At 59.3% G+C, this 57,671-nt stretch carries 40 protein-coding genes, 1 tRNA gene and 1 pseudogene (2 of these 42 cut by a window edge); 30 read left to right on the top strand and 12 right to left on the bottom strand.

Annotated features, from left to right (window positions below):
- Positions 1–267 carry the end of a PLP-dependent aminotransferase family protein gene (locus FQ187_RS00905; RefSeq protein ID WP_149628053.1) on the top strand. The gene continues 1,134 nt to the left of window position 1, outside the view, so the window shows 267 of its 1,401 coding nt (coding positions 1,135–1,401); its start codon lies off the left edge, out of view; the stop codon is at positions 265–267.
- A 111-nt stretch (positions 268–378) separates the two neighbouring features.
- Positions 379–2,025: a phosphoglucomutase (alpha-D-glucose-1,6-bisphosphate-dependent) gene (gene pgm / locus FQ187_RS00900; protein ID WP_149628052.1), complete on the top strand. Its 1,647-nt coding sequence runs from the start codon at positions 379–381 to the stop codon at positions 2,023–2,025.
- Between the two features lie 62 nt (positions 2,026–2,087).
- On the opposite strand, the gene FQ187_RS00895 is transcribed toward pgm, so the two are convergent.
- Complete coding sequence (locus tag FQ187_RS00895; protein WP_149628051.1) at positions 2,088–2,783, bottom strand: pirin family protein; 696 nt, start codon at positions 2,781–2,783, stop codon at positions 2,088–2,090.
- Between the two features lie 280 nt (positions 2,784–3,063).
- Here FQ187_RS00895 and FQ187_RS00890 point away from each other — a divergent pair, with 280 nt between their 5' ends.
- Positions 3,064–5,538 carry a UvrD-helicase domain-containing protein gene (locus FQ187_RS00890; RefSeq protein ID WP_149628050.1) on the top strand — a complete coding sequence of 825 codons (2,475 nt, stop codon included), beginning with the start codon at positions 3,064–3,066 and terminating at the stop codon, positions 5,536–5,538.
- Between the two features lie 66 nt (positions 5,539–5,604).
- Here FQ187_RS00890 and FQ187_RS00885 read toward each other — a convergent pair whose 3' ends face one another.
- Positions 5,605–5,877 (bottom strand): DUF1652 domain-containing protein, encoded by a 273-nt coding sequence (locus tag FQ187_RS00885; protein ID WP_129444231.1) that lies wholly within the window; start codon positions 5,875–5,877, stop codon positions 5,605–5,607.
- Positions 5,878–6,140: 263 nt separating this feature from the next.
- Here FQ187_RS00885 and FQ187_RS00880 point away from each other — a divergent pair, with 263 nt between their 5' ends.
- The 14 genes and pseudogenes from FQ187_RS00880 (at position 6,141) to FQ187_RS00815 (ending at position 27,140) form a co-directional block, all read left to right on the top strand.
- Positions 6,141–6,956, top strand: coding sequence for an AraC family transcriptional regulator (locus tag FQ187_RS00880; protein WP_149628049.1), 816 nt, complete (start codon positions 6,141–6,143; stop codon positions 6,954–6,956).
- A gap of 50 nt (positions 6,957–7,006) precedes the next feature.
- Positions 7,007–8,410, top strand: a complete 1,404-nt coding sequence (locus FQ187_RS00875; RefSeq protein WP_149628048.1) for an FAD-binding oxidoreductase — start codon at positions 7,007–7,009, stop codon at positions 8,408–8,410.
- A gap of 43 nt (positions 8,411–8,453) precedes the next feature.
- Positions 8,454–8,795: a cupin domain-containing protein gene (locus FQ187_RS00870; protein ID WP_056743722.1), complete on the top strand. Its 342-nt coding sequence runs from the start codon at positions 8,454–8,456 to the stop codon at positions 8,793–8,795.
- A 60-nt stretch (positions 8,796–8,855) separates the two neighbouring features.
- A complete protein-coding gene (locus FQ187_RS00865) occupies positions 8,856–9,941 on the top strand; it encodes a polyamine ABC transporter substrate-binding protein (protein WP_149628047.1) in 1,086 nt (361 codons plus the stop codon).
- A gap of 17 nt (positions 9,942–9,958) precedes the next feature.
- Positions 9,959–10,163 (top strand): annotated as a pseudogene (locus tag FQ187_RS30205) (transposase); the annotation flags it as partial.
- Between the two features lie 438 nt (positions 10,164–10,601).
- Positions 10,602–12,059, top strand: a complete 1,458-nt coding sequence (locus FQ187_RS00855; RefSeq protein WP_149628046.1) for a serralysin family metalloprotease — start codon at positions 10,602–10,604, stop codon at positions 12,057–12,059.
- A gap of 67 nt (positions 12,060–12,126) precedes the next feature.
- Positions 12,127–12,552: an AprI/Inh family metalloprotease inhibitor gene (locus FQ187_RS00850; RefSeq protein WP_149628045.1), complete on the top strand. Its 426-nt coding sequence runs from the start codon at positions 12,127–12,129 to the stop codon at positions 12,550–12,552.
- 206 nt (positions 12,553–12,758) lie between these two features.
- Entirely contained in the window at positions 12,759–14,534 is a 1,776-nt protein-coding gene (locus tag FQ187_RS00845) for a type I secretion system permease/ATPase (protein WP_149628044.1), read from the top strand.
- Complete coding sequence (locus FQ187_RS00840) at positions 14,531–15,865, top strand: HlyD family type I secretion periplasmic adaptor subunit (RefSeq protein ID WP_149628043.1); 1,335 nt, start codon at positions 14,531–14,533, stop codon at positions 15,863–15,865. Before FQ187_RS00845 ends, FQ187_RS00840 begins: the two co-directional genes overlap by 4 nt.
- A gap of 2 nt (positions 15,866–15,867) precedes the next feature.
- The gene (locus FQ187_RS00835; protein WP_149628042.1) at positions 15,868–17,232 is read left to right on the top strand and encodes a TolC family outer membrane protein; all 1,365 of its coding nucleotides are present in this window, start codon (positions 15,868–15,870) and stop codon (positions 17,230–17,232) included.
- 34 nt (positions 17,233–17,266) lie between these two features.
- Positions 17,267–20,218, top strand: a complete 2,952-nt coding sequence (locus FQ187_RS00830; RefSeq protein WP_149628041.1) for an autotransporter serine protease — start codon at positions 17,267–17,269, stop codon at positions 20,216–20,218.
- A gap of 213 nt (positions 20,219–20,431) precedes the next feature.
- Positions 20,432–23,479: an autotransporter serine protease gene (locus tag FQ187_RS00825; protein ID WP_149628040.1), complete on the top strand. Its 3,048-nt coding sequence runs from the start codon at positions 20,432–20,434 to the stop codon at positions 23,477–23,479.
- A 23-nt stretch (positions 23,480–23,502) separates the two neighbouring features.
- The gene (locus FQ187_RS00820) at positions 23,503–25,191 is read left to right on the top strand and encodes a polyurethanase (RefSeq protein ID WP_149628039.1); all 1,689 of its coding nucleotides are present in this window, start codon (positions 23,503–23,505) and stop codon (positions 25,189–25,191) included.
- Between the two features lie 95 nt (positions 25,192–25,286).
- Entirely contained in the window at positions 25,287–27,140 is a 1,854-nt protein-coding gene (locus FQ187_RS00815; protein ID WP_149628038.1) for a polyurethanase, read from the top strand.
- 133 nt (positions 27,141–27,273) lie between these two features.
- Here the strand turns inward: FQ187_RS00815 and FQ187_RS00810 are convergent, their stop codons facing one another.
- The gene (locus FQ187_RS00810) at positions 27,274–27,498 is read right to left on the bottom strand and encodes a YgdI/YgdR family lipoprotein (protein ID WP_046055248.1); all 225 of its coding nucleotides are present in this window, start codon (positions 27,496–27,498) and stop codon (positions 27,274–27,276) included.
- A gap of 210 nt (positions 27,499–27,708) precedes the next feature.
- Between FQ187_RS00810 and FQ187_RS00805 the strand changes: the two genes are divergently transcribed.
- From FQ187_RS00805 to FQ187_RS00790, 4 genes are all read left to right on the top strand, one after another.
- Entirely contained in the window at positions 27,709–29,376 is a 1,668-nt protein-coding gene (locus FQ187_RS00805) for a VRR-NUC domain-containing protein (protein ID WP_149628037.1), read from the top strand.
- On the top strand, positions 29,373–31,652 hold the full coding sequence (locus FQ187_RS00800) for an ATP-dependent DNA helicase (protein ID WP_149628036.1): 2,280 nt from the start codon (positions 29,373–29,375) through the stop codon (positions 31,650–31,652). Before FQ187_RS00805 ends, FQ187_RS00800 begins: the two co-directional genes overlap by 4 nt.
- Before the next feature lie 128 nt (positions 31,653–31,780).
- Positions 31,781–32,689 carry a zeta toxin family protein gene (locus FQ187_RS00795; RefSeq protein ID WP_149628035.1) on the top strand — a complete coding sequence of 303 codons (909 nt, stop codon included), beginning with the start codon at positions 31,781–31,783 and terminating at the stop codon, positions 32,687–32,689.
- 87 nt (positions 32,690–32,776) lie between these two features.
- Positions 32,777–34,699, top strand: coding sequence for a PAS domain-containing sensor histidine kinase (locus FQ187_RS00790; protein ID WP_149628034.1), 1,923 nt, complete (start codon positions 32,777–32,779; stop codon positions 34,697–34,699).
- Positions 34,700–34,843: 144 nt separating this feature from the next.
- On the opposite strand, the gene FQ187_RS00785 is transcribed toward FQ187_RS00790, so the two are convergent.
- From FQ187_RS00785 to FQ187_RS00765, 5 genes are all read right to left on the bottom strand, one after another.
- A complete protein-coding gene (locus tag FQ187_RS00785; RefSeq protein ID WP_046055244.1) occupies positions 34,844–35,320 on the bottom strand; it encodes a hemerythrin domain-containing protein in 477 nt (158 codons plus the stop codon).
- A gap of 252 nt (positions 35,321–35,572) precedes the next feature.
- Positions 35,573–35,869, bottom strand: a complete 297-nt coding sequence (locus tag FQ187_RS00780) for a hypothetical protein (protein ID WP_149628033.1) — start codon at positions 35,867–35,869, stop codon at positions 35,573–35,575.
- A gap of 187 nt (positions 35,870–36,056) precedes the next feature.
- Positions 36,057–37,400 (bottom strand): sodium:proton antiporter, encoded by a 1,344-nt coding sequence (locus FQ187_RS00775; RefSeq protein WP_149628032.1) that lies wholly within the window; start codon positions 37,398–37,400, stop codon positions 36,057–36,059.
- 99 nt (positions 37,401–37,499) lie between these two features.
- The gene (locus tag FQ187_RS00770; RefSeq protein ID WP_149628031.1) at positions 37,500–38,357 is read right to left on the bottom strand and encodes an SDR family oxidoreductase; all 858 of its coding nucleotides are present in this window, start codon (positions 38,355–38,357) and stop codon (positions 37,500–37,502) included.
- Positions 38,358–38,577: 220 nt separating this feature from the next.
- A complete protein-coding gene (locus tag FQ187_RS00765; RefSeq protein WP_149628030.1) occupies positions 38,578–39,732 on the bottom strand; it encodes a MalY/PatB family protein in 1,155 nt (384 codons plus the stop codon).
- 234 nt (positions 39,733–39,966) lie between these two features.
- Here FQ187_RS00765 and fdnG point away from each other — a divergent pair, with 234 nt between their 5' ends.
- From fdnG to FQ187_RS00730, 7 genes are all read left to right on the top strand, one after another.
- Positions 39,967–43,032 (top strand): formate dehydrogenase-N subunit alpha, encoded by a 3,066-nt coding sequence (gene fdnG, locus FQ187_RS00760; RefSeq protein WP_149628029.1) that lies wholly within the window; start codon positions 39,967–39,969, stop codon positions 43,030–43,032.
- A complete protein-coding gene (gene fdxH, locus FQ187_RS00755; RefSeq protein ID WP_149628028.1) occupies positions 43,033–43,968 on the top strand; it encodes a formate dehydrogenase subunit beta in 936 nt (311 codons plus the stop codon).
- A complete protein-coding gene (locus tag FQ187_RS00750; protein WP_149628027.1) occupies positions 43,965–44,618 on the top strand; it encodes a formate dehydrogenase subunit gamma in 654 nt (217 codons plus the stop codon). The genes fdxH and FQ187_RS00750 overlap by 4 nt, the downstream gene beginning before the upstream one ends.
- 4 nt (positions 44,619–44,622) lie before the next feature.
- Positions 44,623–45,549 (top strand): formate dehydrogenase accessory protein FdhE, encoded by a 927-nt coding sequence (gene fdhE / locus FQ187_RS00745; RefSeq protein WP_149628026.1) that lies wholly within the window; start codon positions 44,623–44,625, stop codon positions 45,547–45,549.
- Between the two features lie 90 nt (positions 45,550–45,639).
- On the top strand, positions 45,640–47,064 hold the full coding sequence (gene selA / locus FQ187_RS00740; RefSeq protein WP_149628025.1) for an L-seryl-tRNA(Sec) selenium transferase: 1,425 nt from the start codon (positions 45,640–45,642) through the stop codon (positions 47,062–47,064).
- Positions 47,061–48,968, top strand: coding sequence for a selenocysteine-specific translation elongation factor (gene selB / locus FQ187_RS00735; protein ID WP_149628024.1), 1,908 nt, complete (start codon positions 47,061–47,063; stop codon positions 48,966–48,968). The genes selA and selB overlap by 4 nt, the downstream gene beginning before the upstream one ends.
- Positions 48,969–48,974: 6 nt before the next feature.
- Positions 48,975–49,070: transfer RNA gene (locus FQ187_RS00730), tRNA-Sec, on the top strand.
- A 114-nt stretch (positions 49,071–49,184) separates the two neighbouring features.
- Here FQ187_RS00730 and phaC read toward each other — a convergent pair.
- The 3 genes from phaC to phbB form a co-directional block, all read right to left on the bottom strand.
- A complete protein-coding gene (gene phaC / locus FQ187_RS00725; RefSeq protein WP_149628023.1) occupies positions 49,185–50,888 on the bottom strand; it encodes a class I poly(R)-hydroxyalkanoic acid synthase in 1,704 nt (567 codons plus the stop codon).
- Positions 50,889–50,984: 96 nt separating this feature from the next.
- Positions 50,985–52,163 carry an acetyl-CoA C-acetyltransferase gene (locus FQ187_RS00720; RefSeq protein ID WP_149628022.1) on the bottom strand — a complete coding sequence of 393 codons (1,179 nt, stop codon included), beginning with the start codon at positions 52,161–52,163 and terminating at the stop codon, positions 50,985–50,987.
- 57 nt (positions 52,164–52,220) lie between these two features.
- Complete coding sequence (gene phbB, locus FQ187_RS00715; RefSeq protein WP_149628021.1) at positions 52,221–52,967, bottom strand: acetoacetyl-CoA reductase; 747 nt, start codon at positions 52,965–52,967, stop codon at positions 52,221–52,223.
- 494 nt (positions 52,968–53,461) lie between these two features.
- Here phbB and FQ187_RS00710 point away from each other — a divergent pair, with 494 nt between their 5' ends.
- Positions 53,462–54,499, top strand: a complete 1,038-nt coding sequence (locus tag FQ187_RS00710; protein ID WP_149628020.1) for an AraC family transcriptional regulator — start codon at positions 53,462–53,464, stop codon at positions 54,497–54,499.
- A gap of 24 nt (positions 54,500–54,523) precedes the next feature.
- Here the strand turns inward: FQ187_RS00710 and FQ187_RS00705 are convergent, their stop codons facing one another.
- The gene (locus FQ187_RS00705; RefSeq protein ID WP_149628019.1) at positions 54,524–56,953 is read right to left on the bottom strand and encodes a DUF3141 domain-containing protein; all 2,430 of its coding nucleotides are present in this window, start codon (positions 56,951–56,953) and stop codon (positions 54,524–54,526) included.
- 255 nt (positions 56,954–57,208) lie between these two features.
- Between FQ187_RS00705 and phaP the strand changes: the two genes are divergently transcribed.
- Positions 57,209–57,671, top strand: partial view of a TIGR01841 family phasin gene (gene phaP, locus FQ187_RS00700; RefSeq protein ID WP_149628018.1) — the 5' portion only. The gene runs 107 nt beyond the window's last position; only the first 463 of its 570 coding nucleotides appear in the window; its start codon is at positions 57,209–57,211; the stop codon falls past the right edge of the window.

Raw genomic sequence — 57,671 nt, 5'->3', positions numbered from 1 at the left:
CAGGAGCGTTTGGGAGATGCCTTGCACTTTGTCGAACCCCAGGGCGGTGCAACCATCTGGGTCCGTTCGCTGCGCCAGGTCGATGTACGTCGGGTGTTCCAGCGCCTGCTCAAGCACCAGGTGGTGATCGCACCGGGAGAGCTGTTCAGTCTCCAGGGCTTGCACGCGCAACACTTGCGCCTGAGTCACACCTTCGGCGGTGATCACGACCTTGCCGCAGCAATGGGCTTGTTAGGGGACGCGTTGCGTCTGGAGTCGATCGATTGAACGGGGCCACACACCCTGAGTGACACTCATGGATCGATCCCATCGCGCTGCGGTCAAACTGCCAGTAAACTGCGTTCCTATTCCTGAACCACTCTACTTCAGAGGTTTTGCATGACACTCAGTCCTTTTGCGGGCAAACCGGCACCGGTAGAACTGTTGGTCGATATCCCGCGACTGGTAACGGCCTATTACACCGGCCAGCCCGATGCCTCCATTTCGACCCAGCGCGTAGCTTTTGGCACGTCCGGGCACCGAGGCAGCTCGTTCGACTTGAGTTTCAACGAATGGCACGTTCTGGCGATCAGCCAGGCAATCTGCCTGTACCGCGAAGCCCAAGGCATTGACGGCCCACTGTTCGTCGGTATCGACACCCACGCGTTGTCCACCCCGGCCGGCGCCAGTGCCCTTGAAGTGCTGGCCGCCAACGGCGTGACGGTAATGATTGCCGAGGGTGACGAATACACCCCGACCCCGGCCATTTCCCATGCAATTCTTTGCTACAACCGCGGGCGTACGTCGGGCCTGGCAGACGGCGTCGTCATCACGCCGTCCCACAACCCACCGCAAAGCGGTGGCTACAAATACAACCCTACCAACGGTGGCCCGGCCGATACCCACATCACCAAGTGGATCGAAGCCAAGGCCAACGAACTGCTGAGCAACAAGCTCGCCGGCGTCAAACGCATCAGCTACGAGCAGGCGCTGAAGGCCAGCACGACCCATCGTCACGACTACCTCAATACCTACGTCGCCGACCTGATCAACGTGATCGACTTCGATGCCATCCGTGATGCCAAGCTGCGTCTGGGTGTCGATCCGCTGGGCGGAGCCGGGGTGCGCTACTGGTCGGCGATTGCCGAGCATTACCGTCTGGATCTGGAAGTGGTCAACAAACAGGTCGATCCGACCTTCCGCTTCATGACCGTCGACTGGGATGGTCAGATCCGCATGGACCCATCGTCCACTCACGCCATGCAGGGCCTTATCGGTCTGAAAGAGCGTTTCGACGTAGCATTCGCGTGCGACCCGGACCACGATCGCCATGGCATCGTGACCCCGTCCGGTGGTTTGCTCGCGCCGAACAACTACCTCGCCGTATCGATCGATTACCTGTTCCAGAACCGCCCGCAATGGCGCGCCGATGCGGCCGTGGGTAAAACCGTGGTCAGCAGCGGCTTGATCGATCGCGTGGCAAAACGTCTGGGTCGTCGCCTGTACGAAGTGCCGGTCGGCTTCAAGTGGTTTGCTGACGGCCTGTTCGACGGCTCTCTGGGCTTTGGCGGCGAAGAAAGCGCCGGTGCTTCGTTCCTGCGCAAGGATGGCAGCGTCTGGTGCACCGACAAGGACGGCTTGATCCCGGCACTGCTGGCCGCAGAAATGACCGCCCGCACTAGCCGCGACCCAAGTCAGGCCTATCGCGCCTTGACCGATGAGCTGGGCGAGCCGTTTTCGGTGCGCGTCGACGCCAAGGCCAATCCTGAGCAGAAGGCACTGCTGAGCAAATTGTCGCCGGATCAGGTCACTTCGACCCAACTGGCGGGCGAAGCGATCCAGAGCATCCTCAGCCATGCACCGGGTAACGACCAAGCGATCGGTGGTCTGAAAGTCATGACCGAGAACGGCTGGTTCGCGGCGCGCCCGTCGGGCACCGAAGACATCTACAAGATCTACGCTGAAAGCTTCGTCAGTGACGACCACCTCAAGCAATTGGTGGCAGAAGCGCAAACACTGGTGGACGGCGCGATCTCTGCGAAGTAACCCGGAATGTAAAAAGGGGCGGCCTTGACGGTCGCCCCTTTTTTTGTCCCGCATTTACAAGATCAAGCCAGGTCCACCAGGACGATTTCACTGTCTTCGATAGCGGTCACCCGCAACACCTGCTCATCGGCAACCGCAATACCGTCTCGAGCTTGTGCACGCAAGCCATTGACTTCAATGATGCCGGTGGCCGGTACCAGATAGGCGCGACGGCCTTTGTCCAGGCGATACTCGGCGGATTCACCGGCCTTAAGGTTCGCGGCCACCAATCGCGCATCAGCTCGAATCCGCAGGCTTTGATCGTCGCCGGCCTTACCGCTCGCCAGCGTTACGAAACCTTCGCGCTGGCCTTTTGGAAAAGGCTTGGCGCCCCAGGACGGTGCCAAACCGGTTTCGTTCGGGATGATCCAGATCTGGAAGATCCTGGTCTCGGTCGCTTCCAGGTTGTATTCACTGTGAGCGATCCCGGTGCCGGCGCTCATGACCTGAACGTCGCCCGCTTCGGTACGACCCTTGTTGCCCAGGTTGTCTTCGTGAGTGATTGCGCCTTCACGGACATAAGTGATGATTTCCATGTCCCGGTGCGGGTGTTTCGGGAACCCGGTACCAGCGGCAATCACGTCGTCGTTCCACACCCGCAGGTTGCCCCAGTTCATGCGTTTTGGGTCATGGTATTCGGCGAACGAAAAGTGGTGATGAGCATCCAACCAGCCATGGTTGGCGCCGCCCAAGGATTTGAAGGGTCTGAGTTCAAGCATGATCGTCTCCTGAAAAGGTTCGTCATGGGGCAGAGCGCCTGAGCCACGAAACGCGAACCGGTGGTTGATGGCGAGCATCATCCATCAGGAATTGATCGATAAAAAGCGTAAAAAATGCCTCAATACAATCGAATAATTTGATATTGAATCACCTCGAAAGAGTCTCACCCAACCTTCACTTCATCGCATAAGCCAATGACCTGTAAGCATTTCACTAGAACTGAACGGCAAATGCAGACACCATAGCCCTCAACAGCCTCACTCCCTGGAGTCAGCCCGCGTGCCGCAACACACCCCCGATCTTCCTCCTGAACTTCGTCCCTTGGCCGAGATGCCGCTGCTCAAGCGTCTGGCCGCCCGGCTCTTTGGTCACGGCCTGACGCGTCTGCGCGCACAACACCGGGCATCCTGGCTGCACGGCCAGGCCGATGGCTTTCGCAGCGGGCACAGCGCCGGGGTGGATTACGGCTATAAAGAAGGCAAGCTTGAAGGGTTGGAGGAAGGCCGGCAGGTATTACTGATCCGCGACTCGCGCTCGACCGAACACCGGCCGCCCAACGTTGACGACAATCTGTTCGACGATTGGCGTCTTCCGTTGAGCGCTGAGTTGAAGAAGCGGATGAAGACGGATGTCGCTCGACTGCTGCCACCACACGCCCAGCCCAGTGCCGCGCAGTGGAAAATGATCTTCAGTGACACACCCTCGACCTCGGTGATTGCCGGCGCGGGTGCGGGCAAGTCGACCACGTTGGTGTTGCGCATTTTGCTGCTGACCCATTATCTGGGGTTCGAGCTGAGTTCGATGACGGTGGTGACCTTTACCCGTGAATCGCGCAAAGACTTCATCAATAAATTGATCGAGCTGTTTGCACTCTGGGGCCGGTCGCTCAGTTTCAAAGAGGCGCGTGATCTGGTGCGTACCTTTCATTCGCGCATCCTGCCGATGGTTCGCAGTCTGCCGGGCTTCGAGCGGCTGCAAGCTTTCGAAAACCTCAGTCACCGTGCGCAAAGTGGCGATGAGGAGGTCGACAGCAATCCTTTCGACCTGCGCATCAACGACGCCCAGCGCCAGCAACTCAACGCTTGTTATCACAGCCTGCACACTCGCAATGAGCGCTTTCGCGAATTGATCCAGCCATTGTCCCGTCACGCGCTGCAGCTCAAGGAGCTGGAGCGCGATCACCCGGACGTGCAGAAGCGCATGGCCGTGACCGAACTGGCCGCCAAGCGTGACGAAGAGCTCTGCGACGCTATCGAAGACTTGTGGTTTCGTGCGGGAGCCTGGCCAATCAAAGGCATCGAGCCGATGCGCCAGACGTTCGATATCAACGGCTCAACATTTCATTGTCATGGCTATATCCCGAGCCTGGACGCTTGGGTGGTGCTGGGGTTCGATCCCCGGGAAAACCCGCAGGTCAGCCGCCCGAATGCCAAATTGAGCGTGCGCGCGGAATGGGCTGTCAAACGCACTCTATTTCAAGCTTTCTGTCGTAAGCCATTGATATGGATGGACAGTTACGAGTCATCAAAGCGTATATTGGCGTCCCTTGGAGGCGATGCTAGTGCCGGGCCGGGCTTCGATTACAAGGTCAAGGGCGAGCTCAGCTCTGCGCCATTACTGGACTGTTTTGTCGCCGCCGCCGGATTTATCGAGAATCTTGGCCTGGATGTACCCAATGCCGTGGGTCAGATGAGTTTTGCCAAGGACGACCCCGACCGGTTTTTCTTCGAAGCCTTGAGCCTGTACTGGCGAGCGCTGGAAGATCACCTGCTCGATCAGAAACCACCGGTAATGACCTACAACCGGATGTTCGCCTTGTTCAGCGAACATTCGCCGGAAAACCTGAAACTGCTGGGCGATGAGCTGCTCAGGCCGATGTCGCACTTGATGATCGATGAATTTCAGGACGTATCACCGCAAATCGTTTCCTGGATCCGCGCGAGCCTGATGGAAATCCGCAGTCGCGGTCCGGCCATGCACGTGGGGCGCGGCGCACAACGTTCGTCGTTGCTCTGTGTCGGCGATGACTGGCAGTCCATTTATGGCTGGCGGGGCAGTTCGCCAACGTACTTCATGGAATTCAACAAGGAATTCCCTTCGCCGAGCACGACCAAGGTGATGCTGAGCGACAACTATCGCAGCCATCAACACATCATCGATGCTGCCGAGCATATTGTTCGTGCGGCGCCGGCGATCGCTGGCAAGAAGGCCAAGGCCAGTGGCGAGCCCAAGGCATTGCTGCCGGTTAACGTTCTCGATCGTGACGATCAAGGCATGGCCAAACGCCTGATGGAGCACTACAGAAAGGGCGATTCAATCTTGATGCTTTATCGAAAAAGCAGCGATAAGTTATTGATAGCAGAGCATATTCAGTCTGTAGTTAATGTTGATTCTAGTTTTCCGTACGAAGCGCGACGGCTCAAGCAACTGACGTATCACAGCGCCAAGGGACTTCAGGCTGACGCCGTGTTCCTGCTGGGTGATTGTCAGCACCTGACCAGTTCGCCGTACAAGAACCAGGTCTATCGCATGGCGGGTCTGGGCAAGGCTGGCGACAGCGAAGCGTACGACAGCGCACAGAAAGACGAGATCCTGCGACTGGCTTACGTCGGCATCACTCGGGCGGTGAGTCATTGCTATTGGTATGTCGATGGGCAAGACACCCAGGCAGCCAACATGCCTAAAGCTTCCGATCGGATCGGCAAAGGCAAAGTGTTCTTTACCGATCACCGACTGGGCAAGACATCGGCGTGAACCTTAAGAGATCGTCGCTCACAAAAAAGCCCACTTAACGTGGGCTTGTTGTTGAGTGTTCAGCCTTCAGGCGTAGCTCCTGAGGGCGGTGGGTGGAATGAAAGCCTCAAGCTCGTCTTCCACCGCTTCGATTATTCGTTCTACATCCGCAGCATTCATTACCGTCGCGCAAGGAATGCCGGCGATGGCGATCATGGTCTCGCCACTGGCACGGTCAAATAGACGGGCAATCATACTGCCCGGCGCATCCATGCTCGCCTCGAAACCCATGGGATGAAAATGCCAGCGCATCAGCTGGCAGGCGTTTGGAAAGGTGACTTTACTGAACCCTTTATTCATATGTAGCCCGCCTCATTCATCGAGCGCTTCCTTTAGCTCATGTTAGGAGGGAAGAGCCTTCAATGGCTCAACCGGTGACTGCCTTTAAAAGTAGCAGCCAAATGTGAAAACAATGTGGATTTTTCAGGCCGTTTAGCGATTGGTTCAGTTTTTTTGATGCAGGTCACGGGAACGGTCGGTATTCGGCAGTTGGCCACCACTGGTTGGTCATTGAAGCCGAGACGGAATTTCGGCAAGCTCGTTTTTTTCTCGCCGAGTCCTTTATGCAAGCCGATGATGATGGTCCGCTGCAAACCCAGGCCACGGGCGACACGGTGATGCGTTATCACTTGCGCTGGAAACACCGGGACCTGGACGGGGTGATGGCGCTCTATCACTCAGAGATTCAGTACAGCGATTTTTTCCAGAACCGTGTGATGGGGCTGTCCGAATTACGTGAATACGTGCGCAGCAGCATGCCCCGCGATCCCGATGAAGCCCTGGAACATTCGGACCGTATTCGTCTGGACGGCAACACGGCGTTCATTCAATACCGTATAACCCTTCGCGGCGGTGAAGGCCTGGTGTCATTCCGGGCCAGCGAGGCGATTACCGTCCGTGACGGACTGATCTGGCGGGTCAACGAATATGCCTCGCTGGTGCATGAACAGCCCGTCAGCAAAGCCGCCAGCAGCCAACGTCCGGCGGTCAGTCGACTCGGGCTGTCTGCACGCCAGCTGAGTTTCATGGCTGAAGACTTGCAGCAGTATTTTCAGCGCCAACAACCTTATCTCGATCCCGAACTCGACCTGCAACGGGTGGCGAAGGAGTGCGGGTATAGCCGCAATCAGATTTCCTACCTGCTGAATCAGGTGCTTGGCCAGAGCTTCTATCGATACGTCAACCAGGCGCGCCTGCAGCATTTGCTCGCGGCACTGGATAACGCCACGCCGCCACTGCGGATCGACGAACTGGCGTTTGCCGCGGGGTTCAATTCGCTGTCGGCGTTTTATAGCTGCTTCCGTCAGCACACCGGCCAGTCGCCCAAGGCCTACGTAAAACAAATTTCTTTGCGTGCACGCGCGCAAGACAGCCTCTAAGCCCACGCACTAGGATCGACGCCATCGAAGTTTGAGTGGCGGAGTCTTGCATGTCGGCGTGGCGCACTATCAGTTTGTGGATGGATCAACTCGACGAGCCATTGTTGGCGCGTCCGCCGTTGGAACAGGATCTGGACGTCGACGTCGCCATCATAGGCGCGGGGTACACCGGGCTCTGGACCGCGTACTACCTCAAACGCCAGGCACCCGACCTGAGCATTGCCATCGTTGAAGCGCAAACCGCCGGTTTTGGCGCCTCGGGGCGTAACGGCGGCTGGCTGATGGGCAATGTGCTGGGCGAAGACCGCTTACTCGCCGACTTGCCGCCCGAACAGCGCCGGGCTTCTTTCGATTTGCTGCACGGCATTCCGGATGAAGTCGGTAGGGTCCTCGAGCGTGAAGACATCGACTGCGACTACCGCAAAGGCGGGGCGCTGTATTGCGCTGCCCGCTATCCGGAACAGGAAGCGAGCCTTCGGCACTATCTCGACACGCTCTATAGCCAGGGATTGACCGAAAGCGATTACCGCTGGCTCAGCCCCGAGCAGTTGGCGCAACAGATCAGAGTCGCCAAACCTTATGGCGGTATCTATGCACCGCACGTCGCGACCATTCACCCGGCAAAGTTGGTGCGAGGTCTGGCTCGGGTGGTGGAGAAAATGGGCGTCAGGATTTACGAGAACAGCCCGGTCACCCAGTGGCAATCGGGTGGTCTGCGCACGGCGCAAGCCTCGGCTCGCAGTCGTTGGATCGTGCCGGCGGTCGAAGGTTACTCGGTCACCTTGCCACCGTTGGGGCGCTATCAGCTGCCGGTGCAAAGCTTGATAGTCGCCACCGAGCCATTATCCGCTGCTACGTGGGATGAAATCGGCCTGAGTCGCGGCCAGGCCTTCAGCGAAAGCAGCCGCCAAGTCACTTACGGTCAGCGCACGGCTGACAACCGGTTGGTGTTCGGCGCGCGGGGCGGTTATCAGTTCGCTGCCAGGTTGCGCCATGACTTCGACTTGACCACCAGCGAAGTGGAGCTGCGGCGTTATCTGTTTGGCGAACTCTTCCCGCAGCTCAAGAACGTGCGGATTACCCATGCCTGGGGCGGAAATCTGGGGATGTCCAGGCGTTTCAAGCCGCACATGCTGTGCGATCAGGCAAGCGGCATCGCCTTGTCGGGTGGCTATGGCGGGGAGGGCGTCGGTGCCAGCAACCTGGGTGGCCGGACTCTGGCCGACCTGATTCTGCAGCGCGACACCGAGCTGGTTCGCCAGCCGTGGGTCATCCAGGGAGGGCTCGATGCGCTCCGGGCCTGGGAGCCGGAGCCCTGCCGCTGGCTCGGCTACAACGCAATCATCCGCAGCTTCGCCCACGAAGACCAGACCCTGGCCAACCCGGCCACCGCACCATGGCGTCGCAAACTGGCCACCGGTATTGCCGGCTTCATGGAAGGTTTCATGCAGTAAACGGCGCGCTCTTCATCTATAGGCTCAATCGACAGGTACTCCCATGAGCATCACGCAATTCAAGAACACCGCAACCTTGAAGCTGGAAGAGTCGAATCCTGTCGCCGTGCCGCTGGGTATGCCCGTGGCGGTGGCCTCGACCACCAGTGTCGAGCGCGACGATGGCGTCGAAACCGGTGTCTGGGAATGCACGCCCGGCCGCTGGCGGCGGCAGATCGTCGCCCAGGAGTTCTGTCACTTCATCCAGGGGCGATGCACGTTTACCCCGGATGACGGTGAAACTCTGCACATAGAAGCCGGCGATGCACTGATGTTGCCAGCCAACAGCCTCGGTATCTGGGATATCCAGGAAACCGTGCGCAAGACCTACGTTTTGATTTTTTGATCCTCTGATTGCCTGCCAGCTCTCCAATAAAAAGAAGACAAACCAAACAGGAATCGACTCATGATCCGAAAGACACTGATTCTGGCCCCACTTGCGCTCATCGCGACCCTTGGCCACGCGGCCGAGACCGTCAAGATCTACAACTGGTCGGAATACATCGCCCCGGACACCACCAAAAACTTCCAGAAAGATACCGGTATCGCGTTCAGTTATGACGTCTTCGACAGCAATGAAACCCTCGACGGCAAATTGATGACCGGCAAATCCGGCTACGATGTGGTCTTCCCGTCCAACCACTTCATGGCGCGGCAGATTCAAGGCGTGGCGCTGAAGAAGCTCGACAAGAGCCAACTGCCGAACTGGAAAAACCTCAACCCTGCGTTGCTCAAGGCCTTGCAAACCAATGACCCAGGCAACGAGCACGGCTTCCCGTACCTCTGGGGCAGCACCGGCATCGGTTACAACATCGCCAAGGTCAAGGCCGTGTTGGGTGATAACGCGCCAGTGGACTCCTGGGACCTGATTTTCAAACCCGAGAACATGAAAAAGCTACAGAAGTGCGGCGTGGCCATCCTCGACAACGGCCCCGAACTGTTGCCGGCGGCACTGAACTACCTGGGCCTGCCGCATCACAGCAAGAACCCGGAAGACTACAAAAAGGCTGAAGCGCTGCTGATGAAAATCCGCCCGTATGTCAGCTATTTCCACTCGTCCAAGTACACCAGCGACCTGGCCAACGGCGACATCTGCGTGGCCGTCGGCTTCTCTGGTGACATTCTGCAAGCTGAAAACCGCGCGAAAGAAGCCAAGAACGGCATCGACATCGGCTATTCGATTCCCAAGGAAGGCGCCGCCATCTGGTTCGACATGGTTGCCATGCCCGTAGACGCCCCGGATGAAAAAGCCGGCTACGCCTTCATGAACTACCTGCTGCGTCCGGACGTCATGGCCAGCATCAGCAACTACGTGCACTACGCCAACGGTAACGAGCAGGCCGACAGCCTGATCGACCCGGCGATCAAGAATGACACCAAGGTCTACCCGACCCCGGACATGATGGGGAAATTGTTCGCACTGGAGGCGATGCCGCTGAACATCGACCGGGTTCGTACGCGGGTGTGGAACAAGATTCGTACCGGGAGTTGAGGCTTCATATTTTGTAGATGCCTGTTTATACAAATGCGGGTCAGCGACGCGTTGGTCGTTTCTCTGAGTCCGGACGTATCTATCTGCTAACGGCTGTCGTTGACCAACGGCAGCCGTTTTTTGTTGATTGGCGATTGGGGCGGTTGGTCGTTTCAGCAATTGCGTCAGGCAGAAGTGGAAGGCAGGGCCGATTTTTTGACGTGGGTTGTGATGCCCGATCACGGGTTCATGATTATCCGCTGAGGGATGCGTGTTGATTGTGAGTATCTGACGACTGTGTCCGACTGCGCAGCAGTCGCCAAAATCTAAAACCCAACAAATCTCCAACTGATATCAATGCACTGGCACTCATATTAATAACTCACACAAAGTGAGACCCCATCGACAAAAATAAACTTACCGCTATTTAATAATTAAATAGCAAATCGTCAGACAATTTTCGCAAGCCTCCATCTAACAAACAATATTTCGACAGCGCAGGCCTTGTTTCCGGGTACTTGCAGGAACAACTCAATTTGACGTCAAAAAAGTAGTGGACGTTTGATTTCAAATTGTGTCAGTTTTCTTTCGCCTTCATTGGGCGAGTGATAGGACGATCTCGCCAGAGATTGTCGCTGTCTGACAAAAAACTGTTCCATAGCTAAACAAGGAAGTGTGTTTATGTCGAAAGTAAAAGACAACGCTATTGGTACCGCCGAACAGGCGTTCCAGCCACTGCAAGCATTGGCTGCATCCAGTTCTGCATTCAACCAGATCAATAGCTTCAGCCATCAGTATGATCGGGGCGGTAACCTTACGGTCAATGGCAAACCCTCCTTCTCCGTCGACCAGGCAGCTACCCAGTTGCTGCGCGATGGCGCTGCCTACCAGGACAAGGACGGCAGCGGCAAAATCGAACTCACCTACACGTTCCTGACCTCGGCGTCGTCGAGCACCATGAACAAGCACGGGATCACCGGGTTCAGCCAGTTCAGCGCTCAGCAAAAAGGCCAGGCTGTGCTTGCCATGCAATCCTGGGCCGATGTGGCCAATGTAACGTTCACCGACAAGGCGACGGGCGGCGACGGTCACATGACCTTCGGCAACTACAGCGGCGGTCAGGATGGCGCAGCGGCCTTCGCCTATCTGCCTGGCACCGGCGCGGGTTATGACGGTACTTCCTGGTACCTGACCAACAGCAGCTACACGCCAAACAAAACGCCGGACCTGAACAATTACGGCCGGCAAACCTTGACTCACGAAATCGGTCACACCCTGGGCCTGGCCCATCCTGGCGACTACAACGCCGGCGAGGGCGCTCCGACCTACAACGACGCGTCCTACGGGCAAGACACCCGCGGTTACAGCGTCATGAGCTACTGGAGTGAAAGCAATACCAGCCAGAACTTCAGCAAGGGCGGCGTCGAAGCCTATTCGTCCGGTCCGCTGATGGACGATATCGCGGCCATCCAAAAACTCTACGGTGCCAACACCACCACCCGGACCGGCGACACCACTTACGGATTCAACTCCAACGCCGGGCGCGACTTTCTGAGCGCGACTTCGTCGTCGGACAAGGTTGTGTTTTCGGTATGGGATGCGGGCGGCAAGGACACCCTGGACTTCTCCGGTTTCACCCAGAACCAGAAAATCAACCTCAATGAGGCCTCGTTCTCCGACGTTGGCGGCCTGGTGGGTAACGTGTCCATCGCCAAGGGCGTCACCGTCGAGAACGCTATCGGCGGTTCAGGTAACGACCTGCTGATCGGCAATAGCGTGTCCAACGAACTGAAGGGCGGTGCCGGCAACGACATCCTCTTCGGCGCGGGCGGTGCGGACAAACTGTGGGGTGGCGCCGGTTCGGATACCTTCGTGTTCGCGGCCAGCAGCGATTCCAAACCCGGTGCTGTCGACCAGATCCTCGATTTTGTCAGCGGCCTGGACAAGATCGACCTGATCGGTATCACCAACGGCGCGGGCCTGCATTTCGTCAACTCGTTCACCGGTGCGGCAGGCGATGCGGTGTTGACCTCTTCGGGTGGCAACAGCCTGTTGTCGGTGGACTTCTCCGGGCATGGCGTGGCTGATTTCCTGGTCAGCACCGTGGGCCAGGCGGCTTACTCCGACATCGCTGCGTAATGTGAGGTGACAAGGAGGGCGGCGCAGACGCGCTGCTCTCTGCCCCTTGAAATGAGTAAAGCGCCTAATGATCCATAACGGCTTCACCTACAGAACAACCGCGTGGCTATTGGCGACGTTCATGATGTTTATTGGAGATTTAGCCTTGGCGAGCAGCCTGAAATTAGCAGACCCCTCGGAACTGGCCGGCAAATGGCAGGCGACCTTGAACACCGCGCAAGATGCCCCTGAGTCCCAAGCGTTGCAGGACAAGCCGTCGAACGCCTGCATTATCGACTTTCAACAAAAGCAGACCTTGGGTGATGGCGCCGAGTGTCTCAGCGCCTGGCTGGACGAGCCGGCCGTTGGCTGGTTCCCGGAACCCGACGGCATTTCGATTACCGGCAAAGAAGGCTCAAGAATTGTGTTCTTCAGCCGACAGCATGAGGGGCTATACAAAAGCACTTTGAAGTCAGGTCTGATCATTACGCTCCAGCGCACTGTGCTGAAGTGAAAAATACCAGGCCTCTATCAGAGGCCGAATATAAAGCCCGTAATTGTAGTTATAAGCAAAACATGAATAACCGGACTTTTTGCCGAGCCTGAATAGTTGTTATTAATGTGTAAGCGATAACTGGTAAAGAATGTCTCGACCCGTGTGCGGACAGTTAATTGGAACCTCGCCAGGAATGGCGAGAGATATCATCTCAGGAAAAACCAATGAAGATGGCGAAGGCCCCAGCCACCGCACCGCTAATCAAGGCACTGGGCGACTATAAAAGCATTCTGATCAGCGTCGGTTGTTTTACCGCATTGATCAACATACTGATGTTGGTACCCTCTATTTATATGCTCCAGGTCTACGACCGGGTGCTGTCATCGCAAAACGAAACCACCTTGGCCATGTTGTCGTTGATGGTGGTCGGGTTCTTTGCCTTTATTGGCTTGCTGGAGATTGTCCGCAGCTTCATTGTCATCCGCATCGGCAGCCAGCTGGAGCGACGTTTCAATTTACGGGTCTATCAGGCGGCGTTCGAGCGCAACCTGTTCAAAGGCGAGGGCAATGCTGGCCAGTCCCTCGGAGATCTGACCCATATTCGCCAATTTGTCACCGGCCCTGCGCTGTTTGCCTTCTTCGACGCGCCGTGGTTTCCGGTGTACCTGTTCGTGATCTATCTGTTCAACGTCTGGCTCGGCGTGTTGGCCACAGCCGGAGCGGTGTTGCTGATCGGTCTGGCCTGCCTCAATGAAGCCATGACCAGGAAACCCCTGGGCGAAGCCGCAGGGTATTCCCAGAAATCCAGCCAACTGGCCACCAGTCACCTGCACAACGCCGAAACCATTCAGGCCATGGGCATGCTCGGGTCGTTGCGTACACGTTGGTTCCAGGTCCATTCACGTTTCCTCGGCTTGCAGAACCAGGCCAGCGATACCGGTGCCGTCATCAGCTCTCTGAGCAAAACCCTGCGCCTGTGCCTGCAATCGTTGGTGCTGGGGCTGGGTGCATTGCTGGTGATCAAGGGTGATATGACGGCCGGGATGATGATCGCCGGTTCCATTCTGATGGGCCGCGTCCTGAGCCCCATCGATCAGTTGATCGCGGTATGGAAACAGTGGAGCGGCGCCAAACTCGCTTACCGTCGTCTTGATTCGTTGCTGCAAGCCTTTCCACCGACTGACGAAGCCATGGCGCTGCCGGCGCCGAAAGGCCAGATCGCGTTCGAGCAGGTCAGCGCCGCGCCGCCGGGGCAACGGGCAGCTACGTTGCACCTGGTCAATTTCAGCCTCGATGCCGGGGAAGTGCTGGGCGTACTCGGCGCCTCCGGTTCTGGCAAATCGACATTGGCCCGGGTGCTCGTTGGCGTCTGGCCGACGCTGGGCGGTACGGTGCGGCTCGACGGCGCGGACATTCATCGCTGGAACCGCGACGATCTCGGTCCCTACATCGGTTATCTGCCGCAAGACATCGAGCTGTTCAGCGGCAGCATCGCCGAAAACATCGCCCGGTTCAGCGAGGCGGACCCGCAAAAAGTCGTTGCAGCCGCGCAGCAGGCCGGCGTTCACGAACTGATTCTGCGCATGCCGCAAGGCTACGACACCGTGCTCGGCGAGGACGGCAGCGGCTTGTCCGGGGGGCAGAAGCAGCGTGTGGCACTGGCCCGCGCCCTGTATGGCAACCCGCGCCTGGTGGTGCTGGACGAACCGAATTCCAACCTCGACACCGTGGGCGAAGCAGCATTGGCCAGCGCCATTGCGCAAATGAAAGCCCAAGGCACCAGCGTGATTCTGGTCACCCATCGCTCCTCGGCGCTGGCCCAGGCCGACAAGTTGCTGGTGCTCAACGAAGGACGCTTGCAAGCCTTCGGTCCGAGCCAGGAGGTGCTGAAAGCGCTTTCCGGCGCCCAGGAACAGCAACGGGAAAAACCCGCGCAAGCACCGGGCGGGCTCAGCATGAGCCGGCAGTATCAGCCCTCGACAAGGAATTCGGGCGTATGAGCAACATCAGCGAAGCCACCATGGAACACGACTACATCGCAGAACGCCCTGAGCGCGACGCGCGTTTCTTCGTCCGCATGGGCTGGATTCTGGCGATCGTCGGCGCCGGCAGTTTCTTCACCTGGGCCAGTCTCGCGCCTCTTGACCAAGGCATTCCCGTGCAAGGCACGGTCGTGGTGTCGGGCAAGCGCAAAGCCGTGCAATCGATGAGCAGTGGGGTGGTCAGCCAGATTCTGGTGCGCGAGGGTCAAGTGGTGAAGCAGGGCCAGCCCTTGTTCCAGCTCGACCAGACGCAAGTCGCTGCTGACGTGCAATCGCTGCAAGCGCAATACCGCATGGCCTGGGCCAGTCTGGCGCGGTGGCAGAGTGAACGGGACAACCTCAAGCAAGTGAGTTTCCCCGCTGAACTGAGCAACAATCCTGACCCGCGCCTGGCCTTGGTGCTGGAAGGTCAACGGCAGTTGTTCAGCAGCCGCCGTGAAGCGCTTTCCCGCGAACAGGCTGCCTTGCGCGCCAGCATCGAAGGCGCCAGCGCACAACTGGCTGGCATGCGCCGCGCCCGCACGGATTTGACTGCCCAGGCCAGCTCTCTGCAACAACAGCTGAGCAACCTTCAGCCCCTGGCGGATAACGGCTACATCCCGCGCAATCGTTTGATGGAGTACCAGCGTCAGCTGTCGCAAGTTCAGCAACAACTGGCGGAAAACACCGGCGACAGCGGCCGTGTGGAGCAGGGCATCCTCGAATCGCGGTTGAAACTGCAACAGCACATCGAGGAATACCAGAAAGAGGTCCGCACCCAACTGGCCGACGCGCAATTGAAAAGCGTGACGCTGGAAGAGCAACTGACCTCCGCCGGGTTCGATCTGCAACACAGCGAGATCATCGCCACGGCCGACGGCATTGCGGTCAACCTCGGGGTTCACACCGTGGGCGCGGTGGTGCGTCAGGGCGAAACCCTGCTGGAGATCGTGCCTCAGGGGGCGAGTCTGGAGGTGGAAGGGCACCTGCCGGTCAACCTGGTCGACAAGGTCGGCACGCACTTGCCGGTGGACATCTTGTTCACGGCGTTCAACCAGAGCCGCACGCCGCGCGTGCCCGGCGAAGTCAGCCTGATCTCCGCCGACCAGATGATCGACGAGAAAACCGGTGCGCCCTATTACGTACTGCGCAGCAGCGTCAGCGATCAGGCCATGGAAAAACTCAACGGTCTGGTGATCAAGCCTGGCATGCCGGCGGAAATGTTCGTGCGCACCGGTGAACGTTCACTCCTCAACTATTTGTTCAAACCGCTGCTCGACCGGGCAGGTTCCGCGTTGACTGAGGAATAAGGATGTTCCGCTGTATGAATAAGCTTTCCATGCTCGCAGCGACCCTGGCGTTGCTGACCTGCAACAGTGTGCTGGCGATGGGACCGTTCGACATCTACGAACAAGCATTGCGCAATGATCCGGTGTTTCTCGGCGCCATCAAGGAACGCGATGCCGGCCTTGAAAACCGCGTCATTGGCCGCGCCGGGCTGTTGCCCAGGATCGGTTACAACTACAACAAGGGGCGCAACTCCTCCAAGGCTACCGCCCTCAATGAGCGCGGGCAGAACCGCACCGATGACCGCAACTACAGCAGTTACGGCTCGACCCTGACCCTGCAACAACCGCTGCTCGACTACGAGGCTTACGCGTCGTACCGCAAAGGCGTGGCGCAATCGCTGTTTGCCGACGAAGCCTTTCGCGGCAAGAGCCAGGAATTGCTGGTTCGGGTGCTGGAGAATTACACCCACGCGCTGTTCGCTCAGGATCAGATCGACATCGCGCAGGCCAAGAAAAAGGCTTTCGAGCAACAGTTCCAGCAGAACGAACACATGTTCCGACAGGGCGAGGGCACGCGTACCGACATCCTTGAGGCCGAGTCCCGCTATGAACTGGCAACGGCCGAGGAAATCGAAGCCCGTGATGAGCAGGACGCGTCGTTACGAGAGCTGGGCGCGCTGATTGGCGTGCCGGCGATCGACATCGGGGATTTGGCGCCGCTGGATCAGAGTTTCCAGACGTTCACCCTGCAGCCGGCCAATTACGACACCTGGCACGAGATGGCCGTGGCCAACAACCCGAATCTGGCTTCGCAGCGTCATGCCGTGGAAGTCGCGCGTTATGAAGTCGAACGCAACCGCGCCGGACACCTGCCCAAAGTCAGCGCCTACGCCTCGGTGCGCCAGAACGAGTCGGAAAGCGGCAACACCTACAACCAGCGTTACGACACCAACACCATCGGCATCGAAGTCAACGTGCCGCTGTACGCCGGCGGCGGGGTGTCCGCATCGACCCGTCAGGCCAGCCGCACCATGGAGCAGGCCGAGTACGAACTGGATGGCAAGACCCGGGAAACCCTGATCGAGCTGCGTCGGCAGTTCAGCGCCTGCCTGTCGGGCGTGAACAAGTTGCGGGCTTATCAGAAAGCCCTGAAGTCTGCCGAAGCGCTGGTGGTTTCGACCAAGCAAAGCATCTTGGGCGGTGAGCGCGTCAACCTCGATGCGCTGAACGCCGAACAACAACTATTTACCACCCGCCGCGATCTGGCACAGGCACGCTACGACTACTTGATGGCCTGGACCAAGTTGCATTACTACGCCGGGACGTTGAATGAGCAGGATTTGGCCAAGGTTGACGAGGCGTTCGGCCAAGGCCCAAGAACCCAATAGATGCCCCAGAAAAACAAAAAAACGAGAAGTGAACATGGACGTACAGATCAAGCCGATGTCGGTCGGCACGCTATTACTCCTGGTGTCAGCAATGCCCGTGCAAGCCGCTTACCTGGAAACCGGCGTGCCCGGCGATGCCGCCAGTTGGCGCTCGGCGGAGTTCCAGCGCGACTGGGGACTCGCCCGCATGCAAGCCGATCAAGCCTACGCCGCCGGCATCACTGGCAAAGGCGTGAAAATCGGCGAGCTCGATTCAGGCTTCGATGCTGCCCATCCCGAATTCGCCACCGACCGTTACCACGCAGTGACAGCCAGCGGCAGTTACGTTGACGGCTCCCGGTTCAATGTCGACGGCACACTCAACGCCAACAACGATTCCCACGGCACGCACGTCGCCGGCACCATCGGCGCTTCCCGCGATGGTTCGGGCATGCACGGCGTGGCCTACAACGCGCAGATTTACGTTGGCAACACCAACAAGAACGACAGCTTCCTGTTCGGCCCCAATCCTGATCCACGCTACTTCAAAGCGGTCTATAACGCGTTGGCGGATGCCGGTGTGCGAGCGATCAACAACAGCTGGGGCAGCCAGCCACCGGATGTCAGCTATCGGACCCTCGACGATCTGCATGCGGCCTACGCCCAGCACTGGAACAAAGGCACCTGGCTCGATGAAGCCGCAGACGTTTCCCGACGCGGCGTGATCAACGTGTTCAGCGCCGGTAACAGCGGTTACCCCAACGCCAGCGTGCGCTCAGCCTTGCCCTATTTTGAGCCGGACCTGGAAGGCCACTGGCTGGCCGTGTCGGGGCTGGATCAAAGCAACCAACAGAAATACAACCAGTGCGGGATCGCCAAGTATTGGTGCATCACCACCCCCGGCGCGAAGATCGACAGCACCATTCCCGGCGCAGGCTATGCGATCAAGTCCGGCACCTCCATGTCCGCGCCGCATGCCACCGGTGCTCTGGCGCTGGTGATGGAACGCTATCCGTACATGACCAACCAGCAGGCGCTGGAAACCCTGCTGACCACCGCCACCCAACTCGACGGTTCGACCACCGAAGCGCCGAATACCCGCGTCGGCTGGGGCGTTGCCAACCTCGAACGGGCGATGCGCGGGCCGGGGCAATTGCTCGGACGTTTCGATGCCAATCTGGGGGCAGGGCAGAGCGATGTCTGGAGCAACGACATCACCGACAAGGCGCTGATCCAGCGTCAGAGTGAAGACGCGGCGGAACACAGTGCCTGGCAACAGACACTGAAGACCAAAGGTTGGGAGAACGGTGTACCGGTCGGTGCCAGCCAGCAGGATCAGACCGACTATGCGGTGGGCATGGCACGCGATCTCGCCGCCTCCACTCGGGTCTACGAAGGCAGCCTGATCAAGTCCGGTGCCGGACGCCTGATGCTGACCGGCAACAGCACTTATCGCGGGCCGACCACGGTGAATGGCGGTCTGCTGTCGGTCAACGGTTTGCTGGCATCGCAAGTGACCGTCAATGACAGCGGCACGCTGGGTGGGTCGGGACGCGTCGGCTCACTGACCGCCAACCGCGGCGCTACGGTTGCGCCCGGCAATTCCATTGGCACCTTGCAGGTCATCGGCGACGTCACGTTTGCGCCGGGCTCGACTTACGCGGTGGAGCTATCGCCGACCGATAGCGACCGGATCGTCGCGGGCGGCACGGCCATGGTCAGCGGCGCGACCGTCAGCCTGTCACTGGAAAATAGCCCGACCTTGCTCAGCACTCAACAAGTGCAAAGCCTGCTCGGTCATCAGTACAACATCCTCCAAGCGGCCGGCGGCGTTCAAGGTCAGTTCGGCGCGGTGCTGCCCAACTACCTGTTCATCGGCGGCAGCCTCGATTACGCCGCCACCGGTATTCAATTGAGTATCGAGCGCAACGACACGACCTTCGCCAGCGTTGGCCAAACGCCGAACCAGCGCGCCGTAGCCTCCGCCGTTGAAGGGCTTGGGGCGGGCAATCCGGTTTACGAAAGCCTGCTGCTGTCGCCCACCGCGACGTCCGCACAACAGGCGTTCCAGCAGTTGTCGGGGGAAATTTATCCGGCGCTGGGCTCGGTACTGATCAACGACAGCCGCTACCTGCGTGATGCTGTGGGCGAACGACTGGCAGATGCCCAAGGCGCGCACAGCAACGGATGGATCAAGGCGCTGGGCGCCTGGGGCAAGACCGATGAGCGCCATGACACCGCCGGCTACACCACCTCGATTGGCGGCTTGCTCGCCGGTGTCGACGGGGCGCTCGATGAGCAAACCCGGATCGGTCTGGTCACCGGCTATAGCGACAGCTCGGTGAGCATGGGCTCTGGCACTCACTCATCGGCCAAGGTCGACAGCTATCACCTGGGTGCTTATGCGGGCCGCGAGTCAGGTGCCTGGCGTCTGAGTGCCGGCGGCGCCTACAGCTGGCATCGCGCCGACGTCAAACGTGACCTGCAATACGGCGACGTCAGCGCCAAACAGAAAGCCAAGGTCGATGCCGGGACCACCCAAGTGTTTGGTGAAGCGGCGTATCGCCTGAACCTGCAAGCGCTGGCGCTCGAACCTTTCGCGAATCTGGCTTACGTGCACCTCGACACCGAAGGTTTCACCGAGAAAGGTGACGCCGCCGCACTGAAGAGCAGTGGCGACACGCGTGACGCGATGCTCAGCACGTTGGGCGTGCGCGCATTGAAAACCGTGAACCTGTCCGGCCAGCAGAAACTGGACCTGAGCGGCAGCCTCGGCTGGCAGCACAACCTGAGCCATACCGATTCTGAAGAGCACCTGGCGTTTGCCGGCGGCAGCACAGCGTTTTCCGTGGAGAGTTCGCCAATGGTGCGTGATGCGGCGCTGCTGGGCGCCCATGCCAGCCTGGCCCTGAGCCGGGACATCCGCTTGAACCTCGATTACACCGGCCAACTGGCCAGCCGCGAGAAAAGCCATGGCGTAGGGCTCAGCCTCAATTGGCAGTTTTAACCCGAACCCTGTAGCAGCTGCCGAAGGCTGCGTCCGGCTGCGTAGCAGTCGCAAAATCAGGCACTGCGGTCCGTCAGATACACCGTGCATGCAGGGTTTACGACTGCTGCGCAGCCGGACGCAGGCTGCGCCAGCTGCTACAGGACGTGTGAATTTGAAGGGTGCTTTTCAAGGCACAGGGATTTTGGCAACACAACTAAGGACGGTAGCTGGATGAATAACAAGCACAACAACCTTGCCTTGCTCTGCGCATTGGCCACCCTCGGTACCGCGCAAGCGGCGCCTTACGTGGAAAACGGTAGAGCAGGCGATCCCGACAGTTGGCGCAGCACTGAATTCAATGCCGATTGGGGGCTGGGAGCGGTCAACGCACAAGAGGCCTACGCCGCCGGTTACACCGGTAAAGGCGTGAAGCTGGGGATCTTCGATCAACCGGTCTACGCCGCGCATCCGGAGTTTTCCGGCCCGAACAAAGTGATCACTCTGGTCACCAGCGGCATCCGCGAATACACCGACCCGTACATCCCGGTCAAAGCCGGCGATGTGTTTCGCTACGACGGTTCGCCCTCGATCGGTTCCAACGGCAAGCTGGGTGCCCACGGCACCCACGTTGGCGGAATCGCTGCCGGCAGTCGCGATGGAGGCCCGATGCATGGCGTGGCGTTTGGCTCGCAGATCATCAGTGCGGACAACGGAGATCCGGGCCCGGAAGACGGCATCATTCGCGGCAACGACGGCGCGGTCTACAAAGCCGGATGGGATGCCTTGATCGCCAGCGGCGCACGGATCATCAATAACAGTTGGGGCATCGGCATCACCGATCGCTTCGACCTCGGAGGACGTAACCCCGCGTACCCGCATTTCACGGTGCAAGACGCGCAATTGCAGTTCAACGAGATCCGTCCGTTGCTCGGGACCAAACCGGGTGGAGCCTACGATGGCGCCATCGCGGCGGCTCGCAGCGGTATCGTGACGATCTTCGCGGCCGGCAACGACTACAACCTCAACAACCCGGACGCTATCGCCGGCCTGGGCTATTTCGTCCCGGACATCGCGCCGAACTGGGTCACCGTGGCGGCGTTGCAGAGGAACCCGGACCTCAACAGCCCGGACCTCTACAACATCAGCACCTTCTCATCGCGTTGCGGCTACACAGCAAGCTTTTGCGTGTCCGCACCGGGCAGCAAGATCTACAGCTCGATCATCAGCGGTACCAACGCCGACAACCTGACCACCGGCTACGCCAACTACAACGGCACCTCGATGGCGGCGCCGCATGTCGCCGGTTCCATGGCCGTGCTGATGGAACGCTTCCCGTACATGACCGGCGCCCAAGTCGCCAGCGTGTTGCGCACCACGGCCACCGACCTCGGTGCGCCAGGTGTCGACGCGTTGTACGGCTGGGGGATGATCAACCTGCGCAAAGGCATCGATGGCCCGTCGATGTTGGTCACCGAGCAAGACATTCCCGAGGAGTTCCGCATCCAGGGTGCCTACGGTTCGAGCCAGTTTGTGGCGGACTTGCCGGGGATCGGCGCGATTATCGACGCGGGCAAACCGACCGAACGCGTCTGCAATGACGTGCACTGCGGCCTCGACACGTGGCGCAACAACATTTCCGGCCATGGCGGCCTGACCAAGCAGGGCATCGGCACGCTGGTGCTGACCGGCGCCAACACCTACGCCGGCCCGACGTTGGTCAATCAGGGCCGCTTGGCAATCAACGGCTCGCTGCTCTCGGCGGTCACCGTCAACGATAGCGGGATCCTTGGTGGTAATGGCCGCATCGGTGCATTGACCGCGAAAAGCGGTGGCACAGTGGCGCCTGGCAATTCCATCGGCACCTTGCAGGTGGCGGGCGACGTGGTCTTCGAGCCTGGCTCGACCTACGCCGTGGAGTTGTCGCCGACCAGCAGCGATCAGATCGTGGCGGGCGGTAAAGCCGTGATCGACGGCGCTACCGTCAGCCTGTCTCTGGAAAACAGTCCGACCTTGCTGACCACCAGCGAAGTGAAATCCCTGCTCGGCCATCAGTACAACATTCTGCAAGCGGCCGGCGGGATCGAAGGGCGTTTCGGCGCCGTGCTACCGGATTATCTGTTCATCGGAGGCACACTCGGCTACTCGGCCAATGGCATCCAACTGGCGGTAGAGCGCAACGCAGCGTCCTTCGCCAGCGTCGGCCAAACCCCGAATCAACGCGCTGTCGCCGCGGCCGCCGAGCAACTGGGCGCCGGCAATCCGCTCTATGAAACCTTGCTGCTTTCGCCGACCGCCGCCGTCGCACAACAAGCCTTCCAGCAACTGTCTGGTGAGATTCACCCGGCGATCGGCACGCTGCTGATCAACGACAGCCGTTACCTGCGCGATGCCGTCGGCGAACGCCTGCGCGAGCGTGATCTGTTCAATGCAGCGGCACCCACCGATGACCGTAGCAACGCCTGGGTCAAAGTCCTCGGCGCCTGGGGCAAGAGCGATGGCGGGCATGACAACGCCAGTTCCAACAGCTCCATCGGCGGCTTGCTGGCCGGTGTCGACGGTCTGATCACGGAAGATACGCGGCTGGGTTTCGTGACCGGTTACAGCGACAGTTCGTTGAGCATGGGCGATGGCACGCATTCGTCAGCCTCCGTCGACAGCTACCACTTGGGCGCCTATCTGGGCCATGAAATCGATGCGCTGCGTCTGAGCGTCGGCGGCGCATACAGCTGGCATCGCATTGACGTGAAGCGTGACCTGCAATTCGGCGACGTCAGCGGTAAACAGAAATCCAAACGCGATGCGACAACCGCACAACTGTTTACCGAAGCGGCGTATCGCCTGGACCTGCAACCGCTGGCGCTGGAACCGTTCGCCAACCTGGCTTACGTGCACTTGAACAGCGACAGCTTCACAGAGAAAGGTGATGCCGCGGCGCTCAAGGGTGGCGAAGACAACCGCGACGCCGTGCTCTCGACCCTCGGCCTGCGGGCGAGCAAAGCGATTGCCCTGTCGGACAAACAGCAGCTGGAACTGTCCGGCACGCTGGGCTGGCAGCACAACCTGAGCAACACCCGTTCAGAAGATCATCTGGCCTTCGCCAACGGCAACACCGCGTTCAGCGTGCAGAGCGTTTCCCTGGATCGTAACGCCGCCGTTGTGGGTGCGCGGGCCGGTTTGGCGGTGGCGCAGGACGTTCGTTTGAGCCTGGATTACAACGGACTGCTTGGCTCCAACGAGAAAGACCACGGTGTGGGTCTGACACTCGACTGGCAGTTCTGATTTAACGTAAAGGAAGCAAACCTATGGGACTGTTTGATTACAAAAATGCTGACGGCAAGGCGTTGTACAGCGACGCCATCGCGCTGACGCTGTATGCGTACACGCCAACAGGTAAACCGCTGCCGGCGACCGGTTGGGCGCCGATTGGCGCCACGCAGCTGGGTTATCAAGGCAAGGTCGGCGCACAAGGCACCTACTATGGTGAGAAGGATGGCTTCACCAGCGCCGAAGCCGAAGTGCTCGGCAAGTACGACGCGGCGGGCAAGCTGATCGGTATCGGCATTGCCTTTCGTGGCACCGGCGGCCTGGGTTACAGCGACACCTTCGGCGACATGAAAAACAACCTGCTGGCTGCTGTCGGACCGGTGGATTACGCGACGAACTACGCGAAAAACGCCTTCGACAATTTGCTCAAGGACGTCGCCGCGTTTGCGCTCGCCCATGGCCTGAACGCCAGGGATGTGCTGGTCAGCGGTCACAGTCTCGGTGGATTGGGCGTCAATAGCCTCGCCGAACTGAGCGGAAACAACTGGGGCGGCTTCTTCAAGGAGGCCAACTACGTTGCCTTCGCCTCGCCGACCCAGAGCGCTACCGGCAACAACGTGCTGAACATCGGTTACGAGAACGATCCAGTGTTTCGGGTACTCGACGGCACCACGTTCAGCAGCGGATCCTTGGGCAAACACGATGGTCATCAGGACTCGGCAACCAACAACATCGTCAACTTCAATGACCAGTACGCGTCCACCTCGCAGAACCTGGTGCCGTTCAGCATCCTCAACCCGCTGAACTGGTCGGCTCACGGCTCGCTGGGGTATGCCGACGGGTTGAACCGGGTGATCGACTCGCGTTTCTACGACCTCACCGACAAGGACTCGACGCTGATCGTGTCCAACCTGGCGCAAGCGTCCCGGGGCAAGACCTGGGTCGAGGACCTTGGACGCAGCGGCGAACCTCACACTGGCAGCACATTCATCATCGGCACCGACAGCAACGACCTGCTCAAGGGCGGTGCCGGCAATGACTTCATCGAAGGCCGCGATGGCAATGACCGGTTCCGCGATGACGGTGGCTACAACCTCCTGCTGGGCGGCAAGGGCAGCAATACCTTCGAATTGCAGAAGCCGTTGCAGAATTTCAGCTTTGCCAACGACGGCGACGGCACGCTGTACGTGCGTGATGCCTATGGCGGCATCAGCATGACCCGCGACATTGGCGCGCTAGTCAGTAAAGAGTCGGGCTCATGGTGGGGCAGCAAGGAGGTGACTTACAGCGTCACCGTCAACGGTTTGCTCAACGGCAGTGAACTGACCCACTACAACCACTCGCTTAACGGTGATGCCTACGGCAATACACTGGCAGCCAGCGTCGACGGCGACTGGTTGTTCGGCAATGCCGGCAACGATCTGCTGCGCAGTGACAAAAGCCACGTGACCTTCGTCGGTGGCGCGGGCAATGACGTAATGCAGGCCTCAGGTGGCAACAACACGTTCCTGTTCAGCGGCGCCTTTGGTTTCGACGTAATCAATGGCTACCAGAGCAACGACAAACTGCTGTTCATGGGCGTTCAGGGCGCGGGGCAGGGTTATGACTACAAGCAACACGCTTCGCAGTCGGGCCATGACACGGTGCTGAAGATTGGCGACTTTGCCGTGACCCTGGTGGGGGTGGGACTGGATAACCTGTCGGCTTCAGGCATTACGTTTGCCTGAGGCTGCATGCACTAAATGCTCCGGGGCGCCTCATGATAGGGCGTCCTGGTTGTGAGCTATCTCTAACAATTCCAACAAAGAGAGAGGCAATACCAATGGGTGTGTACGACTACAAAAACTTCGGTACAGCCGATTCCAAAGCGTTATTTACCGACGCGATGGCGATCACGCTGTACTCCTACCACAACCTGGATAACGGCTTTGCCGCCGGCTATCAGTACAACGGCTTCGGCCTTGGCTTGCCGGCGACACTGGTAACCGCGTTGATCGGCGGCACCGACTCCCAGGGCGTCATTCCCGGAATCCCATGGAACCCCGATTCGGAAAAAGCCGCACTGGATGCGGTGCAGAAAGCCGGCTGGACGCCCATCACCGCCACGCAACTGGGCTATAACGGCAAGGTCGATGCACGCGGAACGTTCTTCGGCGAAAAGGCCGGGTACACCAGTGCTCAGGTGGAAATTCTCGGCAAGTACGATGCGCAGGGCCATCTCAGCGAAATCGGTATCGCCTTTCGCGGAACCAGCGGCCCACGAGAAAGCCAGATCAGCGACTCCATCGGCGATGTGATCAACGATCTGCTGGCGGCGCTAGGGCCCAAGGATTACGCCAAGAACTACGTCGGCGAAGCCTTCGGCGACCTGCTCAGCGACGTTGCGGCCTTTGCCCGGGCCAATGGCCTGTCGGGCAAGGACGTGCTGGTCAGCGGCCACAGCCTCGGCGGGTTGGCGGTCAACAGCCTGGCGGATTTGAGCAACGACAAGTGGGCCGGCTTCTACCAGGATTCCAACTACATTGCCTACGCCTCGCCGACCCAAAGCAGCACCGACAAAGTGCTGAACGTCGGTTACGAAAACGACCCGGTGTTCCGCGCCCTCGACGGCTCATCGTTCAACCTGTCGTCGGTGGGCGTGCACGATGCCGCCAAGGTTTCGGCGACCGATAACATCGTCAGCTTCAACGACCACTACGCCTCGACAGCTTGGAATGTGCTGCCGTTTTCGATCCTCAACATCCCGACCTGGATCTCGCACTTGCCCACCGCCTATGGCGACGGTATGAACCGGGTGATCGAATCGAAGTTCTACGACCTCACCAGCAAAGACTCGACGATCATCGTTGCCAATCTGTCGGATCCGGCACGCGCCAACACTTGGGTTCAGGATCTGAATCGCAACGCTGAAACCCACAAGGGCAGCACCTTCATCATCGGCAGTGACGGCAACGATCTGATCCAGGGTGGCCGGGGCAACGACTATCTGGAAGGCCGCGATGGCAACGACACCTTCCGCGACGGCGGTGGTTACAACATCCTGTTGGGCGGCAAGGGCAACAACGTGCTGGACGTGCAGCAATCGGTGAAGAACTTCGACTTCGCCAATGACGGCGCCGGCAACCTGTACATCCGCGATCTCAATGGCGGCATCAGTATTACCCGCGACATCGGCAGCCTCGTGACCAAAGAGCCAGGGTTTCTGTGGGGGGTGTTCAAGGATGACGTGACCCACAGCGTCACTGCCGAAGGCCTCAAGGCGGGCAACAACCTGACTCAGTACGCGTCCACAGTGAAGGGCGGGGCCGGAGCCGATACGCTCACGGCTCACGCGGGTGGCGATTGGTTGTTGGGGCTGGACGGTAACGACCATTTGCTCGGCGGCAAGGGCAACGACGTGTTTGTCGGCGGGGCCGGTAATGACTTGCTGGAATCGGGAGGCGGGATCGATACGTTCCTGTTTAGCGGCGCGTTTGGTCAGGACCGGGTGGTTGGCTACCAGGCCAGCGACAAACTGGTGTTTCTCGGGGTTCAGGGCGTGACGCCGAACGACGACTATCGGGCGCATGCCACGGCGGTAGGGCACGACACGGTGCTGACGTTTGGGGGGGATTCGGTGACGTTGGTCGGGGTTGGGCTGGATAGCTTGTCCAGCTCAGGGGTTGTTATCGCCTGACGGTGATGCGCTGCCTGTAAGGGCCCCATCGCGAGCAAGCTCGCTCCCACAGGGGATTTGTGAACGCCACAGATCCAATGTGGGAGCGAGCTTGCTCCGGGCGGCGTTCCGACGATGAACGACAACGCGGTACTCAGTCTTCCTGTCGAATCGTGGTCACTTCATCGGCCTTGACCTTCACTTTCGCCCCGGAAATATCTTCGAACTCGAAGAAGCCGTCCTTGGTCTTGGTTTTCGGCATGTCCTTGGTCAAATACTGGGTGCCGTTCTGCAGCGTCACAACCGTTGGTGTCGAGCAACCGGCCAGGGCCAGAAAGGCCGCCACCGCCAGGGGCAAACCCAGAGTCTTGATATTCATAACCACCTCTCATCCTTCAAAAAAAAACAGCGCGACTGCCATGAGCGAAATCAATCGTCACTGCACCTCTAACGCGGTTAGGTGCGATGGATCGGCAGAAAGTTCATAGCCAGCCGAAAAATTACCGATTAACGCCGCCGCTTATCCTTTTCCGTTTGCACCGGGCAGGGCGTAGCTGGTATCTGTACGCATAACCAGTACTCGCTCGCCATGGCCTTTTTTCCTGTGACTGCAAACCCGCTCGACGATCCGTTCTACTACTTGAACAACTTCATGCAAGTGCTTGATTGGCTTGAGCTTCGCTATGCCGATGTGCTGAGTGTCGAAGAACAACACTTCATCCGCGAGTTCAAGCGGTTGCCCCGTGAGTCCAGGGCGCTGCTGGTCAGGATGGTGATGCGCAAGGGGAATCACTTCCGGGCGAGCAAGCTGCATTACGTCGAAATCGGCGACATCACCATCGCCGCTGGCCCACTGCTGGCGCTGGGATGGATCGATGAGCAATCGCCGCTGTCGATCGAAGCGCTGTTCGAGGTGCTGCTCAAGGCGGAAATTCTCCAGTGTTTTGGCGCCACCATCGATCAACCCAAGGGGAAAAAGACCGATTGGCTGCCCGCACTGAGCGAACGGTTTCCCCAGACTCACAGCTTCGGCCAGTGGTGCCCGTCGCTGGATGACCGATTGTTCAGCCTGACCATCATGGGCCTGTGCGACCGCCTGCGCTTGATGTTTTTCGGCAATCTGTACCAGGACTGGTCCGAGTTCGTGCTGGCTGACCTGGGCATCTTTACCTATGAAAAAGTCGAGTTCTGCGCCGACTCCCGAGGCCTGCGCAGCCGTGACGACGTGGACGCCTGCCTCTTCCTTCATGAGTGTCAGCAGCATTTCGAGGCCGGCGAAGCCGTGGAAGGCATTGTCGAGCAGGTCAAAGGGCTGGCGCTGAGCAATCCCTGGCTGCAAAGACGTCGCGGCAAACTGTTGTTCCAGATCGGTCAGCACTGCGAGCGCCTGGCGGATTTCTCTACCGCGCTGACGATCTACCGCGAGTGTACCTATCCCGGCGCGCGCCTGCGGTTGATTCGCGTATTGGAGCGCTGCGGTGAATATCAGCTGGCCATGGACCTGGCCGTCGCGGTGGAGCATTCGCCGGAAAGTGCCGCCGAGCAGCAACAATTGCTGCGTGTGCTGCCCAGGCTGCGGCGCAAGTTGGGCGGGCCGGTGATAAAGCGCTCGTCCCCACGGGAGATGCTGCGCCTGGACCTGCAACTGCCCAGAACCGACCCGGCGTTGTCGGTGGAGTCTTACGTTCAGGCGCATTTGGCGGAAGAGTCGGCGCCGGTGCATTACGTCGAAAACAGCCTGATCAATTCGCTGTTCGGTCTGCTGTGCTGGCCGGCGATTTTCGCGCCGTTGCCGGGAGCGTTTTTCCACCCGTTCCAGCGTGGGCCGGTGGATCTGCTCAATGAGGACTTTCACGCACGCCGCGCGGAGCTGTTCCAGGGCTGCCTGGCTGAACTCGATGACGGGCGTTACCGCCAGACGATTCGTCAACGCTATGCCAGCAAGTGGGGCGTGCAGTCGCCCTTCGTGTTCTGGGGCGTGCTGAGCGAAAAATTGATCGATCAGGCACTCGATTGCTTGCCGGCAGAACACCTCAAGCACTGGTTCAATCGCCTGCTGTCGGACATCAAGGCCAATCGCGCCGGCATGCCGGACCTGATCCAGTTTTGGCCGCAGGACAAAACCTACCGAATGATCGAAGTCAAAGGTCCCGGTGATCGCCTGCAAGACAATCAATTGCGCTGGCTCGAGTTCTGCCATGAGCACCAGATGCCGATTGCCGTCTGCTACGTGCAATGGGCGGAGCAAAGCGCTTGAGTTACAGCATCGCGGTGCGGGCGCTGTGTGAATTCACCGCCAAGGTCGGTGACCTCGACCTGCGTTTTACGCCTTCGCCGACGGCGCTGGAAGGGATTGTCGGGCACCGTACGGTGGCGTCCCGGCGTAGCGAGGGCTACCAGAGTGAAGTCGCGCTTGAAGGTCTGTATCAAACGTTGAAGGTAAAGGGCCGGGCCGACGGCTACGACTCCGCGCAAAATTGCCTGGAAGAAGTCAAAACCTATCGCGGCGACTTGAGCAAGCAACCGGCCAACCACCGCCAGCTGCACTGGGCGCAGGCGAAGATTTACGGCTGGTTGATGTGCCAGAAACTGCAGCTGACGCAGATCAATCTGGCCCTGGTGTACTTCAACATCGTCAATGAAAAGGAAACCTGCCTGGTCGAGGCTTTCAGCGCCGCGCAACTGCGGCTGTTCTTTGAACAACATTGCTCCTTGTTCCTGCACTGGGCCGAACAGGAAATGGCTCATCGCGAAGGGCGAAATCGGGCAGCGCAACAACTGGCGTTTCCCCATGCCGACTTTCGACCCGGGCAACGTCATCTGGCGGAATCGGTGTTCAAGGCCGTCAGCACCGGTCGTTGCTTGATGGCGCAGGCGCCCACGGGGATCGGCAAGACGGTCGGTACGCTGTTCCCGATGCTCAAGGCCCTGGCGCCGCAGCAACTGGACAAGGTGTTCTTCCTCACGGCGAAAACCCCGGGGCGCAAACTGGCGCTGGACGCCGCGCAAGTGATCCTCGACAGCGCCGACGCGCCACCCTTGCGGGTGCTTGAAATGATCGCCCGGGACAAGGCTTGCGAACATCCGGACAAAGACTGTCACGGCGAATCCTGCCCGTTGGCCCAGGGTTTCTATGATCGCTTGCCCGCCGCTCGCCAGGCGGCCAGCAAATTGTCCCTGCTGAACCAGAACGCTTTGCGCGAGGTCGCCCTGCAACACGACGTCTGTCCCTACTACCTGAGCCAGGAAATGGCCCGCTGGGCAGACGTGGTGGTCGCCGATTACAACTACTATTTCGATTTCAGCGCGCTGCTGTTCGGGCTGGCCCAGGCCAATAACTGGAAAGTCGCGGTGCTGGTGGACGAAGCGCACAATCTGGTGGAGCGGGGCCGGCAGATGTACAGCGCCAGCCTTGAACAGTCGACCCTCAGCGGCGTACGAAAAACCGCGCCTGAGGCGTTGAAAAAATCCTTGCAACGGGTCAACCGTGAGTGGAATGCCCTGCATAACCTGCAACTCGGCGCCTATCAGGCCTATGACAAGGCGCCGGAAAAACTGCTCCAGGCGTTGTCGTCGTGCAGCGCGAGCATCGGCGATTACCTGAATGATCATCCGCAAGGCCTGGACGGAGCGTTACAGAACTTCTATTTCGACATGCTGCAGTTTTGCCGGGTGGCCGAGCACTTCGATGAACAGTTCCTGTTCGACATCAGCAAGCGCGACCTCGATCGCCAACGCAACCTGTCGCAACTTTGCCTGCGCAACGTGGTGCCCGCCGGCTTCATCCGCCCACGCTTGACGGCTGCACGCAGCACCGTGCTGTTTTCCGCGACCCTGAGCCCTCGCCACTACTATGCCGATCTGCTGGGCACGCCGGAAAATACGGTGTGGATAGACGTTGAATCGCCATTTCACGCCGATCAGCTGCAAGTGCACATCGTCAGCCAGATATCCACGCGGTTCGTCCATCGCCAGTCCTCCCTTGCGCCCATCGTCGAGCTGATTGCCCGGCAGTTCATTCAACGTCCCGGCAACTACCTGGCGTTTTTCAGCAGCTTTGATTATTTGCAGCAAGTGGCGCAGTTGCTGGCCGAGAAGCATCCACACATCAATCTGTGGTCGCAGTCCCGGGGCATGGGGGAAGGGCAGCGTCAGGAGTTTCTCGATCAATTCACCGCCGAGAGTCAGGGCGTCGGTTTCGCGGTGTTGGGCGGGGCTTTTGGCGAAGGCATCGACTTGCCGGGCGCGCGACTGATCGGAGCGTTTATCGCCACCCTCGGGCTGGCGCAACTCAACCCGGTCAACGAGCAGTTGAAACAGCGCATGGCAGCAATTTTCGGCGCCGGTTATGACTACACCTACCTGTTTCCCGGTGTGCAGAAAGTGGTGCAGGCGGCGGGGAGGGTGATCCGCACCCAGCAGGATCAAGGGGTGGTTATGTTGATCGATGACCGGTTTGGCGATAGCAAGGTCAAGCAGCTACTGCCGCGCTGGTGGTCGATTGTTCCGAGGATTTCGCACCCTGTCGAGTAGGATTTTTTACTTTAAAAACATAGACATATCTTGAAAGAAAGGCACGTTTGAACAATCAGCGAATGCCGTCTTTATTCAAAGAGCCAGTCATCACTTTCAAACCAAATCTTTGATAAGGAAATCAAGGTATGTCAGCAGCACCGAAATACACGTACACCCCTGAGCAGGTCACCACAGCATTCAATGAAATAAAAGCGTCGCTGTTCAGCGGCATCACGGCCGAGGCAATCCCAAAAATGCTGGTCGTTGCCGGGCTACAAGGGTCAGGCAAAACCTATCTGCTGGAAAAGAACCTGCTGCCTTCAAAACGCTACGACAATTATGTCCGTCTTTACCTGCCCAACTACCGCAAGAAACACCCTCAATACGCAGAGATGATCAAACTTGGCGTCTTGCATGCGTATGAGCATACCGAGGCATTTGTTCGTGAAGTCAATACGAAGATCTTCATGCAGGCCTTTACCGGCGAATTCAACATCATCATGGAGTGTGCGTTCGATAGCCTCGATTTCGCGGCCTTCCTGCCGTCGGCGACCGCCGCCGGTTATCAGTTCGAAACTCACATCGTTGGTTGCACTCAAGAGTTTGCTCATGTGTCGAGCATTAAACGAGCATTCAAAAGCCTTGAAGATCAGGAAATGGAGCGGTTTCTCACGGTATCGACGCTGGATGCCAGCATGAGTTATGCGCCTGCGATCATCCTGGCCTTCGAGACGGCTGCAAAAGCGGTCAGCGGCTCGCAAGTCAATGTGTACGAACGCGGGTTCGGAGTGTTGAACGAGCGAACCTTGATTGCCCAGAGCACCTACTCCAAAGCTGCCGACGGTTCTGTCACCACAACCACATCCAAGGTGGATTATGCGTACAGCGTCTATTCCAGCATTATCGACAACCACGTCTTCGCGGTTAGCGATCGAGGCGAAGTCATCAAAGAGTGCCACCTGGCACTGCTCAAGATGGCGACTCATGCTTCGTATGTTCCGAATTTCGTCTACAACGATCTGTATGCCTACATCGTCCAATACGTGAATCGATAATGCTGGGCGACGAGTACCGTTTTTCCGACTTTCCAAATGCGTGGTTTGTCTCATACTCCAGAAAAACAACAGTGACGTGAGGGATCAATGAACGAGGATCGGACCAAAGCCAACGCCATCGACGACAGTCGTTTTCGCCTGTTGATCGATGCTGTGATTGACTATGCGATCTACATGATTGATCCCGATGGCATCATCACTAGCTGGAACGCCGGCGCCAGGCGTTTCAAGGGGTACGAGGAGTTCGAAATCCTTGGTCAGCACTTTTCGCGGTTCTATACCGAAGAGGATCGCCTTGCCGGTTTGCCCCAGCGAGCGCTGGATATGGCGATCAGGGAGGGGCGTTTCGAGGGGGAAAGCTGGCGGGTTCGCAAGGACGGCACGCATTTCTGGTGCCACGTGGTCATTGATCCGATTCTCGATCCATCGGGCACGTTGCTTGGGTTTGCCAAGATCACTCGGGACCTGACCGACCGCAAGATGGCTGAAGAAACCCTCAAGCAAAGCGAGCAGCAATTCCGGCTACTGGTTCAAAGCGTCACTGACTACGCCATCTACATGCTCACCCCGGATGGCCGCATGACCAACTGGAACCTCGGGGCTCAGCGCATCAAGGGCTATTTGCCCGAAGAAGTCATCGGCCAGCATTTTTCGATGTTTTACACCCCGGAAGACCGCGAGGCCGGCGAACCACAACGGACCCTGGACATTGCAGTGCGTGAGGGGCGATTCGAAAACAAAGGCTGGCGCGTGCGCAAGGGCGGTACGCGGTTCCTGGCACATGTCGTGGTCGACCCGATTTGGGGCGACACCGGCACGTTACTCGGCTTTGCCAAGATCACCCGTGATATCACCGAAGTCACACAAGCCCAGCAGACCCTTGAGCAAACCCGCGAAGCGCTGTTTCAGGCGCAGAAGATGCAGGTCATCGGTCAACTCAGTGGCGGCATCGCCCACGACTTCAACAACTTGCTGACCGTCATCCTTGGCAATCTGGAGATCATCCGCAAACGTGTCGCGGACGATTCGAGAATTACCCGATTGGTGGACAACGCCACCCAGGGTGCCTTGCGTGGCGTAACCCTGACTCAACGCATGCTGGCGTTTGCCAGACGCCAGGAGCTCAAGTCCGAACCTGTCGAGATCCCGAAGCTGGTGCAAGGGATCATCGGACTGTTGCGCAGCTCCCTCGGGCCTTCCGTGGTGCTCGAAACGCGCTTCTCGCAAGAACTTGAACCAGTCCTGGCCGACGTCAATCAGCTCGAACTGGCGGTACTGAACCTGGTGACCAACGCTCGAGATGCAATGCCCCATGGCGGAAAAATCGTGATCAGTGCCCAGTCAGATGCTGGTCTGGACAAGGCGCATCTTTCCCTGGCGCCCGGTCGGTATGTCTGCCTGAGTGTCACCGATAATGGTGAGGGCATGGATGACGCGACGCTGGCATCGGCAACGGACCCTTTTTTCACCACAAAGGGAGTTGGCAAAGGTACTGGCCTGGGGCTGTCGATGGTTCATGGTTTTATTGAGCAATTGGGCGGTCGATTCGTTCTCAAGAGCCTGAAGGACAAAGGCACAACCGCCGAACTGTGGATACCCGTCGCCGCCGCTGGTTCAGTCGCCAGGCCTGTTGCCGAGGAGCAAGCCGCACCGCCCGTGCTCCGACTGTGTGTGTTGGTGGTGGACGACGACAGCCTGGTATTGACCAGTACCTGCCTGTTGCTCGAGGACCTGGGGCATCGAGTGATCAGTGCAGTGTCCGGTGCACAGGCGCTGGCCATGTTCGACAGCGAACAGGCGATTGATCTGGTCATCACCGACATGGCCATGCCACAGATGAATGGCGCGCAACTGGCGCAGGCTATCCGGGCCTTGAAGCCGAGCTTGCCGATCATCCTTGCCACCGGTTACGCCGAGCGTCTGGAAGGTTTCGCAACCCAACTTCCGCGCCTGTCCAAACCCTTTACCCAACTCAATCTGGTGGAAATCATCGCCACGACCATGAAATAAGAAAGCAAGTTCAAGGTTCGGCCACGGATCCCGCGTTCTTCTTGAAGCCGCGCACGTTCATGGCGCACAGGCAATCCTGGCGCATGCACCGAACACACAAAAGGCCTGGCTTGCACCAGGCCTCTTGTTGTCACACCACCTGCATCAAGCCGCCAGATTGGCTGCGCTCATTTCTTTCTTGTACTGAGCTTTCAAACTTTCCATTTGCGCACCCAGCTCTTCAAGTGTGGCTTTGCCCAACAGTTTTTTGGCCTGGGGAAACATTTCCGTTTCCTCCTCTTCAATGTGATGTTCCAGCAGTTCCTTGACCACTTTCACGCGACCGGCGAATTCTGGGGTGGACGGATCGGTGACTTTCAGGTCTGGCAGCACCAGCGAATCTACGGTGCGATGTTCTTCCTTGGCTTCGTAATACATGACGTCCTGCTCCTTACCCCCGGCTTTCTTGTACGCCGGGTACAAGACTTCCTCTTCGAGACGGGTATGGATGGCGATCTCCATTTCCAGCTTGGCCAGCAACTCGCCGCGCTTTTTAACACCACGCTCGGTGGATTCGCTTAATTGGGTCAGGATGCCTTTTACGCGTTCATGGTCGGCTTTCAACAAGTCTATGGCGTTCATGGTCGAGTCTCTCCAACGGGTCAGGGGTGAGCGCGAACGGTCTCAAGGCCGAAAGTCGCTCATTGTCCTTGAGCATTTGTCGTGCCGGTTTGCCGATGCGATAACTTGTTTATAAAACAATAAGTTGAAGTGACTGATGGCGAACTGCGGTCATGCAGCCTGCATGAGTCCGGAAATTGACTCATGCAGTTCGCAGTGGAGCATTGATTCCAGACAATAAAAAGCCCGGCGACTGTGCCGGGCTTTTCAAGTTCAGGCTCTGGATTCGGGGTGCTGGAGCAAACGATGAGCGTTTTGCGTGGCCATCGAGACCGGCGGGAAATCTTCGTTGAGCAGCCGCAAGTGCTCTATCGCTTCCTTGAACTTCAAGTCGGCCTTTCTGCGCTGGGTCTGATAACGATCAAACAGCTCCGCGTCCATGTCGCTGACCTCGAGTAACGCCCAGGCGCTGCGGCTCAGTGCCTGGGCGTCTTCAAACATTTGACGATTACGTTCCAGGGCGAAGGCCCGGCAGGCTTTGATTTCTTCGGAGGTGGAATAGTGAATCATGACCAGCACCTGATTTTTCGAGGTTCCTTTTGATAGGTATTGATGGAGCAGGGGAACCGAACCTGGCAAGTCCCACCGTGCAAAAGCCGGACGGGATTAAGGTTGTGACTGGCTGGATCGCAAAAGAATTTCAAATTTATGAACGTGAAAATTCGATAATTCGGCCCCTGAACGAGCAGGCATCAAATCATATATCCTGTTTTTTATGCTGTTCATATCGGGCCAGTATCGGTTGGGTGCTGATCCCGTGGATGAGGATGCTGAGTGCGACCACGGACAAGGTCAGGTCAATACATAGCGTCGCTATCGACTCACCCAAACCGTGGTTCAGGGCATAAAACAGGTAATACAGACTGCCGATACCGCGTATGCCGAACCAGCCAATCAACATTCGCTGCTGACCGCTCAGCAAACTACCCCAAGGCATGGCGACGACGCTCAGGGGTCGTATCAGGCAAAACAACACGCCGGCGATCGGCAATGCACGCCAGTCCCAATGCGCCATCAGCACCACGCCGAGCAGCGTCACCAGAAAGACTTCCATGGCCCGTTCCACCAGGCTGCCGAAGGCGAGCATGTCGCCCATCATGATGCCCGCGGCGACCTGAGTGTCTTCCAGGCTTGCGGTATCACCGTGAACGGCGTGCTGCGGGTCGACGTTCTGATGACCCACAACCGGCTGAACCAGATGCTCGGCGGGAAGCTCGTCGTCGCCCGTGGATTTGACTTCTTCGTGGCGCAAACCCAGGCCGGCGGCGAACACCGACAGAAAGCCGTAACCGTGAATTGATTCGGCCCCGACATACGCCAGGGCGATCAAGGCGAGGGCGAGGTAATCATTTGGGGAAAGGGTGCTGTCGTTATTTTTGATGCGCATTAACAAGGTCAGGCGACCAATGCCGCGTCCCATCCAGTAGCCGGTGAGCAAACCGGCCGGGACTGCCCACAACAGACTGCGCAGCACCCAGTCGCTCAGCCAGCTGGGGTTGGCGTCGTGTTGCACCAGCAGCAGGCCAAGGATGACAAACGGGAAGGCGATCCCGTCATTGAGCCCGGCTTCACCCGACAGCCCGAAACGCACGCTGTCGTCATCCCGGGCGTCGTTGACTTGCACCAGGGCGGCGAGCACCGGGTCGGTGGGCGCCAGAATCGAGCCGATCAACACGGACGCGCCCCAGGACAATTCGAAACCGTAATGCAGCAACAGGCTGACACCGGCAATGGTCAATACCATGACCGGGCCGGCCAAGCCGCAGGCGATACGCCAGTTTTTATCCTTGAGCGGCAAGCGCAACTTCAAACCACAGACAAACAACGAAAACAGCACTGCGACTTCCGTCAGATGTTCCATCCAGGTGGACGCATCATCGGTGTCCAGTTTCAATAGCCCGAACCCTGCGGGCCCGATGGCTACACCCAGCACCAGGCACACCGCCGACGTAGTCACCGGCATCCAGCGCAGGTACGACGACGTCAGTGCCAGTGTCAGTAGCACGGCACCCAGCACCGCCACCCACAAAATGAAACTCATGCTCGGTACTCGTCGGGTGCGTGCTGCTCCAGATATCGAAAGGCCCGCCAAAGGAGGGCCTATAAAATGTGGAGTTCTGGAAATGCCGGCAGGTTCAATTTAAAGCATCGGTTTGCCGCCGGTAATCCCGTACCGTTGACCGGTGATGTAACTGGCCTCATCCGACGCCAGCAACACATAAATCGGCGCCACTTCCACCGGTTGACCCGGCCGGCCAAGTGGGGTCTGCCCACCAAAGTTCTGCACTTCTTCATCGGGCATGGTCGAGACAATCAGTGGCGTCCAGATCGGCCCCGGTGCCACGCAGTTCACCCGAATGTTCTTCGGCCCCAGCATCTGCGCCAGGCCAGCGGTGAAGTTGGCTATCGCACCCTTGGTCGTGGCGTAAGGCAGGAGGGTCGGTTTGGGCATGTCCGAATTGACTGAGCTGGTGTTGATGATCGAACTGCCGGGTTTCATGTACTTCAACGCGGCCTGACAGAGCCTGAAAATGGCGGTGATGTTAACGTCGAAGGTCATCACCCATTCTTCATCCGGGATGTCCTCGAAGTGTTCGTGGGTCATCTGGAACGCGGCATTGTTGACCAGGACATCGATCCGGCCAAAGCGTTCGACCGTCTTGTCCACCAGGGCCTGGCATTGGGCTTTCTGCGCCAGGTCACCGGGCAGCAACAGGCACTGCCGGCCGGCCTGTTCGACCCAGCGTGCAGTTTCCTGCGCGTCTTCATGTTCGTTGAGGTAGGCGACGGCGACATCCGCGCCTTCACGGGCGAATGCGATCGCTACGGCGCGACCGATGCCACTGTCGGCGCCGGTGATCAGGGCGATCTTGCCGTCCAGTCGGCCAGAACCTTTGTAGCTTTGTTCGCCACAGTCGGGGTATGGGTCCATTTTCTTTTGGGAACCGGGGACGGGTTGGGCCTGTTTCGGGAAGGGTGGTTTTGGATAGGCAGTCATTGGGAAATCTCCGTTCGCAAGGCAGAAGAGTCAAAGGGTTGACCCTGGTGTTTTGCCTTGAGTTCGGTTGGATTCCACGCACCAATTACCACACAAGTCCCCCTGTGGGAGCGGGCTTGCTCGCGAAAGCGGAGTGTCAGTCACCATTAATGTTGGATGTGACGGCCTCTTCGCGAGCAAGCCCGCTCCCACAGGGGATTATCGTTGCCTTAAGGTCGTATCAGGCCTTGCGATTGAGCAAACTGCGCTCCATTCGCGCAATGCCTTCTTCCAGCAATGCCTGTGGGCAGCCGAAATTCAGGCGCACGTACTGTTTGCTGTCATCGCCGAAATCCAGACCAGGGCTCAACCCGACCTTGGCTTGCTCAAGGAAAAACTGCTGAGGGTTATCCAGTCCCAGCGCCGAGCAATCGAGCCACGCCAGATACGTGCCTTGCGGGATATTCATGGTTACACCCGGCAGGCGTGTGTTGACCGCTTCCACCAGATAATCCCGATTGCTTTGCAGATACGCCTTCAGCCCGGCCAGCCAAGGGCCGCCTTCGCTGTAGGCGACGCGCGTCGCTTCCATGCCCAACGGGTTGACGCTGTCGACCATGCCGCAGCGGGCGTGGTTGACCCGCGTACGCAACGCCGAGTCCTGAATGATCATGAAAGACGTCTTCAGCCCGGCAATGTTGTAGGCCTTGCTCGCCGACATCAGCGTGATGGTGCGTTTAGCGATCTCGGGGCTCAGGGAAGCCGTCGGAATGTGCACGCGCCCGTCGAAACACAGCTCGGCATGAATCTCGTCAGAGATGATCCAGGCGTCCTGCTCCACGCAGATGTCGGCGACCGCTTGCAGTTCTTCTCGCGGGAAGACTTTGCCCACCGGGTTGTGCGGGTTGCTCAGCAGCAGCGCACCGCCACCGGTCAGCGCCTGATTCAGGGCATCGAGAGGCGTGGCGTAAGTGCCGTCCGCCAACGCGTCGAATTCGAGTTCAACCTTGTTCAAACCCCAGTGACCCGGCGCATGACGCAGCGGCGGGTAGTTCGGAACCTGAACCACAACGTTCTGCTGCGGCTGGACCAGCGCATTCAGCGCCATGTTGAAACCCGACTCCACGCCCGGCAGGAAAATCAGTTCCTCAGGCAATACGCGCCAGGCGTACTTGTTCCAGAGGTCGGCGACGATGGCATTGCGCAAGTCATCCTGGGCCACGCTGTAGCCGAGCATCGGGTGTTCCAGACGTTTTTGCAGGGCCTGGATGATCACCGGCGGTGCGGAGAAGTCCATGTCGGCCACCCACATCGGCAACACGTCGGCCGGGTAACGGCTCCATTTGGTACTGCCGGTGTTGTGGCGGTCGTACACCTGATCAAAATCGAAAGTCATGCTCAGTCTCATAAAGGGCAGGGTAAATCCGACGGTCATGATAAACGCCAAGCCCCTGTGGGAGCGAGCTTGTGTGTGATGGCTGGCATCCGGGTATTGCCCGATGGTCGGTTTTCACACAGTCAGTTCTAACATTGTCTACAGTTTTAAATGTCGGCAGCCCGACTGCCGCAACCGTGATTGTCCATAAAAACCCGGCAAAAGTACCGGGTCTCCCCCTGACAGGAGTGCACGATGGACCTCAACCGTCGTCAGTTCTTCAAGGTCGCTGGTATCGGCCTTGCGGGCTCGAGCCTCGGCGCGCTGGGCATGGCCCCCGCGACTGCCTTCGCCGAGCAGGTGCGCCACTTCAAGCTTGCCCACACCCATGAAACCCGCAACACCTGCCCGTACTGCTCGGTCGGCTGCGGCGTGATCATGTACAGCCAGGGCGATGCCGCCAAGAACGTCGCGCAAAACATCATCCACATCGAAGGCGATTCCGACCACCCGGTCAACCGCGGCACCCTGTGCCCCAAAGGCGCCGGCTTGCTGGACTTCATTCACAGCCCCGGCCGTCTGCAATACCCAGAGGTGCGCAAACCTGGCACCACCGAATGGACGCGGATCTCCTGGGATGAAGCGCTGGATCGCGTCGCCGACCTGATGAAGGCCGACCGCGACGCCAACTTCATCGAGAAGAATGCCCAGGGCCAAATGGTAAACCGTTGGCTGACCACCGGTTTCCTCGCGGCCTCGGCGGCGTCCAACGAAGCGGGTTACATCACCCACAAGGTCATTCGCAGTCTCGGCATGCTGGGGTTCGATAACCAGGCGCGTGTCTGACACGGCCCGACGGTGGCAAGTCTTGCCCCGACGTACGGCCGTGGTGCCATGACCAATACCTGGACCGATATCGGCAACGCGAATCTGGTCCTGGTGATGGGCGGCAACGCAGCAGAAGCGCACCCGTGCGGCTTCAAATGGGTGACCGAAGCCAAGGCGCACAACAAGGCACGCTTGATCGTGGTCGATCCGCGTTTTACCCGGACCGCCTCGGTGGCCGACTATTACGCGCCGATTCGCACCGGTACCGACATCGCCTTCATGGGCGGGCTGATCAACTACCTGCTGACTGAGGACAAGATCCAGCACGAGTACGTGCGTGCTTATACCGACGTGTCCTTCATCGTCAAAGCCGGGTATGGCTTTGAGGACGGGATCTTCAGCGGTTACGACGCGGCCAAACGCAGCTACACGGACAAGTCCGGCTGGGGTTATGAACTCGGTGAAGACGGCTTCGTCAAGGTCGACCCGACCCTGCAAGACCCGCACTGCGTCTATCAATTGATGAAGCAGCATTACAGCCGCTATAACATCGAACTGGCGAGCCAGATTTGCGGCATGCCGGTGGATGCCATGCAGAAGATCTGGGAAGAAATCGCCACCTGCTCGCAACCGGGCAAGACCATGACGATTCTCTACGCGCTGGGCTGGACGCAGCACTCGATCGGTTCGCAGATCATTCGCAGCGCGGCCATGGTGCAATTGCTGCTGGGCAACGTCGGCATGCCGGGCGGGGGCGTCAATGCCTTGCGCGGGCACTCCAACATCCAGGGCCTGACCGACCTCGGTTTGCTGTCCAATTCGCTTCCGGGCTATCTGACCTTGCCGCAGGATGCGGAGCAGGATTACGACGCCTACATCGTCAAACGCACACAAAAACCGTTGCGGCCGGGGCAGCTGTCCTATTGGCAGAATTACGGCAAGTTCCACGTCAGCCTGATGAAAGCCTGGTACGGCGCGAATGCCACGCTTGAAAACCGCTGGGCTTATGACTATCTGCCGAAACTGGACATTCCCAACTACGACATCCTCAAAGTGTTCGACCTGATGGGCCAGGGCAAGGTCAACGGCTACCTGTGCCAGGGCTTCAACCCCATTGCCGCGTTGCCCGACAAAAACCGGGTGATGGCGGCGCTGGCCAAGCTGAAGTGGCTGGTGGTGATGGACCCGCTGTCCACCGAAACCTCGGAGTTCTGGCGCAATGTCGGGCCGTACAACGACGTTGAAACCGCTGGCATCCAGACCGAAGTGATTCGCCTGCCCACCACCTGTTTCGCCGAAGAAGACGGCTCGCTGGTCAACAGCAGCCGCTGGCTGCAATGGCACTGGAAAGGTGCCGACGGCCCCGGCGAAGCGCGCACCGATGTGCGGATCATGAGCGAGCTGTTTATCCGTCTGCGCCAGCGTTACCAGGCCAATGGCGGCGCTTATGCCGAGCCGATCCTCAAACTGTCCTGGCCTTACAAAATCGCCGATGAGCCTTCGCCGGAAGAACTGGCCAAGGAAATCAACGGCTATGCCACCACCGATTTTACCGACGCTACCGGTGTGGCGATCAAGGGCAACGCGCAACTGGCCGGTTTCAGCCAGCTCAAGGACGACGGCAGTACGGCTTCCGGTTGCTGGATTTTCTGCGGTAGCTGGACTGAGGCGGGCAACCAGATGGCCCGGCGCGACAACAGCGATCCGTATGGCATGAAGCAACATCAGGGCTGGGCCTGGGCCTGGCCGGCGAACCGGCGGATTCTCTACAACCGTGCTTCGTGCGACCCACAAGGCAAGCCGTGGGACGAGAAGAAACGTCTGGTGTGGTGGAACGGCAAGGTCTGGGGCGGCACCGATGTGCCGGACTTCAAGATCGACTCGGCACCGGAAGCCGGGATGAATCCGTTCATCATGAACCCCGAAGGCGTGGCGCGGTTCTTTGCCGTCGACAAGATGAACGAAGGACCTTTCCCCGAGCACTATGAACCGTTCGAAACGCCGATCGGCATCAACCCGTTGCACCCGGAAAACAAGAAGGCCACCAGCAACCCGGCGGCGCGGATCTTCGATTCGGTGTGGGATTCCTTAGGCGTGGCCAAGGACTATCCGTATGCCGCGACCAGCTACCGGCTGACCGAGCATTTCCACTTCTGGAGCAAGCATTGCAAGCTCAACGCGATTGCCCAACCCGAGCAGTTCGTCGAGATCGGTGAAGTGCTGGCCAAGGAGAAAGGCATCGTGGCCGGCGATCGGGTCCGTGTCAGTTCCAAGCGCGGGCATATAGAAGCGGTGGCGGTGGTGACCAAGCGGATTCGTCCGCTGCAGGTCAACAATCAGGTGGTGCACCAGATCGGTATCCCGCTGCACTGGGGCTTTACCGGTCTCACGCGTCACGGTTACCTGACCAACACCCTGGTGCCGTTCCTCGGCGATGGCAACACTCAGACCCCGGAATCCAAGTCATTCCTGGTCAACGTGGAGAAAGTCTAAATGGCCAGCCAAGACATCATCGCCCGTTCGGCCACCACGACCGTCCCATCCTCGGTACGCGACCAGGAGGAAGTGGCCAAGCTGATCGACACCACCAAGTGCATTGGCTGCAAGGCTTGCCAAGTCGCCTGCTCGGAATGGAACGAGCTGCGCGACGAGGTCGGCCACAACCTCGGCACCTACGACAACCCTCAGGACTTGACCGCAGAAACCTGGACCTTGATGCGCTTCACCGAGCACGAAACCGACGCCGGCAATCTGGAATGGCTGATTCGCAAGGACGGCTGTATGCACTGCGCCGAGCCCGGTTGCCTGGCGGCATGCCCGAGTCCGGGGGCGATCATCAAGCACGCCAATGGCATCGTCGATTTCGACCAGGACCATTGCATCGGTTGCGGGTATTGCATCACCGGTTGCCCGTTCAATATCCCGCGAATCTCGCAAAAAGATCACAAGGCCTACAAATGCACGTTGTGCTCGGACCGCGTGGCAGTGGGGCTGGAGCCGGCCTGCGTCAAAACCTGCCCGACGGGCGCCATTGTGTTCGGCACCAAGGACGACATGAAAGAACATGCGGCCGAAAGGATCGTCGACCTCAAGAGCCGTGGTTTCGAACACGCGGGGCTGTACGACCCGGAAGGCGTCGGCGGTACTCATGTGATGTATGTGCTGCACCATGCCGATGAGCCCCGGTTGTATGCCGGTCTGCCAAACCAACCGACCATCAGTCCGCTGGTGGAACTGTGGAAAGGCGTGAGCAAACCCTTGGGGTTGCTGGCCATGGGTTTGGCGGTGCTGGCCGGGTTCTTCCACTACGTGCGCATCGGGCCGCAGTTGGTCGAGGAGGACGAACACCCGACCACCCCCGATCCCGCCGTGCATGAAATCGACCCATCGGTGCACACCTATGATCCGAAGGGGGAGAACAGGCCATGAACGACAAACCGATCCTTCGTTACACCAGCAATCAGCGCACCAATCACTGGCTGGTGGCGATCCTGTTTTTCATGGCGGCACTGTCGGGGCTGGCGTTGTTCCACCCGGCGCTGTTCTGGCTCAGCCACCTGTTTGGCGGCGGCCCGTGGACGCGCATCCTGCATCCGTTCATGGGCGTGGTGATGTTTGTGCTGTTCCTTGGGCTGGTGATCCGTTTCTGGCGGGCGAACTTCTTTATCACCAACGATCGGCTGTGGCTGAGGCGAGTCGGGCGGGTGATCAAGAACGAGGAGGAGGGCGTGCCGCCCATCGGCAAGTACAACCCTGGACAGAAGCTGCTGTTCTGGACCTTGCTGATTTGCATGCTGGTGCTGCTGTTCAGCGGGCTGGTGATCTGGCGCGAGTATTTCAGCGAGTACTTCGGCATCACCAGCATTCGTTGGGCCATGCTGCTGCATGCGTTGGCGGGTTTAATCCTGGTACTGAGCATCATCGTTCACATCTACGCCGGCATCTGGATCAAAGGCTCGGTCAACGCCATGTTGCATGGCTGGGTCAGCCGAGCCTGGGCGAAAAAACACCATGAACTGTGGTACCGCGAAGTGACCCGAGACGAGCACCCCGACCGGCCGATCAGCAAAAAAGGATAACCCCTTGGCGACGATTCTTGAGCCTGGCGAGATCGAAGCGGCGGCGAGTTCACCGCCGTTTCTGTACCTGCCACCGAACAACCTGTTCACCTTGCGCGCCTTGCGCCTGGAGCGTCTGGTCGAAGGGCATCCACTGGCCGATTACCTGCGGCTGGTGACCGGCCTGTGCCACGTGCAGCAGCGTTTGATGGACGATCCACCCGTGGCCGCCATGCCCGACCCCGAAAGCCTGCGCGTGTGCCAGCAACACGGCTTGCCGCCGTTCGCCGCCGACAGTCTGGTGCGCGAAGACCATTGGCTGGCGTACCTCGAAGCCCTGTTGCAGCGTTACCAGCCACCGCCGCAACCTGCCGTGGAAAAAGCCGTGGCGACCTTGCGCCGCGCCAACATCGGGCAACTCAAAGCCTGGGCGATTGCGCTGGTCAGCGGTCAGTTCGCCTTGCTGCCTGCCGCCGTGGTGCCGTTTCTCGGCGCGGTGTTGCAGGTGGCCTGGAGTCATTGGTTGCTGAGCACACCGGACCTCGCGCTGAAACCCGGCGACAGTCTCAGTCAATGCCCGGCCTGCGGTTCGCCGGCCATGGCCGGGGTGATTCGCCATCGCGGCAAGTACAACGGCTTGCGGTATCTGGTGTGCTCGCTATGTGCCTGCGAATGGCATGTGGTGCGGGTCAAATGCGTGTATTGCGAACAAAGCAAAGGCCTTGAATACGTCAGCCTCGATGACGACCGCCACGCCGCCAATCAGGCCCCGTTGCGCGCGGAGGTCTGCCCTGGCTGCCGCAGCTACCTGAAACTGCTTTACCTCGAAAACGACGCCGAGGCCGAAGCGCTTTCGACGGACCTGACCAGCCTGCTGCTGGACATGCGCCTGGAGCAGGAAGGCTACCAGCGTCCGGCCCCGAATCTATTGCTGGCACCCGGAGGTGACTGAGCTACCCCTTTGAGCTTTCCCTTTAAGCGATCCCTCCGAGCTCAGCGGCTACACTCAGGCGCTACAGTCATTCGCATTCAGGAGCGCCTGATGTCCAACAGACCCGCCAGCCAGGCGCTGCGGCTGCCTTCCATCGACAGTCTGTTGCGCCATCCCGCCTGCCAACCGCTGGCCGAGCGTTACGGGCGTGATGCGCTGCTGGCCAGCCTGCGGCAATTGCTCGATGACTTGCGTGAACCGGTGCTTTCAGGGCAACTCGACGCCATTGAAATCGCGCCTGAAGTGTTGGCAGGCAGGGCGGGTGAACGCTTGGTCACTCAGCATCGCAGTAACGTGCGTCGGGTGTTCAATCTCACCGGCACGGTGCTGCACACCAATCTGGGGCGAGCGTTGTTGCCGGAGGAAGCGATCGAAGCGGTGCAAATGGCGGCCCGTTATCCGCTCAATCTGGAGTTCGACCTGCACAGCGGCAAGCGTGGCGACCGTGACGATCTGATCGAAGGCCTGATCCGCGAGCTGACCGGCGCCGAGGCGGTGACGGTGGTCAACAACAACGCCGCTGCGGTGTTGCTGACGCTCAACAGCCTGGGCGCGCGCAAGGAAGGCATCATTTCCCGGGGCGAATTGATCGAAATCGGTGGCGCCTTCCGCATTCCCGACATCATGGCCAGAGCCGGGGTCAGGCTCCACGAAGTCGGCACCACCAATCGCACCCATGCCCGCGATTACGAAGCAGCCATCGGCCCACGCAGTGGTTTGGTGATGCGCGTCCATGCGAGCAACTACAACATCGAAGGCTTCACCGCGCGGGTGCCGACCGCCGAGTTGGCGCAACTCGCGCATAAACACGGCTTGCCATTGCTTGAAGACCTCGGCAGCGGCAGCCTGCTGGACCTGACGCGCTGGGGCTTGCCCGCCGAACCGACGGTGCGCCAGGCGCTGAGCGATGGCGCGGACATCGTCACCTTCAGCGGCGACAAGCTACTCGGCGGTCCCCAGGCCGGGTTGATTGTCGGCCGCCAAGACCTGATCGCGAAGATCAAGAAGAATCCACTCAAACGCGCCTTGCGGGTCGACAAACTGACCCTGGCCGCCCTCGAGGCTGTATTGGGTCTGTACCGCGATCCTGATCGACTGGCCGAGCGGCTGCCGAGTCTGCGCCTGCTGACCCGACCCCAGGCGGACATCCTCGCCCAGGCCGAGCGCCTGCAACCGTCGCTGGCCAAAGTCTTGGGCGACGGCTGGAGCGTCAGCGCAGTCCCGGCGCTGGGCATGATCGGCAGCGGCAGCCAACCGGTGGCGCGATTGCCGAGTGCCGCGCTATGCCTGCGGCCGCACGCGTCCAAACGTCTTCGCGGACATCGGCTGCACGCGCTGGAAACGGCCCTGCGAGCGTTGCCGATTCCGGTGCTCGGGCGCATTGACGACGATGCGTTGTGGCTGGATTTGCGGCAACTGGACGATGAGCCGGCGTGGCTGGCGCAACTCGATCAAATTGCAGGAGCCGTAGAGTGATCGTCGGCACCGCAGGGCACATTGACCACGGCAAGACTGCCTTGCTCCAGGCCCTGACCGGCCAGGCCGGCGATCGTCGCCGGGAAGAACGGGAACGCGGCATGACCATCGACCTCGGCTACCTTTACGCGGCGCTGGAGCCGCAAGCGCCCCTGACCGGTTTTATCGATGTGCCCGGTCATGAGCGCTTCACCCACAACATGCTGGCGGGTGCTCAGGGCATTGATCTGGTGTTGCTGGTGGTCGCGGCCGACGATGGCGTCATGCCTCAGACCCGCGAACACCTGGCCATCGTTGAACTGCTAGGCATCCCTCGGGCGCTGGTGGCGATCAGCAAATGCGACCGCGTCGAACCGTCCAGAGTGCAAGCCGTTCGCGATCAGATCCAGACATTGCTGGCCCCGGGACCTTATGCCAACGCGCCGCAGATTGCGCTGTCGAGTGTGACCGGGGAGGGCATCGAGACTCTGCGACAGGCCTTGCTCGCGGCGCAGCGTGAAGTCCTTCAACGCAGCACCACCGGCGGCTTTCGCCTGGCGATCGATCGTGCCTTCAGCGTGGCCGGCGTCGGCGTCGTGGTGACCGGCACTGCGTTGTCTGGCCTGGTGGCGGTGGGCGATACGCTGATGCTCGGCCCGCAGGGCAAACCCGTGCGCGTGCGCGGCCTGCATGCACAGAATCAGGCCGCCGAGGTCGCAATGGCCGGACAGCGAGTCGCGTTGAACCTGAGTGCCGAACGATTGGCCCTGGAGCAGATTCATCGCGGCCACTGGTTGCTGGCCGAGTGGCTGTACGCGCCGACCCAGCGAGTGGATGTCGACCTGCAATTGTTAGCCAGCGAACCCAAAGCCTTCGAGCACTTTCAACCCGTGCATGTTCACGTGGGGACTCAGGACGTGACCGGGCGGGTGGCGTTGCTGGAAGGCGCCCGCCTGGCGCCGGGTGAGCGGATGTTCGCGCAACTGCTGCTGAATGCGCCAGTGCAGGCGGTGAAGGGCGATCCGTTGATTCTGCGTGACCAGAGCGCCCAACGCACCCTCGGCGGCGCGCGGGTGCTCGACCCGTTTGCACCGACCCGACAACGCCGAAGTCCCGAGCGGCTGGCGCAGCTACACGCCCTCACCACATGCAGTCAGTTGGAAGAGAGCCTGCCGGTGTTACTGGCCAACAGCGACACCGGGCTCGATCCCCAGCGTCTGGAGCGTCAGTTCAACCGCAACCGCAAAACGTGGGTATTGCCCGATGACGTGCGTCTGATCGACACCCGTCAAGGTCCGTTGCTGTTCAGTGCGGCCCGCTGGGAAGCACTGAAAGCACCGTTGCTGGACCACCTCGCACGTTTTCATCAACTGGAATCGGATCAAATGGGCCCGGACCGGGATCGCCTGCGGCGGTTCTTCGGCACAGCGCTGGACCGTCCGACGTTCATCAGCCTGCTCGACGAATTGCTCGCCAGTGGTGCGATTGCCGCCAGCGGGCCATGGCTGCATTTGCCCGATCATCAGGTGCGTTTGAGCGAAGACGACGAAGCCCTGTGGCAACACTTGCAACCGTTGTTCGAACAGGCTGGTTTTGATCCGCCGTGGGTGCGCGACCTTGGCCATGACGAGGCGGCCGTGCGCTTGCTGCTGTGCAAAATGGCGAGGTTGGGATGGGTGCATCAAGTCGTCCGTGACCTGTTCTACACCGACACGATGATCCGCCGATTGGCGGCTATGCTTGTGCAACTGGCCGCGCAAAACCCGGTGATTCAGGTCACGGCGTTTCGTGATGCGGTGGGCCTGGGTCGCAAGCGCAGCATCCAGATTCTCGAATACTTCGACCGGATTGGCCTGACGCGACGGTTTGGCGACAAGCGCCATATCCGCCTCGACAATGCCTTGGCCCAACGCACCGATCACTGATTTCAAGGAAGGCAATCGCGCCCGGTGGCGCGGCCGGGCTTCAAACCCGGTTGGGGACGGCATCCGTTCCCGGGCAGGTTCGACTCCGGCTGCCTTCCGCCATTTTCAATCTTGCTGGCCGAGTCGGTGGTGAACCGAGCACTGGATCGACTCGCCCCATCTGGGTAGGCACGATCCTCTGTGGCGAGGGGGCTTGCGCCCGTGCGGGGCTGTCTGTCACTGCATCACATAACGCCCCGGTGCCGACTCAATCGCCGGATATTGGGCGTTACCGGTATGCAGCACCGAAGGCTGGCGTTCGCCGGACTGTTCAGCCAGCCAGACGAACCAGTCATTCCACCAGCTACCGGAATGTTGCTCGGCGTTCTTGAACCAGGTTTCCGGGTTTTTGGTGACCCGGTTGTTGGTCCAGTAGTGGCGTTTTTCCTTGGCCGGCGGGTTGATCACCCCGGCGATATGCCCTGATGCGCCCAGTACAAAACGCTTGGTCCCGGAGAGCAACTGGGTGCTGCCGTAAGCGCTTCTCCACGGCACGATGTGATCGTCATGGGTGGCAAGGATGTATGCCGGAGCATCGATGGCGCGCAGGTCCAGCTTGACCCCGCAACAATCCAGCTCACCGGATTTCAGGTCGTTCTGCAGGTAGGTGTGGCGCAGGTACCAGCAATACATCGGGCCTGGGAGGTTGGTGCTGTCGTTGTTCCAGAACAGCAGGTCAAGAGGGATCGGTTTCTGGCCCTTGAGGTATTTGTCGACGTTGTAGTTCCACCACAAGTCGTTGGGGCGCAGCAGCGAGAAGGTATTGCCCATGTCCTCGCCTTTGAACAGGCCGATGGGGCCGTCCAGGCCGCCGATGGTACGCTCGCGGTAGGCCACCAATTGTTCGTCGACGAAGATGTCGATCGGACCGGTATCGAGGTAGTCGAGGAAGGTGGTCAACAGGCTCACGCTGCCAATCTCGCGGTCGCCGCGCGCCGCCAGGACGGCCAGCGCCGAACTCAACAGGGTGCCGCCGATGCAGAAGCCGACGCAATTGGGCCGCTGCTCGCCGCTGATCTCGCGGGTCACTTGCAGGCCTTTGATGATGCCGGTTTCGATCAAGTCATCCCAAGTGGTGCCAGCGTGCTCCTGGTCGAAGTTGCGCCACGACATCAGAAACACCGGGTGCCCTTGTTTCAACAGATGGGCAACCATCGAGTTGTCCGGTCGCAGGTCGAGAATGTAGTACTTGTTGATTGACGGCGGCACGACAAACACCGGGCGCCGGTACTGGGTTTCGCTTTGCGGGTAATACTGAATCAGCTGGAAGAGTTCGTTCTCGAACACCACTTCGCCCGGGGTGTTGGCGAGATCGACACCGACTTTGAATGCACCGGCGTCGCACTGGCGCATCTTGCCTTCTTGCAGGTCGCTGGCCAGGTGCAACAGGCCGGTGAAGAGGCTGCTTCCCTGGGTATCGACCACACGTTGCAGTGCATCGGGATTACTGGCCAGAAAGTTGCTGGGCGCGCCGGCGGCGATGGCTTGTTCCACCAGATAGAGCAGGCGTTGGCGCGGTTTTTTTTCCGGGATCGCTAGCGTGTCCAGTAGCTTCAGCAGAAAACCTGCGTTGAGCAGATAAAAGGCGGCGAGGGAGCCGAACAGTGGCTGGCTCCAGTTGCCGCTGGAAAAACGTCGATCGTCGAAGCTGAATGGCTGACCGGTCAGCAGTTGCTGGCCGAGTTCGCCCCATTGCTGTTGGTAGTCCGATTGAAGGCTGTCCAGGGTGCCGCGCGGCAGGTCAAACCACTCGTTGTATGCCTGGCCGGTAAACCACGGATTGGTGCTGACCCATAGACGTAGTTGTTGCACTGCAAAGGAGGCAATGAACGGAACCTGGCCTGACCAGAAGGTGTTGAAGGTATGCGCGTTGTTGTCCATGGAACTCCTTGCCCACTTACGTAAACCGGGTAGAAAAAAACCGCGGCGCCGGACTTCGGCGCCGCGTTAGCAACTTAAGCAAACACTCCTGTGTTTCTAGCGCTCGATGACCAGGCTGACACCCTGGCCGCCACCGATGCACAACGTAGCCAAGCCCTTTTTGCCATCGCGACGAATCAGCTCATGCAACAGCGACACCAGAATCCGCGCACCCGATGCACCGATCGGATGACCCAGGGCAATCGCGCCGCCATTGACGTTGACTTTGCTGGTGTCCCAACCCAGTTCCTTACCGACTGCCAGTGATTGCGCGGCGAACGCTTCATTGGCTTCGATCAGGTCGAGGTCGTCCAGGGTCCAGCCGGCTTTCGTCAATGCCAGACGGGTGGCCGGCACCGGGCCGATGCCCATGATCGACGGGTCCACACCGGCACTGGCGTAGGCCGTGATACGTGCCAGCACCGGCAAGCCGAGGGCCTTGGCCTTGGCGGCGCTGGCCAGCAACAGCACGGCGGCACCATCGTTGAGGGTCGACGAGTTGCCGGCGGTCACGCTGCCGTTTTTCTGGAACGCGGGTTTGAGGTTGCCCAGCGCTTGTAGCGTGCTGTCCGGACGCGGCTGTTCATCGGTGTCGAAGACCAGCGGCTCACCTTTGCGCTGAGGGATCAGGATCGGGGTGATTTCACGCTTGAAGTAACCCGCTTCGATGGCAGCAGCGGCTTTCTGTTGCGAGGCCGCGGCGAAAGCGTCCTGGTCTTCGCGACTGAGGCTGTACTTCTCTGCCAGATTCTCGGCGGTGATGCCCATGTGGTAGTCGTTGAAGGCGTCCCACAAACCGTCCTGAATCACGCTGTCTTGCAGTTGCGCATGACCCAGGCGCAAACCGGTGCGGGCCTTGGGCAGAACATACGGCGCCAGGCTCATGTTTTCCTGACCGCCGGCAATCACAAGTTCGGCGTCGCCGCAACGGATGGCCTGGACCGCCAGCTGGACTGCCTTGAGGCCCGAGCCGCAGACCTTGTTCAGGGTCAGGGCAGGGGTGGTATGAGGCAGGCCAGCCTTGATCGCCGTCTGGCGTGCCGGGTTTTGCCCCGAGCCCGCGGTGAGTACCTGGCCGAGGATCACTTCATCGATCTGCGAGCCGTCCAGACCGGTCTCTTCCAGCAGGCGGCGAATGACCGCCGCGCCCAGTTCGGTGGCTGGAATCGCGGACAAGGCACCTTGGAAACTGCCGATGGCGGTACGAGTAGCGGCAACGATTACGACTTCGTTCATGCGTGACCTCATTAAGATTTTGTCGAGCGAAAGCAGGGCATCCATGCCCTGACAGGTCTACTGCATGTTCATGCCGCCGTTGACCGAGAAGTCGGCCCCGGTGCTATAGGCCGATTCATCGGAAGCCAGCCAAGCCACGATGGAGGCGATTTCTTCAGGTTGGCCGAGGCGCCCGACCGGCGTGGCCGCGATCATGGTCTCGAGAATGTCCGGGCGGATGGCCGCGGTCATGCTGGTCTGGATGTAGCCTGGGGAGACGGTATTGACGGTCACGCCCTTGCCGGACACTTCCCGGGCCAGGGCCATGGTGAAACCATGGATGCCGGCCTTGGCCGCGCTGTAGTTGGTCTGGCCGAACTGGCCGCGCTGACCGTTGATCGATGAGATGTTGATGACCCGTCCCCAACCCTTGGCCAACATTCCTTCAATCACCTGTTTGGTGGTGTTGAACAGGCCGCTCAGGTTGGTGCCGATGACCGCGTTCCAGTCTTCGGGCGTCAGTTTGCGAAAGGAAGCATCACGTGTGATGCCGGCGTTGTTGACCAATACATCGATCGGGCCGTACTGCTCGCGAGCCATCTCGAACGCTTTGCGCGTTGATTCCCAATCGGTGATGTCGCCGTAGATGCATTCGAATTGATAACCCGCCTCCAGTTGGCTCGCCATCCATTCTTTCTTGCGGGAGGAATCTGAGCTGCAGCCCACGATTACCTTGAATCCTTCCTTGTACAGGCGTTGGCTTATCGCAGTGCCAATCCCACCCATACCACCCGTGACCAACGCAATACGACCAAGCGACTTCATATGCTCTCTTCCTTTTTGTATTTTGCGTTGCAAGATGGGGGGATTGTTCGGCATTGACGGGGTGTGCGGAAGTGTTGAGAGGTGACGGTCTGGTGTCCAACGGTGCCATGCACGAAATGAAATAGAACTATTCGACACTGCTGTCGTCGCCTCGAAGCGTTCGTGTAGCAGCTGCAGAGCCTGCGAGGCTGCGTTCGGCTCGGGCCGCGTTCGGACGAAGCAGTCGTAAAACCGGACACCGTGGTCTTTCAGCCAAACCGCGTACGCCGGATTTGCGAGGACTTCGGTCGAGCGCGACCCCGGCTCGAATGCAGCCTCGCAGGCTCGGCAGCTGCTACAGGGTGAGACGACTGGCCTGAAATAGTGGCTAAAAGTGAGAAGTACCTATACTGGGATCAATATTGGCAACTGAACCACCCGTTAGTATTTGATTCATCGCAGATCAGTCATGTCTCCGGACAGGATGTTCGGTTCCACGGGTCATTGAGGACGCCATGTATAGAATGAGTTCAGGCTATGCCAGCGTGCTGGTAAATACGCTCTCGGCTCAAGGACTGGATGTTGCCAGTCTGTGCCTGGAGGCTGGACTAGACATGACGCTCGCGAACAAACCAGGAGCGTTTTGCGAGCGAAAGGCTATCTATCGACTATGGGATCTGGCCGCTCAGGCCTCGGGGGATCCGCACATTGGCTTGAGGGCCTATGGAAGTTTCCACCCCGGCAGTTTTCAAATCGTCGGCTACACCATGATGTCCAGCCTGAATCTGAAAAAAGCCCTTGAACGACTGGTCCGTTTCAGTCCGTTGATCGGCACCGGATTCAGCCTTTTCTTTACATCGGAACAGCAGAATTACCGACTTTCCGGCCTCGATCATCAACAAAAAGGTTCGATCAAACCTCGCCAATACACCGATGCAGCGCTGGCTTCATTGCTGGGCTTCTGCCGTAAGCTGGCGGGCGGCAACTCACCGCAACCCTTGAGCGTGGAGTTCAGCTATCCCGAACCTGAAGACACCACCGAGCATCGACGTTTGTTTGGCTGCGACCTGCGTTTCGACGCGGCTTACGACAGCATTTTGTTTGACGGGCAGGAGCTGCTCCGTCCGTTGAGCATGGCCAACGAAGCGTTGGCAGTGCTGCATGACAGTTTTGCCGAGGCGCAACTGGACCTGCTGTTTGGTTTTTGCATTGTCGGCAGGATTCGCGCGCTGATTACCGAGCGCTTGAGTCAGGGCCATGGACAGTGCGACATGGAGTCGATCGCGGCGGCATTGAACATCAGCAAGCGGACGCTGCAACGCGCGCTGGAAAAGGAAGGGACGCAATTCAAGGACGTGCAGAACGCAGTGCGCCGGCAATTGGCCGATTTCTACCTGCGTCATTCTCACTTCAACATGAAGCATGTCGCGTATCTCCTTGGTTTTCATGATCACAGCAGTTTCAACAAAGCCTGTAGTCGTTGGTTTGGCATGACACCCGGTCAGTATCGGGCCGATGAATCGATGGAAATCGAGGAAGCCGCGCCGGTCTGACGCGGTCCTCGTCAGCGTTCAACGTTATTTCACCGGAGGTTTTTTCACGCCTTTCTTGCCCTTGGCAGGTTTGCGCACTGGACTCGCAACCTTGGCGATGGGGTCTGGGGTCACTGCGGGTTTTTTCTGCTTGATCGGCTCAGGGGTTACCACCGGGACTTTCTCTTCGATGGCATCGGCTTCGCCGGGCGGTTGGGTCAGGCTGAAACCCGGCAGCGGCACGTCAAGCAGCGTGTGCAGTTCACACCAGAAGGGGTTGTCTGCGCCGCTGGTCAGCAGTTCCGGCAGCAAGTTGGCGACGGCCGCAAGCACTTGCTGGCGTTCTTCGACCTCGGCAAGCATCAAGGGCAGGCAGTGCAGGCTTTCTAGCGGATGGGTGGCGACCAGCAGTTTTTGCAGGCGCAGGGTTTCGCGCAAATCAAGCGGCTCGGCACTGTGGTCCTGAAGCAACACTTGCAATTGCAGGATCAATTTTTCAACGCTTTCCTTGCCCGGCTCGTCGCTCTCGCGGCCCAGCAGGAACAGGATCCGTATCAAGGCTTCCATCAGGCCGCCAAGGGGCAGGGCATCCTGCAAGCGCTCGATCAAAACCTTGTCGTGCTGCTCCGCATGTTCCTGAAGATTTCGCCCGGGTGCATTGCCGGTTAGGCTGTTGAGTACGCCATACACGCCGTAGAAACACATTTCCTGAGCCGCATCGCGCAGATCCCGATAGCCGTTCAAGGCGTCCTGCACCTGGTTGGAAAACATTTCCTGCCAGACCAGCAACGGGTTGTTCTGGCTGGCGGGGTGACGATCCCTGCTCACTTGGGCGGCACTGCCTGCCAGCCACCACAGCGCCGGGTTCAAACTGCTCCAGGCCACTTGCTGCTGATGGAAAGGGTGCGCCCGGCGCAGCATTTCGGCGCTCGGTTCGTTGATCAGCTGGCGCAACCACGGGCGTATGAATTCGTCGTACACATTGTTGTTGATATCGGACGCGCGCTGGACCAGCGCAAATTCGCGATCGTCATCACGGGGCGGCTGCACCTGGCCATGGATGTCGGCGATACGCCGGCGTTCAAAACGCACGGCATACGGCATCGCCGAATTCTCCGGCAGGTCTTCGATCAGCATTTCATAGAGCCCGGCCGGCAGCGCATTGATCGCATCGACCGCACCGAGCAATTCACGGTGTTCACGCCGCGCCACTTCGCCGGACACGAAGATGCCCAGATGGCCGATGCTCGCGTGCCGCAGGTACACGATGGTGCGTCCGGCATTTTGCAACGCGAGATCGCTGGGATAAACGTCGGAGATCCAGTCCAGGGCCTGTTGCGGGGGGGTGATGTTGTCGCCATACGAGCAGAACACCACCACCGGCACTTCGATCAACTTGAGATCAAGCCCGCTGCTCTTGCGCCCCAGGCCACCGGACAGCCGATTGCCGATGAACAGGTCGTCGACAATCATCTCGATCTCTTCGCCATTGAGCAGGGTCGGGCTGCCCCACCAGCGTTCGAAATCCAGAAAGCGTGCGGCCTCGCTGTCGACTTCGCTGAACAGGTGGTAGTACTTGCCCCAATAGGTGTTGGCCGGGTCCAGGTTTTCGAAATTGCTCACCAGCCAGGTGCCGTCGAAACGGTCATTGCCGAGGTCGCTCCCCAGGCGCGCCATCCAGCCACCACCCAGCAAACCGCCGGAATAGCGCATCGGATTGCGGCCATTGACGCCGGCCCAATACGACAACGGCGCACCATTGACAATGATCAGACCCGGCAGCTCTGGCCGGGTGGCCGCGAGGCCCATTAACGCCCAGCCCGCCTGGCAGTTACCGATCACCACGGGTTTGGTGCTGTCGGGATGCCGGGCGCTGACGACTTCGATGAACCGCGCCTGGGCTTCTGTGATATCGGCAAGGGTTTGCCCTGGGCGGGGCGAGTGACTGAAGGAGACGAAGTAGGTGGGGTGGCCGGCTCTCAGGCTCTCGCCGATAACCGAATCCTGTTTGAACCCGCCGATGCCAGAGCCGTGACCGCCGCGGGGATCAATGATGATCACCGGCTGTTTTTTGCTGTCGATCTGTTGGCCGGGACCGCCGAGGATTTGCAACAGCGAATAATTGACCGGGCGAGGCAGGTCCTCACCGGCGACCAGCGTTTCATGATTGAACTTGAGCAGCAGCGGATACCCGGCGCGCTCGTGGGCCAGGGTGTTGTCGCCGCGCTGACGCAAGGTATCCCAGAACAACACGCTGCGTTGTCCGAGGTCCGTGAAGTATTCCTGCCAGTCAGCGGGCGTCGGCTGTCTGAGTTGCCCAAGGCTTAAAGGCGCGAAGGTTTTTGCCTGGCGCTTCTGCACGGCGTCGAGGACGTTACGGGTATTGAGGCGTTGTAGATGATTGAGGTGCTCGAACAAGCCGGCGGGTTCGGAGAGCTTTTCATCTTGCAGCGCAATATTAACTTCCTGACCCATTGTGATCTCCTGACGCTATGCATGAGAACCTGCGCATCTGAACCCTTTAGCTAAAGAGGGCTAGGCTGGCCGTTCGACAGACTGGAGTTTATAGCGAATAGGGAGGGCATGAGCAAAGTTTATTTTGCACCGCACAAAAATAGACGTTGCCAAATAATTTTGTGCACTGCAATATCAAGGCTAACGCGATGATTGGCCGGATCGCTATCGCGTCCTCAGGTCCATCAGGGCCTTCCAGTACCAGGAGATTCAAGCATGTCTTTTTTCAATTCGGAAAAACTGCAAACCGCTCAGAAAGCCAACCTCGATCTTTTGCAGCAAATCAGCGGCAAAGTCTTCGCCAGCGTTGAACAGCTCAGCCAGTTGCAGTTCAAGGCACTGCGCGACTCCACCGAAGAGCACTTCGAAGGTGTTCGCAAGCTGCTGGCCGTACGTGATCCACAAGGTTTCGCCGAGCTGCAGGCTTCTTTCACCCAGCCGAGCGCACAAACCGAACGTCTGGCCGAGTTCAATCGTCAGGTCCAAGCGCTGATCGTGGGTACTCAGTCGGACATCGCCAAACTGACTTCGAGTCAGGTCGAGGCTGGCTCCCAACAGGTGCAAGAGTTCGTTGAAGCCATCACCAAGAATGCACCGGCCGGCTCCGAGCCTGTTGTGGCAGCGTTCAAGTCGAGCCTGGCGAATGCCGGTACTGTGTTCGAAAGCGCACAGAAAGCCG

The sequence above is a fragment of the Pseudomonas sp. ANT_J28 genome, assembly GCF_008370005.1.
Taxonomy (GTDB): Bacteria; Pseudomonadota; Gammaproteobacteria; order Pseudomonadales; family Pseudomonadaceae; genus Aquipseudomonas; species Aquipseudomonas frigoris.
Note: the sequence above shows the minus strand (reverse complement) of the source record. Positions and strands in the feature narration are given on the sequence as shown.

What these genes read in the sequence shown, in the direction of transcription:
- pgm (WP_149628052.1), top strand. Translation starts at nt 379, where the DNA reads ATGACACTCAGTCCTTTTGCGGGCAAACCGGCACCGGTAGAACTGTTG.
- FQ187_RS00895 (WP_149628051.1), bottom strand. Translation starts at nt 2,783, where the DNA reads ATGCTTGAACTCAGACCCTTCAAATCCTTGGGCGGCGCCAACCATGGC.
- FQ187_RS00885 (WP_129444231.1), bottom strand. Translation starts at nt 5,877, where the DNA reads ATGAATAAAGGGTTCAGTAAAGTCACCTTTCCAAACGCCTGCCAGCTG.
- FQ187_RS00880 (WP_149628049.1), top strand. Translation starts at nt 6,141, where the DNA reads ATGCAAGCCGATGATGATGGTCCGCTGCAAACCCAGGCCACGGGCGAC.
- FQ187_RS00875 (WP_149628048.1), top strand. Translation starts at nt 7,007, where the DNA reads ATGTCGGCGTGGCGCACTATCAGTTTGTGGATGGATCAACTCGACGAG.
- FQ187_RS00870 (WP_056743722.1), top strand. Translation starts at nt 8,454, where the DNA reads ATGAGCATCACGCAATTCAAGAACACCGCAACCTTGAAGCTGGAAGAG.
- FQ187_RS00865 (WP_149628047.1), top strand. Translation starts at nt 8,856, where the DNA reads ATGATCCGAAAGACACTGATTCTGGCCCCACTTGCGCTCATCGCGACC.
- FQ187_RS00855 (WP_149628046.1), top strand. Translation starts at nt 10,602, where the DNA reads ATGTCGAAAGTAAAAGACAACGCTATTGGTACCGCCGAACAGGCGTTC.
- FQ187_RS00850 (WP_149628045.1), top strand. Translation starts at nt 12,127, where the DNA reads ATGATCCATAACGGCTTCACCTACAGAACAACCGCGTGGCTATTGGCG.
- FQ187_RS00845 (WP_149628044.1), top strand. Translation starts at nt 12,759, where the DNA reads ATGAAGATGGCGAAGGCCCCAGCCACCGCACCGCTAATCAAGGCACTG.
- FQ187_RS00840 (WP_149628043.1), top strand. Translation starts at nt 14,531, where the DNA reads ATGAGCAACATCAGCGAAGCCACCATGGAACACGACTACATCGCAGAA.
- FQ187_RS00835 (WP_149628042.1), top strand. Translation starts at nt 15,868, where the DNA reads ATGTTCCGCTGTATGAATAAGCTTTCCATGCTCGCAGCGACCCTGGCG.
- FQ187_RS00830 (WP_149628041.1), top strand. Translation starts at nt 17,267, where the DNA reads ATGGACGTACAGATCAAGCCGATGTCGGTCGGCACGCTATTACTCCTG.
- FQ187_RS00825 (WP_149628040.1), top strand. Translation starts at nt 20,432, where the DNA reads ATGAATAACAAGCACAACAACCTTGCCTTGCTCTGCGCATTGGCCACC.
- FQ187_RS00820 (WP_149628039.1), top strand. Translation starts at nt 23,503, where the DNA reads ATGGGACTGTTTGATTACAAAAATGCTGACGGCAAGGCGTTGTACAGC.
- FQ187_RS00815 (WP_149628038.1), top strand. Translation starts at nt 25,287, where the DNA reads ATGGGTGTGTACGACTACAAAAACTTCGGTACAGCCGATTCCAAAGCG.
- FQ187_RS00810 (WP_046055248.1), bottom strand. Translation starts at nt 27,498, where the DNA reads ATGAATATCAAGACTCTGGGTTTGCCCCTGGCGGTGGCGGCCTTTCTG.
- FQ187_RS00805 (WP_149628037.1), top strand. Translation starts at nt 27,709, where the DNA reads ATGGCCTTTTTTCCTGTGACTGCAAACCCGCTCGACGATCCGTTCTAC.
- FQ187_RS00795 (WP_149628035.1), top strand. Translation starts at nt 31,781, where the DNA reads ATGTCAGCAGCACCGAAATACACGTACACCCCTGAGCAGGTCACCACA.
- FQ187_RS00790 (WP_149628034.1), top strand. Translation starts at nt 32,777, where the DNA reads ATGAACGAGGATCGGACCAAAGCCAACGCCATCGACGACAGTCGTTTT.
- FQ187_RS00785 (WP_046055244.1), bottom strand. Translation starts at nt 35,320, where the DNA reads ATGAACGCCATAGACTTGTTGAAAGCCGACCATGAACGCGTAAAAGGC.
- FQ187_RS00780 (WP_149628033.1), bottom strand. Translation starts at nt 35,869, where the DNA reads ATGATTCACTATTCCACCTCCGAAGAAATCAAAGCCTGCCGGGCCTTC.
- FQ187_RS00775 (WP_149628032.1), bottom strand. Translation starts at nt 37,400, where the DNA reads ATGAGTTTCATTTTGTGGGTGGCGGTGCTGGGTGCCGTGCTACTGACA.
- FQ187_RS00770 (WP_149628031.1), bottom strand. Translation starts at nt 38,357, where the DNA reads ATGACTGCCTATCCAAAACCACCCTTCCCGAAACAGGCCCAACCCGTC.
- FQ187_RS00765 (WP_149628030.1), bottom strand. Translation starts at nt 39,732, where the DNA reads ATGACTTTCGATTTTGATCAGGTGTACGACCGCCACAACACCGGCAGT.
- fdxH (WP_149628028.1), top strand. Translation starts at nt 43,033, where the DNA reads ATGGCCAGCCAAGACATCATCGCCCGTTCGGCCACCACGACCGTCCCA.
- FQ187_RS00750 (WP_149628027.1), top strand. Translation starts at nt 43,965, where the DNA reads ATGAACGACAAACCGATCCTTCGTTACACCAGCAATCAGCGCACCAAT.
- selA (WP_149628025.1), top strand. Translation starts at nt 45,640, where the DNA reads ATGTCCAACAGACCCGCCAGCCAGGCGCTGCGGCTGCCTTCCATCGAC.
- phaC (WP_149628023.1), bottom strand. Translation starts at nt 50,888, where the DNA reads ATGGACAACAACGCGCATACCTTCAACACCTTCTGGTCAGGCCAGGTT.
- FQ187_RS00720 (WP_149628022.1), bottom strand. Translation starts at nt 52,163, where the DNA reads ATGAACGAAGTCGTAATCGTTGCCGCTACTCGTACCGCCATCGGCAGT.
- phbB (WP_149628021.1), bottom strand. Translation starts at nt 52,967, where the DNA reads ATGAAGTCGCTTGGTCGTATTGCGTTGGTCACGGGTGGTATGGGTGGG.
- FQ187_RS00710 (WP_149628020.1), top strand. Translation starts at nt 53,462, where the DNA reads ATGTATAGAATGAGTTCAGGCTATGCCAGCGTGCTGGTAAATACGCTC.
- FQ187_RS00705 (WP_149628019.1), bottom strand. Translation starts at nt 56,953, where the DNA reads ATGGGTCAGGAAGTTAATATTGCGCTGCAAGATGAAAAGCTCTCCGAA.